The 41,522-nt window shown below is 59.2% G+C and carries 31 protein-coding genes and 2 rRNA genes; 10 read left to right on the plus strand and 23 right to left on the minus strand.

The genetic code is table 11. The annotated features are described in order from the left end of the window. From UN63_RS11470 to UN63_RS11495, 6 genes are all read right to left on the minus strand, one after another. Nucleotides 1-2,450: YhdP family protein (locus tag UN63_RS11470; RefSeq protein WP_244905178.1), on the minus strand; the 2,450-nt coding region annotated here is incomplete at its 3' end. Nucleotides 2,451-2,473: 23 nt separating this feature from the next. Next, nucleotides 2,474-3,943, minus strand: a complete 1,470-nt coding sequence (gene rng, locus UN63_RS11475; protein ID WP_104486889.1) for a ribonuclease G — start codon at nt 3,941-3,943, stop codon at nt 2,474-2,476. Nucleotides 3,944-4,009: 66 nt separating this feature from the next. Then, a complete protein-coding gene (locus tag UN63_RS11480) occupies nt 4,010-4,585 on the minus strand; it encodes a Maf family protein (RefSeq protein WP_104486890.1) in 576 nt (191 codons plus the stop codon). A gap of 8 nt (nt 4,586-4,593) precedes the next feature. After that, nucleotides 4,594-5,082, minus strand: a complete 489-nt coding sequence (gene mreD / locus UN63_RS11485; protein ID WP_104486891.1) for a rod shape-determining protein MreD — start codon at nt 5,080-5,082, stop codon at nt 4,594-4,596. Then, nucleotides 5,079-5,957 carry a rod shape-determining protein MreC gene (gene mreC, locus UN63_RS11490; protein WP_104486892.1) on the minus strand — a complete coding sequence of 293 codons (879 nt, stop codon included), beginning with the start codon at nt 5,955-5,957 and terminating at the stop codon, nt 5,079-5,081. The genes mreD and mreC overlap by 4 nt, the downstream gene beginning before the upstream one ends. Nucleotides 5,958-5,993: 36 nt before the next feature. After that, complete coding sequence (locus UN63_RS11495) at nt 5,994-7,037, minus strand: rod shape-determining protein (protein WP_104486893.1); 1,044 nt, start codon at nt 7,035-7,037, stop codon at nt 5,994-5,996. Between the two features lie 173 nt (nt 7,038-7,210). Between UN63_RS11495 and UN63_RS11500 the strand changes: the two genes are divergently transcribed. Beyond that, complete coding sequence (locus UN63_RS11500; RefSeq protein ID WP_229793423.1) at nt 7,211-8,131, plus strand: 1-aminocyclopropane-1-carboxylate deaminase/D-cysteine desulfhydrase; 921 nt, start codon at nt 7,211-7,213, stop codon at nt 8,129-8,131. Here UN63_RS11500 and UN63_RS11505 read toward each other — a convergent pair. The 3 genes from UN63_RS11505 to UN63_RS11515 all read right to left on the minus strand — a co-directional run bounded on the left by UN63_RS11505 (nt 8,126) and on the right by UN63_RS11515 (nt 12,275). Next, nucleotides 8,126-10,039 carry an EAL domain-containing protein gene (locus UN63_RS11505; RefSeq protein WP_104486894.1) on the minus strand — a complete coding sequence of 638 codons (1,914 nt, stop codon included), beginning with the start codon at nt 10,037-10,039 and terminating at the stop codon, nt 8,126-8,128. The two genes, UN63_RS11500 and UN63_RS11505, sit on opposite strands and share 6 nt — an antisense overlap. Before the next feature lie 218 nt (nt 10,040-10,257). Beyond that, on the minus strand, nt 10,258-10,887 hold the full coding sequence (gene ssb, locus UN63_RS11510; RefSeq protein ID WP_104486895.1) for a single-stranded DNA-binding protein: 630 nt from the start codon (nt 10,885-10,887) through the stop codon (nt 10,258-10,260). 14 nt (nt 10,888-10,901) lie between these two features. Continuing rightward, the gene (locus tag UN63_RS11515; protein WP_104486896.1) at nt 10,902-12,275 is read right to left on the minus strand and encodes an MFS transporter; all 1,374 of its coding nucleotides are present in this window, start codon (nt 12,273-12,275) and stop codon (nt 10,902-10,904) included. A 145-nt stretch (nt 12,276-12,420) separates the two neighbouring features. Between UN63_RS11515 and uvrA the strand changes: the two genes are divergently transcribed. Further along, nucleotides 12,421-15,249, plus strand: a complete 2,829-nt coding sequence (gene uvrA, locus UN63_RS11520) for an excinuclease ABC subunit UvrA (protein WP_104486914.1) — start codon at nt 12,421-12,423, stop codon at nt 15,247-15,249. 17 nt (nt 15,250-15,266) lie between these two features. Beyond that, nucleotides 15,267-17,018 carry a PglL family O-oligosaccharyltransferase gene (locus UN63_RS11525; RefSeq protein ID WP_104486897.1) on the plus strand — a complete coding sequence of 584 codons (1,752 nt, stop codon included), beginning with the start codon at nt 15,267-15,269 and terminating at the stop codon, nt 17,016-17,018. Between the two features lie 208 nt (nt 17,019-17,226). On the opposite strand, the gene UN63_RS11530 is transcribed toward UN63_RS11525, so the two are convergent. Continuing rightward, nucleotides 17,227-18,102, minus strand: coding sequence for a glutaminyl-peptide cyclotransferase (locus UN63_RS11530; protein WP_229793424.1), 876 nt, complete (start codon nt 18,100-18,102; stop codon nt 17,227-17,229). A gap of 149 nt (nt 18,103-18,251) precedes the next feature. Here UN63_RS11530 and UN63_RS11535 point away from each other — a divergent pair, with 149 nt between their 5' ends. Together UN63_RS11535 and UN63_RS11540 are read left to right on the plus strand one after the other, a co-directional pair. Next, entirely contained in the window at nt 18,252-18,644 is a 393-nt protein-coding gene (locus UN63_RS11535) for a PA2779 family protein (protein ID WP_104486916.1), read from the plus strand. A 65-nt stretch (nt 18,645-18,709) separates the two neighbouring features. Beyond that, the gene (locus UN63_RS11540) at nt 18,710-19,645 is read left to right on the plus strand and encodes a PA2778 family cysteine peptidase (RefSeq protein ID WP_219821159.1); all 936 of its coding nucleotides are present in this window, start codon (nt 18,710-18,712) and stop codon (nt 19,643-19,645) included. A 405-nt stretch (nt 19,646-20,050) separates the two neighbouring features. On the opposite strand, the gene UN63_RS11545 is transcribed toward UN63_RS11540, so the two are convergent. Genes UN63_RS11545 through UN63_RS11565 form a run of 5 tightly spaced genes read right to left on the minus strand, consistent with a single transcriptional unit; the run spans nt 20,051 to nt 25,241 of the window. Continuing rightward, nucleotides 20,051-21,760 (minus strand): chloride channel protein, encoded by a 1,710-nt coding sequence (locus UN63_RS11545; protein WP_104486899.1) that lies wholly within the window; start codon nt 21,758-21,760, stop codon nt 20,051-20,053. 3 nt (nt 21,761-21,763) lie between these two features. Then, a complete protein-coding gene (locus UN63_RS11550; RefSeq protein WP_229793425.1) occupies nt 21,764-22,396 on the minus strand; it encodes an ABC-type transport auxiliary lipoprotein family protein in 633 nt (210 codons plus the stop codon). Next, nucleotides 22,393-23,331, minus strand: a complete 939-nt coding sequence (locus UN63_RS11555; protein WP_104486900.1) for an MlaD family protein — start codon at nt 23,329-23,331, stop codon at nt 22,393-22,395. The genes UN63_RS11550 and UN63_RS11555 overlap by 4 nt, the downstream gene beginning before the upstream one ends. Before the next feature lie 3 nt (nt 23,332-23,334). After that, nucleotides 23,335-24,126, minus strand: coding sequence for an ABC transporter ATP-binding protein (locus UN63_RS11560; protein ID WP_373294509.1), 792 nt, complete (start codon nt 24,124-24,126; stop codon nt 23,335-23,337). After that, a complete protein-coding gene (locus UN63_RS11565) occupies nt 24,123-25,241 on the minus strand; it encodes an MlaE family ABC transporter permease (RefSeq protein ID WP_104486901.1) in 1,119 nt (372 codons plus the stop codon). Before UN63_RS11565 ends, UN63_RS11560 begins: the two co-directional genes overlap by 4 nt. Before the next feature lie 130 nt (nt 25,242-25,371). Here UN63_RS11565 and UN63_RS11570 point away from each other — a divergent pair, with 130 nt between their 5' ends. From UN63_RS11570 to UN63_RS11580, 3 genes are all read left to right on the plus strand, one after another. After that, nucleotides 25,372-25,938, plus strand: coding sequence for a PhnA domain-containing protein (locus UN63_RS11570; protein ID WP_104486919.1), 567 nt, complete (start codon nt 25,372-25,374; stop codon nt 25,936-25,938). A gap of 26 nt (nt 25,939-25,964) precedes the next feature. Continuing rightward, entirely contained in the window at nt 25,965-26,276 is a 312-nt protein-coding gene (locus tag UN63_RS11575) for a YqfO family protein (RefSeq protein ID WP_104486902.1), read from the plus strand. A gap of 65 nt (nt 26,277-26,341) precedes the next feature. Next, complete coding sequence (locus UN63_RS11580; RefSeq protein ID WP_104486903.1) at nt 26,342-26,809, plus strand: methylated-DNA--[protein]-cysteine S-methyltransferase; 468 nt, start codon at nt 26,342-26,344, stop codon at nt 26,807-26,809. Between the two features lie 509 nt (nt 26,810-27,318). Here the strand turns inward: UN63_RS11580 and UN63_RS11585 are convergent. After that, the gene (locus tag UN63_RS11585) at nt 27,319-28,566 is read right to left on the minus strand and encodes a D-alanyl-D-alanine carboxypeptidase (protein WP_104486904.1); all 1,248 of its coding nucleotides are present in this window, start codon (nt 28,564-28,566) and stop codon (nt 27,319-27,321) included. A gap of 263 nt (nt 28,567-28,829) precedes the next feature. Continuing rightward, on the minus strand, nt 28,830-32,510 hold the full coding sequence (metH, locus tag UN63_RS11590) for a methionine synthase (RefSeq protein WP_104486905.1): 3,681 nt from the start codon (nt 32,508-32,510) through the stop codon (nt 28,830-28,832). Nucleotides 32,511-32,753: 243 nt separating this feature from the next. On the opposite strand from metH, the gene UN63_RS11595 reads away from it, so the two are divergent. Beyond that, nucleotides 32,754-34,043 (plus strand): cation:proton antiporter, encoded by a 1,290-nt coding sequence (locus UN63_RS11595; RefSeq protein WP_104486906.1) that lies wholly within the window; start codon nt 32,754-32,756, stop codon nt 34,041-34,043. A gap of 519 nt (nt 34,044-34,562) precedes the next feature. Here the strand turns inward: UN63_RS11595 and metA are convergent. Next, nucleotides 34,563-35,507, minus strand: coding sequence for a homoserine O-acetyltransferase MetA (gene metA, locus UN63_RS11600; RefSeq protein ID WP_104486907.1), 945 nt, complete (start codon nt 35,505-35,507; stop codon nt 34,563-34,565). 142 nt (nt 35,508-35,649) lie between these two features. Between metA and UN63_RS11605 the strand changes: the two genes are divergently transcribed. After that, a complete protein-coding gene (locus tag UN63_RS11605; protein ID WP_104486908.1) occupies nt 35,650-36,828 on the plus strand; it encodes a CinA family nicotinamide mononucleotide deamidase-related protein in 1,179 nt (392 codons plus the stop codon). Between the two features lie 32 nt (nt 36,829-36,860). Here the strand turns inward: UN63_RS11605 and UN63_RS11610 are convergent, their stop codons facing one another. The 5 genes from UN63_RS11610 to UN63_RS17235 all read right to left on the minus strand — a co-directional run. Continuing rightward, a complete protein-coding gene (locus tag UN63_RS11610) occupies nt 36,861-37,565 on the minus strand; it encodes a phosphatase PAP2 family protein (RefSeq protein WP_104486909.1) in 705 nt (234 codons plus the stop codon). Nucleotides 37,566-37,724: 159 nt separating this feature from the next. Next, nucleotides 37,725-39,071: an 8-oxoguanine deaminase gene (locus tag UN63_RS11615; RefSeq protein WP_104486910.1), complete on the minus strand. Its 1,347-nt coding sequence runs from the start codon at nt 39,069-39,071 to the stop codon at nt 37,725-37,727. 132 nt (nt 39,072-39,203) lie between these two features. Beyond that, the gene (locus UN63_RS11620; protein WP_104486911.1) at nt 39,204-40,625 is read right to left on the minus strand and encodes a nucleobase:cation symporter-2 family protein; all 1,422 of its coding nucleotides are present in this window, start codon (nt 40,623-40,625) and stop codon (nt 39,204-39,206) included. A gap of 562 nt (nt 40,626-41,187) precedes the next feature. Continuing rightward, a 5S ribosomal RNA gene (gene rrf, locus UN63_RS11625) occupies nt 41,188-41,302 on the minus strand. Nucleotides 41,303-41,416: 114 nt separating this feature from the next. Beyond that, a 23S ribosomal RNA gene (locus UN63_RS17235) occupies nt 41,417-41,522 on the minus strand; the annotation flags it as partial.

The following is a 41,522-nucleotide window of genomic DNA, read 5'->3' on the forward strand; positions in this document are numbered from 1 at the left end:
GCCAGCCCCCGAATATGCTCCCCCAGGGTCAGCTCAATCCGCGCCTGTTGGCCATCGCCACTCAGCTCGAGGTGGCTCGGCCAGGATTGCTTGCCTACCTTGTTCAGCGGTGGTGGCAAGCGGCTGGCCAGACCTTGCAGCGCAGAGTCGGCCTCGAAGCGATAATCCAGTTCACCCTGCTCCGCCAGCGTCAGCTTGAGTTTGCCGCGCCAGTCGGCCGCGCCGCGTAACGCCTGCAGCGGAGGATACACTCGTGCCAGCTCGGCTGCCTGCAGCCGCCCTCTCATGTCGATGCCCACCTCGTAGCCGGCAGCGGTCTGCTGCCCGCGGTAATCCAGCTTCAGTGGTTGCCCGTTCCAGTTGGCCTCCATGGCCTCGAACCGGGTTTGCCGATCATCGAACAGCAAACGACCGCTGACCTCGTCGAGCAGCAGATCCAGCGGTTTGACTCGCACCCTGTTGTGCGCAAAGTCGACCTGGCCGTCTACCGCCACCTGGCCGCCGTGCAACGGAATTTCCAGCGCCAGTCGGCCTTTCAGCGGGCCCGTCACCTGTACTTGCCCCAGGGTGGTGCCGACCGAGGTCGCCAGGGGAGAGTCCTGCAGATAGGCAGTCACCGCCTCGCCTTCTCCTGCGATGTCGGCACTGAGCTGCAGTTTGGCTGCCTTCTTCAGCGGCACTATGCGCGCATCGATGGCGCGTGCGGTCACAGCACCCAACCGCCCCTCTGATCCCCGCATGTAAAGGCCATCATTTTCAAACAGCAGATCCAGGCTGAGATCGGTCAGCGGCTGCCAGTGTGGATCGAAGCGAAACTCGGCCTGACGCAGCGGTACCCGGGCCTGAAAAATACCGCTGCCATTTTTATAGGGAAAGCCGTTGAGCCGACCGTACCAGAGCACCTCGGCACCGTCGGCCTGGCCCCTGCGGATGGCTCCCTGCAGATAGTCCACCAGCGGCGCGCCCATCAGCGGCTCGGGGAAATAACTGAAAGCCCGCTCGGCCCGCAAGACATCTACCCGCGCCGAGGTGCTGAGCAGGGGCGCGCCCTGGCTCGGTAACTTCAGGCTGAACCAGCCCTGCAGCGCCAGATCGGCGGTGTTTACCGCAAGCGTGTCGCTCCACAACAGCCAGCCGTCCGATTGCTTCTGCCAGCGCAACCCGGTCGACAGCCGCTGCATCGGCCAGGGCTCACGGAAGGTACCGTCGTAGACCCAGTCGGCCGCCTCTTGCTGATTCAAGCTCAATTGGCCCTGGTTGGTAGCCAGCAGAAAATGGCCATTGAGGCCCCGGGTTTGCGGTGTCCATTCGAAGGCGCTGGTACTGACGTCTTCCAGCTCGCCCTGCCAGCGCCAGTCGTCACCGGCAACGGTGGAGGAAAAATAGAGGTTGGTCAGATGGCCCCTGGGAGCAATACCCGCCAGCTGGCGAGCGGTGGCCGGCCAGAAGCTTTCGCCCCACTGGGCCAGCAGGGCCAGATCGGTAAAGGTGAGCCGATCCAGATAGCCATGCAGCCGCTCCTGCTGTCTGTCCAGCTGAAGGTGCCAGCTCGGCCAGGCATCACCGTCGACACTGATGTCGATATTGCTGCTGGCCAGCTGCCAGCCCGCTTCTGTCGGCTGCCACTGCACCCTACCGCCACCAACCGACACCTGATGATCATCGCCCCAGCGCAGCTGGTTTTCGCCCAGGTCGAGCATCCCGGCGCTGAGCTGACCCTGTTGCCATTCCAGCCACAGTTCGAAGTCGAGATCGGCGCTCACCTCCGGGTCCCCTGGCCGGATACGGGAGATCATGGCCGAGGCATCGACACCATCGGCTTGCAGATAGATGCTGCCATCGAGCCGATCGCTCGGACCGGCAAAACGGCTGCTGATGCGCACTTGCTGGTCGGTATCGGGACCAAAACCCAGGCGGCCCTGCCCCTGATGCAGACCGGGCGCATTCTGCCAGTGCAGGGCAGGAAGATGCAGCTCGAACAAGTCCTGCTGCGGTGTGGTCACCACCAGCAGGGCATCGTGCAGGGAGAAGCGCTCCACCCCATCGAGCGCCAGATGGGGCAACCAGCTCAAATCGGTGTCTTGGGCGGCCTTGCGTTCGCCGCTCAGGTTCAGGGGCAGACGCAGGCCATCCAGGGTCAGTTCATTCAGCACAGGCCGCCACTGGCGCAGACTTTGCCATAACTGCACACTCACCAGGGCGCGACGCAGGGTGATGGCCGGCTCTTCGGGGCGGTGCAGGCTGACCTCGTTCACCACCAGCACAGGGCCGTAATCCTGCCAGCGCAGGCCCAGGTGGCCCACTTCCAGGGTCAGCTGCTGCTCGCTCAACAGCCGATCCAGCCACTGCTGCTGCCAGCTGGCCAGCCAGGGCGAGCCGAAGCGCAGCAGGGTCACCAGCACCGCCAGCAGCACCGCCGTTACCGCCAGACCCAGCCAGGCCCAGTTCAACCCTCGCCTGAACACCACAGACACTACATCATCACCACGTCAAACTGTTCCTGGTTATACAGGGGCTCGCTGCTGACCTTGACCTGCTTGCCGATAAACACCTCCAGCTCCGCCAGCATGTGGGACTCATCCTCCTGCAACGCCGAAGCCACGGCCAGGGCTGCATAGACCACGAACTTGTCGGCGTCGTAGGCCTTGTTGACCCTCGTTATCTCGCGCAGTATCTCGTAACAGACGGTTTCCACCGTCTTGACCCGGGCCCGGCCATTGCACTCGGGGCAGGCGCCACAGAGTATATGTTCCAGGCTTTCCCGGGTGCGCTTGCGGGTCATTTCCACCAGCCCCAGCTGGGAAAAACCGTTGACGTTGGTCTTGGCCCTGTCCCTCGACAGCGCCAGTCCCAGGCTGTGCAGCACCCGTCGCTTGTGATCCTCGTCGTACATATCGATGAAGTCGATGATGATGATGCCGCCCAGGTTGCGCAGCCGCAGCTGGCGGGCGATGGCCTGGGTGGCTTCGGTATTGGTGTTGAAAATGGTTTCTTCGAGATTGCGGTGGCCGACGAAGGCGCCGGTGTTGATGTCGACCGTGGTCATGGCCTCAGTCTGATCGATGATGAGGTAGCCACCGGACTTGAGCTCGACCTTGCGATCCAGCGCCCGCTGAATCTCGTTTTCCACATCGTAAAGGTCGAAGATCGGCGAGCTGCCCTGATAATACTCGATCTTGCCGGACAGCTCGGGCACGAATTCCTCGACGAAGGTACACATCGTCTCGTAGGTGATACGGGAGTCGACCCGGATCCGGTCCAGCTCGGCGCCGACGAAATCCCGCACGATACGACAGGCCAGTCCCAGATCTTCATACAAGATGGAGCAGGAAGGATATTTGCCGCGCCGTTCCTGGATTTTGCGCCACAACCGCTTGAGAAAGGCCGCATCCTGCGCCAGCTCGGTTTCACCGATGCCTTCGGCGGCGGTGCGGATGATATAGCCGCCCTGCTCGTCGACATAACTGCCCACGATCTGCTTGAGGCGCTCCCGCTCCTGCTCCGAGTCGATGCGCTGAGAAACCCCCACATAGGCGCTACCGGGCATGAACACCAGATAGCGAGACGGCAAGGTGATATCGGTGGTCAGGCGCGCACCTTTGGTACCCAGGGGATCCTTGACCACCTGTACCACTATGTCCTGGCCCTGGCGGACCAGCTCGGCGATATTGCCGGCCTGAAAATGCGCCTGTTCCTTGGTATCTACGCATTCGGTATGAGGCACTATGTCGGAGGCATGCAGAAACGCCGCCCGCTCACCGCCAATATCGACAAAGGCCGCCTGCATGCCGGGCAGCACCCGACTAACCTTGCCTTTGTAGATATTGCCGACGATGCCACGTCGGGCCTGACGCTCCACATGCACTTCCTGCAGAATACCGTTTTCCACCAGCGCCACCCGGGTTTCCGCGGGGGTCATATTGATTATCAGTTCTGCAGACATGCCTGTTCCGCCATAGGTGAATTAAAGGGTCTCTAAACTACCATAGAATGGCGGCCAGATAAGGGGTCAGCCCGACAAAACCCCACCCCGGCGCAACAGGGCTTCGGTTTCCACCAGCGGCAATCCGACCACGGCGCTGTAACTGCCGTTGATGCGTACCACGAAGCGGCCGGCCAGCCCCTGAATACCGTAGCCACCGGCCTTGTCGGTCGGCTCACCACTGGCCCAGTAACGCTCGATATCGGTTTCGCTCAGCGTCCGGAAGCTGACCTCGGTAGTGACCAGCACCACCTCGAGCCGGCCTTGCCAGGCCAATGCCATGGCGGTCATCACCTGATGGTTGCGACCGGACAGTCGTCGTAGCATGGACAGGCCATCGGCCTTGTCTACCGGCTTCTCCAGCACATCGTCATCCAGCACCACTATGGTATCGCCGGCCAGCACCGGCAGGGGGCGGGGTGCCATGGCGGCTCCGGCGGTGGCCTTGTCTTGGGCCAGGCGCTGCACATAGTCCGCCGCCGCCTCATTGGGCCGACGTTGTTCTTCGACCCGGGGCAACACCAGCTCGAACGGCACTTCCAGCATGACCAGCAATTCACTTCGGCGGGGCGAGGCGGAAGCAAGATAAAGCAAGGGGGGCATGAACAGACTCACGACAGGGCGAATTGCCGCCGGCATTTACGCAGCAGCAGAAAAATCCAGGGCCAGAACACCATGCTGCTGACGATGGACCAGAAATAGGGATAATCGAGCTGAATATCACGGTTCATGTAGGCGGCCCAGAAGATCAGCAGCTTGTTCAGTATCGCTAGGGCGCCGACCACGAAGGCCTGCTGCCAGACCGAGTAGTTGCGCATGCGCTGAAACTGGGCGGCGGCGAGGTACACGGGTATCACCAGCGCCAGGGCATGGACGCCCAGCACAGAGCCGAGCAGCAAATCCAGCATCAGTCCCGAGAAAAACGCCGTGCCCACGTTGGCCCGGTGCGGCAGGGCTATAGTCCAGTAAATCAGGGTAACCAGCAGCCAGTCGGGCCGGAAAGGCGCGATCAGATCCGGCAGCGGCAAAATCGACAGGATCAGCGCCAGCAACAGGCTGACGCCGATCACCAGCCGTCCCTTCAGGGAAAAGCTTCTCATTGAGGGGCTCCTTCTGCCGCTTGCTCTGATGCGACGTCATCCACATCGATGACCTTTGGCTCAGGCCACAGCAACAGCAGGTAACGCACCCTATCGAGGGCGGCGAAGGGCTGTACCCGAATATCGGCAAAGGGCTGGCCTTCTTCGTAACCGACCCGGCTGACCCGTCCGACCGGATACCCTTCGGGAAAGCGTCCTGCCAGGCCGGAACTGAGCAGTACATCCCCCTCGCGGATATCGGTGTTGCGGGTAATGTTGTGCAACAACAGCCGATCGAGCTGGCCACTGCCACTGGCGATGGCCCTGATATCGTTGCGCGCCACTCGCACCGGTATACCGTGGCTGGTATCGGTGATCAGCAGCACCCGACTGGTGGTCTTGCCCACCGAAATAACCTGCCCGACAACACCCTGCTCATTGAGCACCGGCTGGCCTTCGAACACCCCTTCGAGACTGCCTTTATCGATTACTACCTGGTGAGAGAAGGGATCCGTGTCTACCGCCATGATCTCCGCCACCATGCGACGAGTATCGAAGCGCACCGGCGAGCCAAGCAAATCGCGCAGACGTTGATTTTCCTGCTCGAGATGACGCAGCCGCAACAGATCGTCCCGCAACAGGAACAGCTCCTGATCCAGGCGTTGGGACTGGGCCAGCAGAGACTGGCGCGACATCAGCTGACTGGAGGCGGCATCGAGCAACAGCCGAGGGCTGTTGGCCATGTACTGCAGAGGACTCACCAGCGAGTTGAGATAGACCTTGGCCCCGGTAAAGCTGTGATAGCGACTGTCGGCGATAATCAGCAGCAAAGACGCAACCACCGCCAGTGCCAGGCGGATAGGTAAGGAAGGACCACGACCGAAAATCGGTTTCATAGCGGAATAGACAGGCCGGAGAACCCGGCCCCGTTATCAATCGTAATGGAACAGATCCCCGCCGTGCATGTCGATCATTTCCAACGCCTTGCCACCACCACGGGCAACACAGGTCATGGGATCATCGGCGACCACGACGGGAATGCCGGTTTCTTCCATCAATAACCGGTCCAGATCGCGCAGCAGGGCGCCACCGCCGGTGAGCACCATGCCCCGCTCGGAAATATCGGAAGCCAGTTCGGGCGGTGACTGTTCCAGCGCTACCATGACGGCACTGACGATACCCGAGAGCGGCTCTTGCAGCGCTTCCAGGATCTCGTTGGAGTTCAGGGTAAAGCTGCGCGGTACCCCTTCGGCCAGGTTGCGGCCGCGCACTTCGATTTCCAGCACCTCGTCACCCGGATAGGCCGAGCCCACCGCGTGCTTGATACGCTCGGCGGTCGCTTCACCGATCAGAGAGCCGTAGTTGCGGCGCACATAATTGATGATGGACTCGTCGAAGCGATCGCCGCCCACCCGTACCGACTGGGAATACACCACACCGTTGAGGGAGATGATGGCTACTTCTGTGGTACCACCACCGATGTCCACCACCATGGAGCCGGTGGCTTCGGAGACCGGCAGGCCGGCACCGATGGCCGCAGCCATGGGCTCGTCGATCAGATAGACCTCACGGGCACCGGCACCCAGGGCTGATTCCTTGATGGCCCTGCGCTCTACCTGAGTAGAGCCGCAAGGCACGCACACCAGCACACGCGGACTGGGGCGGAAGAAATTATTGTCGTGCACCTGTTTGATAAAATGCTGCAGCATTTTCTCGGTGACATAAAAATCGGCAATCACGCCGTCTTTCATCGGACGGATGGCGGCGATATTGCCAGGAGTCCGTCCCAGCATCTGTTTGGCGGCATGGCCGACGGCGGCAACACTCTGGGCCGAACCGGATCTTTCCTGGCGAATCGCCACGACGGAAGGCTCGTTCAGAACAATGCCCTGATCTTTGACGTAGATGAGAGTGTTGGCTGTTCCCAGATCGATGGAAAGATCGTTGGAAAACATGCCTCTTAGCTTTTTAAACATATGCTGAAGGGGATCCTAGGTTGAGAAACCGGAAAGTGCGGCTAACTTTATCAATGCAGCCGGTTTCAGGCAAGGAGCAAGCGCAGCTAAAGCCGCTCACAGAGGGGGATGAGCTTGAATAACAGGATAAGTTCCCTACACTTGCACGATCATCCCTGTGGTATTAATTTTTCGTGTCTGATCTTTCTTGCTGGCAACATCTGTACCAGCTGCAGCGCCCCTCGCCACTGCAGCGGCTCTGCCACCCCCTGCTGGAACAACATCGGCTGACCCTGTGGATCAAGCGCGATGACCTGCTGCATCATCTTATCTCGGGCAACAAGTGGCGCAAACTGAAATATACACTGCGCCAGGCGCTGTCGGAGCAAGCCGGGGGGCTGCTCAGCTTCGGCGGTGCCTATTCCAATCACCTGCACGCCCTGGCCGCCGCCGGCCACCGGCTGGGCCTGCCCACAGTGGGCATGGTGCGAGGCGAATCCCATAGCAACAATCCCACTCTTGAAGACGCCCGTCGCTGGGGTATGACGCTGGAATTTGTCGACCGGCAGCAGTACCGCCGCCGTCAGGACGCCGACTGGCTGGCAGAGCTGACCCGGCGCCATCCCGGTTATCTCATTATTCCCGAAGGCGGCAGCTGCCCGCAGGCCCTGCCGGGTGTAGCTGAATTGTGGCAAGAGGTGGGGCAGGAGTTGCCCGAACTGGATGAAGTCATACTGCCGGTGGCCAGTGGCGGCACCCTGGCCGGGCTGCTGTCCGCCCGCCCGGCCAGCACCCGGGTACGCGGCTATGCGGTCTTGAAGGGCGCAGGCTGGCTGGCCGAGGAGGTGTGTCGACTGTATCCGCCGGCGGCACAGGATAACGGCTGGCAACTCGAACTGAGCCACCACGGCGGCGGCTATGCCAAAAGCTCGGCGGCCGACAAGGCGGCCATCGCCGAACTGGCAGTGCAGCTCAAGGTACCCCTCGAAGCCATCTACAGCGGCAAGGCGCTGTTGGGGCTGTTTCGGGATATTGCCGACGGCCGCTATGCCGCCGGCAGCCGCCTGTTGTTTCTGCACACCGGCGGCATGCAGGGCGCGCGAGGTGCGCTATAGCAGTTCAAATCGTTCCGGGCGGGAGAAAAAATAGCCCTGACCGGCATAGACACCCAGCTGATGCAGGCATTCCCATTCGGCGGCGGTTTCGACGCCCACCGCAATCACTCGCGTCCGGCTGCCGACACTGTTGCCGACCAGGCTTCTGACCGCCATCTGATTGACGGGTTTGCCGTCGATGTCTCGCACCAGGCTGGGATGCAGCTTGAGATAATCCAGCTCATAGTCCTTGATATATTGCGCACTCACCACATCCTGCCCAGCATGATCCACCGCCAGTCCACAACCCAACGCCTTGAGCGCGCGCAGCGGCTTGCTCAAGGCCTGAAAATGCCGGCTCACCTGGGCTTCCGACAGCTCGATCACCAACCCATTGAGCTGCGCTTTGGGCAACTGGATCAATTCGAAAATCAACCAGCGATGAAAGCCGCCATTCAACAGGCTGGCCGCGGAAATATTGAGTGCCAGGGGCGAACACCGATCGCTTTCCTGCAGCAGCGTCAGGGCGCGCAGCACCATGGCACAATCCAGCTCCTTCAACAGGCCACATTTTTCCGCCATGGGCAGAAAATGCCCGGCCGACAGCTCTCTGCCCTGCTCGTCCTGGATCCGGGCCAACAGCTCATAGATGATCGGCTCCTGCTCCGGCCCGGTATAGATGCCCTGCCGGTCGAGCCGAACCCTGTCCTGCTCCAGTTGACGGCCTAGCAAAGTGCGCCAGCGCACAGTTCCCTTGCCACTGCTCTCTTCGGTCACGCCCTTGTAATACATGAAGTAACCATCACCGCCCTGCAGAGCTGCGCTACGCAGCGCCAACTCGGCTTCCTCTTCCACCTGAGGCAACAATTCACCACAGCGAAAACAGACGCCGCCGATAAACAGCGCAGGCTCTCGTACCTCATCCGGCCAGTGCAGACGGCGTAGCAGCTTCATCACCTGCCGCGCCGCTTCCTGCGCTTCGCTTTCCACCAGGTTAGGAAACAGCAGAGCGAAGGTATTACCGGTGTAGCGGGCCTGCAAGGCCCCGGGATAACGGCGGATCAAGTGCCCCAGATAGACCGAGGCCGACGTCAGCAGCTCATCGCCCCGCTCGTAGCCCAGTTTGTAGTTGATCGGCTCCAGATCCTGTAGCTCCACCAGCAACAGGGCCCCGGAGTGACTGGACGGATCATTCAACGCAGCCTCCAGCCGGTTATCGAAAAACACCCGGTTGCCGATGCCGATTTTTTTGTCTACAAACACATTGGCACGCATGAAGGTATCAAACCGACTGCGTTCCTTGCCCGCCTCTTTCAGATCACGAAGCAGCTTGTCCAGCGCCTGACTGGCCTGATGCGGCCATTCCTCCTGCGGATTATGCTGCAACATGCTGAGCTTACCTTCGAGGATCAACTGGCCACGTAGATCGAGTAGCTCGGCACCTCGCAGCTGTCGACGAAACCAGCGCAGGCTGAACAGCATGCCGACGAACACCAGTATAATAGCGGCGGTCACGCCAGAAAGAGCAGCCAGGGAGTGATCAATTTCATAAAAAGGCGGGCGCAACACCAGATGCACACTCAGACCCGGATGTGCACTCAATGGCTGTTGGTATTCGAGGGAAAGCTCATCGGCCTGCAGCTGCTGGCCAGACTGATAACGATACTGCGGGCCAGACTCATTCTGAACCGAAAAGTCGATAATGTCGTTCACATCGAGCAGCGCCGGCAACCAGCGAACTATGCTCTCCTGCCGTTCGGCGCCACTTTGCCAGCCTTCATTGACCAGGCGCACCACCGAATCGACCTGCCGCTGCTGGTAGGCGGTTCCCATCTGATAGAAGCTGATCCCGGCTCCTATCAGCACCATCAGCACGGCCGCCAGTATGCACATGGTGATGGTGGCAATAAACTGATTGGTAAATCTCATTGATGTTCCCTGACTGACTCCGGCTGATTCCGGCGTTCCTTCCCTGATGTTCCATTATCGTGAACCTGTATAAAACGATACAGCAAGTGCGTGTCATTCTCACGGGCCTGCCTGAAAGATAAGGCTTTTTGGCCATTATCGCCACAATAACAGCTAATAAAAAGCCCCTGATAACAGGGGCTTACATGGTATTCGTTACGAATGTTACCGTTTATGTCCTAGAATGGGATATCGTCATCGAAGTCCATCGGCGGTTCATTGTAGACGGGGGCCTGATTCTGAGGCTGGCTCTGGGGTTTCGGCGCCGGCTTGTTTTGCTGGCCGTACTGGGGCTGCCCCTGAGGCGCACCCTGTTGCTGGCCACCCTGCTGCCCCCAGTTACCCTGGCCGCCTTGTTGCTGACCACCTTGTGGCTGACCGCCCTGCTGCTGGCCAGCTTGTTGTTGACCCCAGCCGCCCTGACCGCCACTTTGGCCACCGCTTTGACCGCCACCCTGCGGGCGTCCACCCAGCATCTGCATGCTGCCGCCAACATCGACCACGATTTCGGTGGTATAGCGATCCTGACCATCCTGGCCTTGCCACTTGCGGGTTTGCAGGCGTCCTTCCACATAGACCTGAGAGCCTTTGCGCAGATATTCACCGGCAATTTCGGCCAGCTTGCCGAAGAACACCACCCGGTGCCATTCGGTACGTTCTTTCTGCTCGCCGCTCTGCTTGTCGCGCCAGCTCTCGCTGGTGGCCAGGGTAATATTGGCAACCGCGCCCCCGCTGGGCATATAACGTACTTCGGGATCCTGGCCCAGGTGGCCGATCAGGATAACTTTATTGATGCCTCTATTGGCCATAACTCGCTCCGCACTCACAGGTTGATCAGGCGCCGGGCCTGATCCAGTTCAAAAATATTGCCATCTACCTTCAGATAGGCGGCCCCCTCTTCGGGGATAATCAAGGCTTCATGCACGCCGGGCAGGGCCATCAGCCGCTGCAACAGTTGCTCGCGCCGATCATGGTTTTCTATATTAACACCGATGGACAGGATATGAGACCGAACCTTGCTCACGTTGGCCATGCCCGCCGCCAGCCAGAACCAGACTGCCATGCAGGCCGCCACCAACAGAAAGACCCCGGCACCACCCAGTTGCTGGAATAATAGCCCACCCAGTACACCGCCGAGAAAAGCGCCAAAAAACTGGCTGGTGGAATAAATACCCATGGCCGTGCCCTTAGCGCCCGCCGGCGCCAGCATAGACAGAAAGGCTGGCAACGAGGCTTCCATGAAATTGAAGGCGGTAAAATACAGCACCATCGCCAGCGCCAGCAGCCAGATCTGGCCCTTGCCTGCCGCCATCAGCAACAGGGCGACCATCATCACCAGAATGGAGGCCTGAAACAGCTGCTTGTTCAGATTGCGTCGCGCGCCCAGGATCAGAAAGGGCACTATCAGCACGAAGGACAACAACAAGGCGGGCAGATACAGCCACCAGTGGTGTTCCGCCGCCAGCCCGGCGTCGAGCAGGGTCAGCGGAAAGGCCACGAATACCGCGGTCAGGGTAAGATGCAACAGCATGATACCGAAATCCAGTCGCAGCAGTTGCCGGTCTTTCAGCAGCCGCCCGAACAGCTCGGGCGCGGCGGTCACATCACGGATCTGACCGCGATGAGCCGATTCAGGCAGCAGGAAGCGCACCATCAGGATGCCGACTACCGCCAGCAATGCCGTGGTCCAGAAAACACCCGACAAACCGAACAGGGACGCCAGCACCGGGCCCAGCACCATGGCGATGGCGAAGGAGATACCGATGCAGACTCCGATGATGGCCATGGCCTTGGTGCGGTTTTCTTCCCGGGTGATGTCGGCGGCCAGCGCCAGAATGGCACCGGCAATGGCGCCGGAGCCCTGCAGTACACGACCGACGGCCACGCCATACACGGAATCGGACAGCGCCGCCACCACAGAGCCCAGGGCAAACAGCGTCAGACCGGCATAGATTACCGGCTTGCGGCCGATGCGGTCCGACAGCCAGCCGGCGGGAATCTGCAACACAGCCTGGGTCAGGCCATAGATGCCGATGACGATGCCCACCCAGAGGGGTGAAAAGCCGATCAGATCTTTCCCGTAAAGGGCAAACACCGGCATAATCATAAACAAACCGAGCATCCGCATGCCGAAAATGCTCGCCAGGGTAAACGAGGCCCGCCGTTCGCGGGGGCTGAAGCCTTGCTCGTCGCTCATGGATATTCTTCCGCCGTTAACAGGATCAAAAAGAGACCTAGTTTAGCACGGTGACACTGTCAGGATTAATGCTTATTGTCCCTTGGCTGGCTATTCATCCAGTGCCATACTAGCCGGTCGAATTTACACCAAGGTAATGCTGCAGATGGATAAAATCGAAGTTCGCGGGGCCCGGACCCATAACCTGAAAAACATCAGCCTGGACCTGCCTCGGGACAAGCTGATCGTCATCACCGGCTTGTCCGGCTCGGGCAAATCGTCCCTCGCCTTCGATACCCTCTACGCCGAGGGCCAGCGCCGCTACGTGGAGTCGCTTTCTGCCTACGCCCGTCAGTTTCTCTCGCTGATGGAGAAACCGGACGTGGACCATATAGAGGGGCTGTCACCGGCCATTTCCATCGAGCAGAAGTCGACCTCCCACAATCCACGTTCCACCGTCGGCACCATTACCGAAATCTACGACTACCTGCGGCTGCTGTTTGCCCGCGTGGGCGAGCCCCGCTGCCCTACCCATTCGCTTCCTCTGGCGGCCCAGACCATCAGCCAGATGGTGGACAAGGTCATGGAACAACCGGAGGGCGATCGGCTGATGCTGCTGGCGCCGGTGATCCGCAACCGCAAGGGCGAACACAGCAAGCTGCTGGACAACCTGTCCGCACAGGGCTTTATTCGCGCCCGCATCGACGGCGAGGTCTGTGACCTGTCGGATCCGCCTAGCCTGGAGCTGCAGAAGAAACATACCATCGAAGTGGTGGTGGACCGCTTCAAGGTGCGCGAGGATCTGCAGCTGCGGCTGGCGGAATCGTTCGAGACGGCGCTGGAGCTATCCGGCGGCATTGCCTCAGTGGTGTCGATGGACGACGCAGATGACCCCGGCCTGGTCTTTTCCGCCAACTTCGCCTGCCCCCAGTGTGGCTATTCCATTGCCGAACTGGAGCCGCGCATCTTCTCGTTCAACAACCCGGCGGGCGCCTGCGACAGCTGCGACGGTTTGGGGGTGCAGCAGATCGTCGATCCGGACAAGGTGATCAGCAACCCGGAGCTGAGCCTGTCCGGCGGCGCCATCCGCGGCTGGGACAAACGCAGCTACTACTACTATCAGATGCTCAAGTCCCTGGCCGAGCATTACGACTTTGACCTTGAGGTTCCCTACCAGGAGCTGCCGGAACAGATACAGCAGGCGGTACTGTACGGCTCTGGCCGCACCAGCATCGAATTCAAATACATGAACGACCGCGGCGACGTGCTGGTGCGCAAGCATCCGTTCGAAGGCATATTGCACAACATGGAGCGCCGCTACCGGGAAACCGAGTCCAACTCGGTGCGCGAAGAGCTGGCCAAGTACCAGAGCCATCGCGCCTGCCCAGGCTGCAGCGGCACCCGCCTGAAAGAAGGGCCGCGCAATGTATTTGTGGCCGGCCACACCCTGCCCCAGGTCGCCGACATGGCCATCGGCGAGGCCCACGCCTTTTTTACCGGCATGGAGCTGACGGGACAGAAGGCGCAGATCGCCGACAAGATCTTCAAGGAGATCGTCGCGCGGCTGGGCTTTCTGGTGAACGTCGGCCTCAACTACCTGACCCTGTCGCGCAGCGCCGACACCCTGTCCGGCGGCGAGGCCCAGCGCATCCGGCTGGCCAGCCAGATTGGCGCCGGCCTGGTCGGCGTCATGTATGTACTGGATGAACCCAGTATCGGCCTGCACCAGCGAGATAACGAGCGCTTACTGTCGACCCTGACCCACCTGCGGGATCTGGGCAACACCGTGATCGTGGTGGAGCACGACGAAGACGCAATTCGCGCCGCCGACTATGTGCTGGACATAGGCCCCGGCGCCGGCGTGCACGGCGGAGAAATCGTGGCCCAGGGCACCCCCGCCGAAGTCATGGCCAACCCGGATTCCCTCACCGGCGCCTATCTGTCGGGCCGCGAGTGCATCGCCATACCGGACCAGCGTACTCCTGCGGGTGAGCACTGGCTAACGCTGAGCGGCGCCCGCGGCAACAACCTGCAAGACGTCGAGCTGAAGCTGCCGCTGGGGCTGATGACCTGTGTGACCGGTGTATCCGGCTCGGGTAAGTCGACCCTGATCAACAACACCCTGTTTCCCATCGCCCATCGGGAGCTGAACAAGGCCACCGTCAGCCAGCCCTCGCCCTACGACAGCATCGAGGGCATGGACAAGCTGGACAAGGTGGTGGATATCGATCAAAGCCCCATAGGCCGCACGCCCCGCTCCAACCCGGCCACCTATACCGGTATTTTCACACCCATTCGCGAATTGTTTGCCGCGACGCATGAAGCCCGTTCCCGGGGTTACAAGCCGGGCCGGTTCTCGTTCAACGTCAAGGGCGGACGCTGTGAAGCCTGCCAGGGCGACGGCCTTATCAAGGTGGAGATGCACTTTCTGCCCGACGTCTATGTGCCCTGCGATGTGTGCAAGAGCAAACGCTATAACCGGGAAACCCTGGAGATCAAATACAAGGGGCTGAGCATCCATGAGGTGCTGGACATGACGGTTGAGGAAGCCAGTGACTTCTTCGCGCCGGTACCGGCCATCTCCCGCAAGCTGCAAACCTTGATGGACGTGGGCCTGTCCTATATTCGGCTGGGTCAGTCGGCCACCACCCTGTCCGGTGGCGAGGCCCAGCGGGTCAAGCTGGCGAAGGAGCTGTCCAAGCGTGACACCGGGCAGACCCTCTATATTCTGGACGAGCCCACCACCGGGCTGCATTTTCACGATATTCAGCTGTTGCTGACGGTGCTGCACCGGCTGCGCGATCACGGCAACACTGTCGTGATCATCGAGCACAATCTGGACGTGGTCAAAACGGCCGACTGGATCGTCGACATGGGGCCGGAAGGCGGTAGCGGCGGCGGCCAGATCCTGGTCACCGGCACTCCCGAACAGGTGGCGGAACACAAAGAGTCTCACACGGCTCGCTTTTTACGACCTATGCTGAAAGGGCGCTAGTCTGCATGGAAGCAACGATGACACGGATTTCACTACCCTACCTCTGGTTCTGGTGTTTCGCCGCCTGGTCGCTGGGCGGCATGCATTACTTTATGCACAACCCCGGCGGCTCCGGGTTCTATCTGCCGTTCAACATGGTGGGCTGGATCTTCATCTCGCTGATGACGGGCCTGGGACTGTGGCAGATGACTCTCAATCGCAGCGTAAGTTACAGCCGTTTTCACCTCTGGTGCTGGCTGGTGCTGTTACTGCTGCTGGTGCCGCTGCTCTATCCCAACCGGGGCTTTGCGGATCACGCCCTGCCCCGGCTGGCGGGGCTGGCGGGTGGTTTACTATTCTATTTCGCTCTGCTGCAGTGCCGCCTCAACGAAACGGCCCGTTATCGGCTGCTGTATCTGCTGCTTGCCGCCATCAGCCTGGAAGCCCTGCTCGGTCTGATTCAGTATTATCTGCTGACGCCCGGCAACTTGATTGGCTACAACACCGACACCAATCGTCCCTATGGCATCTTTCAGCAACCCAATGTGATGGCCAGTTTCATGGCCACCGGCCTGATGCTGGCCTGCTATCTGGGGCTGGCAGACAAGCGCCGCCTGCCGGTAATCAGACAACTCTGGCTGGGCGCCGTGCTGTTCAGCGTCCCCCTGCTGCTAGTGGTGTTGCAATCCCGGGTCGGCCTGCTCGGTGGCGTGATTGGCCTCTTGCTGCTGCTGCCGCTGGCCTGGCAGACTGACCGGAAGCGGTTGCTTATCGGCCTGGGCCTGGTGCTGGCAGGCATAGTGGCAGCCCTATATTCCCAGTCGCTGAACGAGGGAGTGCAGCGGGGTGTCGAGGCCTTGGCCAACCCCGGTTACCGCAAGGGCTACTGGCAACAGGGACTGGCCATGATCCAGGCTTCTCCGCTGTTCGGCTTCGGCTATGGCGACTTCGAGCGTCAGTTTATGGAGTTTTATAACGCCAGCCGGGTGGCGGAAGGCCTGTTGCCACCGATGGAACCCAACCTGGATCATCCTCATAACGAACTGCTCTACTGGGGCATTGAAGGCGGCCTGCTGCCGGTGCTGGCCATTGTCTCGGTGGCGCTGGCCTTAGTCCGCCTGCTGTTCAAGGCCCCCTGGCGCCACGCGCTGGCGCTGGCCGCCCTGGTTTGGCCCATTGCCCTGCACAGCCAGACCGAATACCCTTTCTATCATTCACTGGCCCACTGGATCACGCTGCTGGTACTGCTGTACTGGATAGACACCCGACTGGAAGCGCTGCACAGCCAGCCATACCGCCCCTGGCTGCTGGCCCGTTTTGCCGCCCTGCTGATCCCCGCGCTGGTGGTGCCCTTCATGCTCACCGGCCTGCAGACTGCCCGGGTCGTCACCCAGTATGAACGAGGCGGTGGCAAGGAGCCTGAGCTGTTGCTGTCCGCCAGCAATCCCCTGGCCTGGCTGACCCGACTGGAATTCAACGCCATGTCGTTGCGGCTGGCGGTAGGCTCGGCGCAGCAAAATACCGAGGAGCTGCAGGCCTATGTCGACTGGGGCCAGCAATTTGTGCTCCATACTCCCAGGGCCAACATTTACTACAACATGGCGCTGGCTCTGAACCGGCTGGATAGACAGCAGGAAGCGGAGCAGTTGCTGCAACAGGCCCGTTATTTCTACCCGAATGATGCCATGTTACAGGAAGACAATATCGACAAGGCACTTCAGACTCTGGATCAGGGCCACGTTAGCCAAGCCGACAAGACGGCCATGATTGGGCCCGCAGAGGAGTCCTGAGGCCTCACATCCTCTGCTTGTGTCGCCAGCAGGGGATATCGAAGCTTCAAGGAGGACAAAAAGATCTGCTTCACCTACCAGCACATGACAGGGATGTCATGTGCTGGGCGTCACAGGGAGGTGCTTGAGCGAGTCGGAGACGAGGGCCCTTTGTCTGCATACAGCGCCTGTATCTAAGCATTAAACGCTTACTTTTCCTGCGCTGCATTCACCGTGCTGCCGGTACGAAGCGTACCCGAAACATCTTGGGCCAGAGCTTGCCGGTCAGGTAAAACTCATCACGCTTCGGGTCATGAGCAATGCCGTTGAGTACCGCCTCCGGATCTGCGGGCCGACCACTCAAGGCCAGCAGCGAGGTGGCATCGATGTCGGCATCGACTCGGCCACTGTGCTTGTCGATTCTGACGATACGGTTCTCCTTCCAGACATTGGCGTAAATGTAGTCGTCGACGCAGGCCAGATCGTTAAGCCTACCCAGGGGCCACCCCTCTCGCATCACGATCACACTGGCCTGTAGGGAAAAGTCCACCGGATCACGCCGGAAAAGGGTAGCACTGCCGTCACTCATCCACAGCGCCTCGCCATCAAAGCACAAACCCCAGCCCTCTCCGCCGTATTGATGAGCCTGTACCAGCGACAGAGTATCCAGATCGTAGACCAGCGCCAGCCCTTCTCTCCATGTCAGCTGGATCAGCCGGTTACCGACCCGCTCCAGCCCTTCACCGAAATAAGCCGGATCCAGCGCCAGCCGATTCACTACCTCCCCTGTTTCCGGATCCAGCTTGCGCAGGCTGGATTTGTCATAGAGGCCGGTACTTTCATAAAGATACCCGTCGTGCAGCAAGAGCCCCTGGGTAAAGGCATCGGGCTCATGGGGCAAAATTGCCACCACCTCCAGATCCCATAGTGCGACGGCGCTCTCCTCCGCCAGGACCGGCAGCCAGCAAAACCAGATCACCAACAGCGCCCGGTACCCCTTCAAATAACCAGAAATAACGCCTCCCAAAATAGTCGAATAGCGGCCATGACACTTGAAACGCTGCCGCAGATAGTCAGGACGGCTACCGGCATCATCGGCGCTCACAGGTAAAAACCGTTAATTTCGGTGCTTCAAATGACAACCCTGCTCTTTCACTCTGTCTATACTCATTACTCGGATCCCAAACATGAAACTCGTGCTCTCGGAACGAATCCATTTCGCCTTCCCCCAGTTTAAGGAGAATAACAATGTTAATGAAAAGATTCTTTCGGATACTCAACCCTTTACTGATCCTGTCCCTGATGATGGGCACCATGCCGCTGGCCGTTCAGGCCCAGCCGAGCCAGCTGGTGTCCACTCAGAGCGCGCTGGATTCGATGCAGATCAGTGCCGAGCGCGAACGTATCGGCACACTGCTGGCCCGTGCCGATGTACGCGAGCAGCTGGTTAACCATGGAGTTGAATTGAATGAAGTCGAGGCCCGGGTCGCCGCCCTGTCGGATCAGGAAGTGCGTCAGATGGCCGAACAGCTGGATAACATGCCCGCCGGGGCCAACGGTGTGGTCGGCGCCCTGCTCACCGTTTTCATCATACTGCTGGTCACCGATCTGCTGGGTCTGACTCACGTCTTCCCCTTCACTCGCTAATGGCGTTCTTTAAACCGCTGAAGGCGCTCCGTCATCACCTGCAAAACGTCCGCCTGGCGGGCGTTTTGCCATCACCTGTACAGATGCTGCCGGTGCTGATGTTGCCGGCACTGCTGAGTGGCTGCGCCGCCACGCCCCGGTTATCACCGGACATAGCGGGGCAGCTCCCCGGTCAGGCTTATGTCACCGGCGTACCCTTTCACAGTCAGCGCGACTACCAGTGCGGCCCTGCCTCACTGGCCATGGCACTCAATGCCAGCGGCGTCGAGGTGAGCGTGGATCAGCTGATCCCCCAGGTATTCGTGCCCGGGCGCGAAGGCAGCGTGCAACCGGAGATGATGGCCACGGTGCGTCGTCATCACCGCATCGGTTATCTGCTGGACGGCAGCTTCGATGCCCTCTTGTCGGAAGTGAACGCCGGACACCCGGTGGTGGTGCTGCAGAATCTGTCGCTACCGCTGTTGCCGATGTGGCATTACGCGGTTGCCATCGGTTACGACCGACAACGAGAACAGCTGATACTGCACAGCGGCGAGCAATCCCGTCAGGTGACCGACATGAGCCGCTTTGACGCCACCTGGGCGCGCAGTGGCCGCTGGGCCATGGTGGCACTCCCGCCGGGGCAGCTGCCACAGAGCATCACTTCGCAGCAGGCCACCGACAGTATCGCCGCCTTCGAATCAACCACCGGTGCCGAGGCCGCCCTGCCCGCCTGGCAGGCGATGGTCGCACGCTGGCCCGGCCATGCCATGGGCTGGTTTGCGCTGGGCAATGCACTGCATGCCAGCGGTGACCCGCAGCCAGCGGCCGATGCCTTCGAGCAGGCCACCAAGCAGGATCCCGGGCTGGCGGTCGCCTGGCTTAACCTGGGGGTGACTCAAACCAGTCTTGGCCAACGGCTGCAGGCCATCACCAGCCTGCAACGGGCCGCAGCCCTTCCCGGCCGGTGGCAAGCCCAGGCTGAACAGGCGTTGACAGAATTAGCACCGCTATCCCATTAAGTATCTGATCAGGTTTTGGAGGGGAGTTACAGAGGCAACAGAGCCGACTCCCTCGACACGCTACGAGTACATCCGTGTAGGCTCGGAAATGCCATCCCTGGCATTTCACGGTCGTGGGAGCCGTTCTCTGTTGCCTCTTCTGAAACACCGAGTTGTCAGCAGGCAGTGCTAACAGGCGACGCCGGAGCATCAAGGAGGACAAAGGGATCTGCTCCACCGACCATCACATGACAGGGCCAACAAAAGCTCCTGCAATGCTGGCACTCCCGCCTTCCATGGCGGTCGGATGTCATGTGCTGAGCGTCACAGGGAGGTGCTTGAGCGGGTCGGTGGAGCGGACCCTTTGTCCGAGATTGATGTGGTCATCAAAAAGCTCGAATGTTTAATGCAACAGGTATTATTACATTAATGGATGGGATCATCCGTGGTCAGCATCGTTACCAGGCGGCGGCGCGTCACCAACCCCAGGCCCTGACGACCGACCGGTAGCAGGAAACCGGCGGTTTCTTCCTGCTGCAGCGTCTTGAGTGCAGTCAGCAGGGAAGCATCCTCGGTCAGCTCAATTAACTGTCGACGATCACTCAACAGTGGCGCCAGCGCCTGGAGCAGTGTCTGATCTTCCTGCTGCCGACATGTCAGGCAAGCTTCCGCGAATGCTTCTTCCTCAACCAGATAGCAATGTTCTGACTGTCGTACCACCACCCAGGGCAGCTTTTGTTCGAGCACTGCGTCCAGATTATTATCACCCTGCTCGATATCGAACTCGGTGAAGCGGAAACTGGCCAGCTCGGACAAATAACGCTGCGCCAGGGCGGTACGCAGCGGGTGGGTTTGCAGCAGGCGTCCCCGCTCCTTGAGCAGGGTCAGCAGCAGCGACGGTTGCCGAAACCCATGCTGGCAGACCAGATTGGCGCTGAGCACCACTGTCATCGCCGGAAACATCGCCTCGGCACTGAGCGACAGCTCCAGCACAGTGGCCAGCGCCGCCAGGGGGGCATGCAACACGGCACCCATCATGGCCGCCATGCCCAGCAGGGCGTAGAGGCCTGGCTCGGAAGCGCCCGGCACCAGGGCGCCCGCCACGCCACCGGCGCAAACTCCCAGCATCAGCATGGGGGCTATCTGACCACCCGGCACCCCCAGCCCGATGGCCGCCGCCGTAGCAATCAGCTTGGCGCCCAGGATTAGCAACAACAGCAACCAGGGCAGCTGATTATCCAGGGTGGCGTTGATGGTGTCATAACCCGAGCCGAGGATTTGCGGCACGAACAACGCCAGCCCGCCGGTGATCACGCCGGCCAGCAGCAACCTGGCCGCCCGGCTATTGAGGGGAAAACGAAGAAAGAGCCGGACCAGATAATGAAACAGAACCGCCACCAGACCCATCCAGAGCCCGGTGAGCAGCAGGCTGGGAATATCGCCATAGCCCGCCAGCGACAACCGGACCGGTTGCAACACCGAGTGAGGGCCGAGCAAAGCGCCGCTAAAGGCCGAGGCGGTGATGGCGGCGGCGATAATGGGAGCAAATCCCAGCAGGCTGTATTCCATCAGCACTACTTCCATCGCAAACAAGACCCCAGCCAGCGGCGTGTTGAAGGCGGCGGAAATGGCCGCCGCCGTACCGCAGCCGATCAGCAACCGTAGCTGACTCGGGGGACGATCCGTATATTGCCCCAGCAGGCTGGCGATGCCGGCCCCCATGTGCACCGCAGGCCCTTCGCGGCCGACGCTATGGCCGGTGCCCAGCGCAATCAAGGCCGCCATGAACTGAAAGGCGGTATTGGCTGCCGGCAGCTGCCCCCGACCGAACTGCAGCCGTTCCAGTACATAGGCCAGCCCGACCGTCTGGCCGGAGACTGGCGTCAGCCGATAAAGCAGGATCAGCAGCAGGCTGCCCAGCACCGGCAATCCCAGTCGCCACCAGGGCGACAGGGATTCGAAATCTTCCAGGTTGGCGCCGTTCAGCCAGCCCAGGGTCATGTTCAGCAGACTCAGGAAGCCGAACATGACCAAGCCGGACAGGATACCGATCACGCCCCCCAGCAGCACCAGAGGCAGCAGGCTATGCGAGGGGCCGGCAAAAAACCGGTGAAACTTGCTGGACGTCGGCTTCATCGGTTATGGCCGCCGAGTGACCAGCAGCCAGTCGAGCAGCTCCCGCGCCAACCGATCATGGGCCACCCCGAACGCCGCCACCACCGCCGGCACTTCTGGCCCCTGCGGGATCTCACTGACGTCGAAACGCCGGCTGGCCAGTATGGTGCGCCGGTAGGGGTCAATCAGCCTGGCATCGAAGCGAATGATCACCAGGGGGCGGCCCTGGCGATATTCGCTTTGAAAGGCACGCAATACCCCGCCCAGCTCAACATCGACCCTCAGGTTGTCTGCGTCGCTGCCGACATGCCGGAGACGGCCATCCTTCTGGAACGACTCGATCAATTGATCCCGCCACAATACCGGCAACGGCGATACCCAGCGTACATTCTGATAGACGCTGAGCTGGTTGTCTTGCGGCACCACCGCGATGCGGGTTCCGGCCAATAGTCCGCTGGTTTCGGGCCGAATGATGCGTAGCGTCAAATCCACCCTTTCCGCCGAGCCTGGAGCCACGCTCGGTGCCAGGGCCGGTGGCGGCAGGCGATAAAAAGTGACCGGCGGGGATGAGGGCAGCAGGGTGCAACCACTCAGCGCCAGCACCACCGATAACCCTATCATCGGCATATGAGCCCATAACCGTCTCATCGTCATCATGGTTGAAACTCCCGGATTTTCTCCCCGCCCAGCAGAAAGCCGGAGGGATCTTCTTCAAGACGCCGGGCAACCTCGCCCAGGGTGGCAAGGGTGCTGCGCAACTCCTTCAGGGTCGGCTCCAGCTCGGCCATGCCCTGCAGACCCGATCCCAGCGCCTGCTGGTTATCGGCCAGCAAGCGATCGAGATTACGACTGAATCGCTCGAGGGAGGCCAGACTGCGATCCGCATTGGTAAGCAGGCGCTCGCCCTTACCGCCAAGCTGGTCCTCCAGCTGGCCGAGCAGCCGGGAAGCCTGGGTCATGGTGGCTTTCATCTGCCGGCTGGCCTCTGCCAGATCCGCCATCCCCTGACGGAGTTCGCCTTTCTGCCCGGCAATCACGCTGGTGGTTTCATCCAGGTTGGCCAGCACCCGGCCGAGATGCCGGCTGTTTGCCGCCGAGAACAGCTGATTGGCCCTGTCGACCAGAGAGGTAATACCGACCAGCAGCTCTTCGCTGTTCACCCGCAAGCGGGCTATGGGGGAAGGATCCGCCAGGATCACCGGCAGGGCATCGCCCTCAGCCCCGAGCGCCGGGCTGGCAGGAGAGCCCTCACTCAGCTGAATGTTGGCGGCGCCGGTAATATTGGCCAGCGCCAGCCGGGCACGGGTGTCGATTTTTACCGGGGTCTGCCGGGCGATGCGTACCCGAGCCAGTACCCGCCGCGGATCTTGTGGATCCAGAGACAGGTTTTCCACTTCCCCGACCCGAATGCCGTTGTACTCTACCGCACTGCCTACGGTCAGGCCGCTGACCGCCTCCCGAAACACGATATCGTACAGCCGGGAGTCTTGCTGACTGCCAGCTCTGACCAGCCAGAGCGCGAACAGCAGAACACCGGCGGCAACGGCCAGGGTAAAACAGCCAATCAGCACATGATGTGCACGGGTTTCCATCTGTCACTCCTTGCGAGCAAGTTCGGCCGCCTGACTCGCGGCCCGGCCGCGGGGGCCATGAAAGTAATCCTGTACCCAGGCATCGTCGGTGGCAGCCACCACCGCCAGCCGGTCGGCCACCAGTACCTTCTTGTGGGCCAGCACCGCCACCCGATCACAGCTGCTGTAGAGAGTATCCAGATCATGGGTGACCAGGAACACCGTCAGGTTGAGCGCATCCCGCAGCGTCAACAACAACCGGTCGAAGGCCGCCGCCGCGATGGGATCCAGGCCGGCAGTCGGCTCGTCGAGAAACAGCACATCCGGATCCAGTGCCAGCGCCCGGGCCAGGGCCGCCCGCTTGATCATGCCCCCGGACAGCTCGGACGGATACAAGGCCGCCGCTTTGGCCGGCAATCCGACCAGTGCCAGCTTGACCGACGCCAGATAGGAAGCATCCGTGCGGGACAATCCCGCCTGCTCGATCAGCGCCAGCTCGATATTTTCGGTAACGGTGAGCGAAGAAAACAGCGCCCCCTTCTGAAACAGCACGCCCATGCGTCGTTCCAGCAGCACCCGCTCCTTCTCCGGCAAGGCCAGAAGATTCTGGCCCAGTAGCCGCACCTCACCACTACTTGGCCGGCGCAGTCCGACGATGGATCGCAACAACACCGACTTTCCGGTACCGGATCCCCCGACCACCCCGAGGATCTCGCCCCGGTAAACGTCCAGATCCAGATCCTCATGCACCACATGGGTGCCGAATCGATTGTCGAGCGCCCGCACCTGGATCACCATTTCTCCGGTTTGGCTCACCAGTCCATCTCCATCAGAAAGAGAGCGGCAATCGCATCCAGCAGTATCACCACGAAGATCGACTGCACCACGCTGGAGGTCGTGTGTTCGCCCACCGACTGGGCGCTGCCGCCGACCTTGAATCCTTCCAGACAACCTATCAACGCAATCAGCAGGGCAAACAGCGGCGCCTTGCCCATTCCCACCAGAAAGTGCTGTACCGGCACCAGCTGTACTATAGCCAGATACTGGGCCAGAGAAATATCGAGTGAGAGTAAAGACACGGCGGCGCCACCGGCCATGCCCGAGAGCATGGCAATAAAGGTCAGCAGCGGCAACGTCAGCACCAGCGCCAGCAGTCGCGGCAGCACCAGTAGTTCGATGGGATCCAGCCCCTGGGTGCGCAGTGCGTCCAATTCCTCGTTCACCTTCATGGAGCCGAGCTGGGCGGTAAAGGCGCTGGCGGTACGACCGGCCAGCAGAATGGCGGTGAGCAGCACCCCGAACTCCCGCAGAAAGGAATAGGCCACCAGATCGACCGTATAAATGGTGGCGCCGAAATTCGCCAGCACAGTGGCGCCGAGAAAGGCCACGACCGCCCCAACCAGAAAGGTGAGCAAGGCGACGATGGGCACCGCATTGAGCCCACACTGATGCATCTGCGCCACCAGAGCGGTGATCCGCCAGCGCCGTGGTTTGAGTATCGAGACCGCCAGGGTACTCAGGGTCAGCCCCATGAAACCGAGCAGCAGGACCAGCTGCCGCCAGACATCCAGCACGCGTTCACCCAGCCGGGCCAGGCCGTCGGTCCAGCGAGACTCCGCCGGCGGTGGAGGCTCCCGGCTGGCCATGGCGTTCGCCACTGCCAGCAGCAATGCCTGGCGTTCGGCAGACAGCCCAGTGGCGTCGGGCAATATCCGGCAGAGCGAGGCCGCGCCCAGCAACTTCACCAGCAGGGCGGCACCCGCGGTATCAAGCGCGGTGAGGCCGGACGCATCCAAACTGTTGACCGATGCTGTCGGTGGCACCACAGTACGCACCAGCTCCGCATAATGCGCCAGGGTCCAGGGCCCCCGCAGGCAGGCACAAGGCTGGACGTCGGTGGTCACGGTCAGTGCTGCACTCATCTCGTTCATGCTCTCCGGCCCGCCTAAAAATAAACTCATATGAGGCTTAAATTATCTATCATCACCCCTATAACCACAACAAGTACCCGGCTTTATGCTAGGATCGCGCGATGTTTTCATCATTTCGAAAATCCTCATCATGACCATAGAACAACAATTACAACAACGCAGCGACGGCCGTTGCGAGCTGTGCGGCGCCACCGACCAGCTGAGCCTGCAGGCCGTTTCCCCAAAAAATGCCGACAGAGCCGATCATTGCACTTTGCTGTGCGCCACTTGCCAGAACGACCTCGAGTCGCCCCAGGATCACAACCACTGGCGCTGTCTGAACGACAGCATGTGGAGCCAGGAGCCGGCTGTACAGGTGCTGGCCTGGCGAACCTTGAAGAAACTATCCACCGAGGTCTGGGCCCGGGATCTGCTGGACATGATGTATCTGGAGCCGAAAACGCAGCAGTGGGCCGAAATGGGTCAGGTAAATGAAGAAGACGACAGCGCTCCGACCTTCGACAGCAACGGCGCCCGCCTGCAGGCCGGTGACTCCGTTACCCTGATCAAGGATCTGGACGTCAAGGGCGCGGGCTTTACCGCCAAGCGCGGCACCATGGTCAGGGGCATCAACCTGACCAGCAACCCCGAGCACATCGAAGGCAAGGTCAACGGCGTACAGATTGTCTTGGTCGCCAAGTTCCTGAAAAAAGCCTGAGTCGGCGCCACGCCTAGGAGAAATCAATGTACAAGCTGGTGTTCTTCGTACCCGAATCCCACCTTGAACTGGTCAAGGCGGCGGTATTCGCTACCGGCGCCGGCAAGATTGGCGACTACGATCGGTGCTGTTTCGAAACCCGGGGCACTGGGCAGTTCCGGCCCCTGGCCGGTGCCAATCCTTTTATCGGCAAGGCCGGCGATCTGGAACGAGTTGAAGAAGTACGAGTCGAACTGGTGTGCGAGGATGATCTAATCCACGCCGCCGTCCAGGCCTTGCGCGCGGCTCATCCGTACGAAGAACCCGCCTTCGACGCTTGGCAACTGAGCGAATTTTAACGCCACTCCGGCTCAGCGGGGATACAATCACCGTATTCCCGTTCGTTGTCACCCCGGAGTCTGCCATGTCGACACACTGCACCATTCCAAGCCCGCTGGGCCTGATCTCCATCTCTACCAGCACCGATGCCATCACAGAGCTGCGCTTCGGCGACGATGTCGATCAGGCGGTCGCACCCGTGACTCTCTTGCAGCAATCCGCCTGCCGGCAACTGACGGAATATTTTGAAGGAAGGCGTCGTGTCTTCGAACTGCCACTGGCGCCCCGAGGCACGCCGTTTCAGCAAGGCGTCTGGCAGGCTCTCCAAACCATTCCCCATGGCGAGCGCCGCAGCTATAAAGACATAGCGGGGCTTATCGGCAACCCCAAGGCGATGCGTGCCGTCGGGCTGGCCAACGGCCGCAACCCCATCTCCATCATAATTCCCTGCCACAGGGTCATCGGCGCCAGCGGCAAGCTGGTCGGTTATGCCAGCGGGCTGGAACGCAAGTCCTGGTTGCTGCAGCTCGAAGCCGCTCCGGGTAACGGCTAGCGACAAGCACCTGTCGCCGTGTGCGAGATCTCTCAAAGCACGAGCGGCAGAAGCGCTTTCTGATCACGCCACTGGCCGAAAATGAAATATTTACTCATTATTATCAATTAGTTAAGGTAAATTCCGAATTCGACAGTCAAAGCGGCTGTCTTTTTTGGCTTGAGCAGAGTCCGAACCGAGCTACTATGTCTCTCGCAGGAAGCAAGGAGCCGGTCAGGAAGACAGGCTGCCAGGACAGGCAAGGAACCCCGCAGGATGCGGCGATGGACACCTCCAGGATGGAGACGAGCGTCAGGTCAGGATGACTTGCGGTCAGGAAGACTTAAGGACAACCCGACGGATCGGGAAAGGGAACGCCATAAAGGATAAGGCACGTCAGGGATTGCAGGGAGCAAACCGGTTTACGGACAAGCCAATTAGACGACCCAAAAAGGGGCAACATCATGTTGCCCCTTTTTCTATACCCAAAACAAAGTAGGACGAGAGGCGTTATCTCTCGCCTCACGCTGTTAGCTTCCGGTCATCTTCACCACCAGACAATCCATGCCCTGGCGCGAGAGCCGCTGGCAGGCACTCTTTGCCTGATCCTTGTGCAGCCCCACCAGTCGAGCCCGGAACAGCTTGCGATTGCTGATGCTCACCTCATTGACCGCTACCTGGATGAGCTCGATATTATCCAGTCGACGGGCCGCATCGGAGGCCCTATCTCTCGCCTGCTCGGATATCCGGAAAGAGCCAACCTGCACCGCCCAGCCAAGATCGCCGACTGGCAAGGCCTGTTGTACCGATACGGTCTGCTGTACCGGCAAGGTGCTGGATACACGCTGCAGCACCGCCGGCGAGCGCGTCTCAGGCTCTTTCCTGACCACCTGACGCACGGTATCGGTGCTGCTCACCGGCTTGATCACCGGCGCAGCCTTGCCCGATGCCTTGGCAAGCTGAGCAGCCCGCTCGAAGCCACTATCCAGCAGTTTCACCATCTGAGCGTCCCGGGACTGGGCCGTATTCCCGCCCATCACCACGCCAATCAGGCGACGTTCGCCCCGTAGGGCAGAGGTGGCCACATTGAAGCCCGAGGCCCGGATATAACCGGTTTTCATGCCATCGACGCCCGCATAGTTTTTTACCATGCGATTGTGGCTGTGATAGGTCCTCCCCTTGTAGCTGAAGGAAGGCGTCGAAAAATAGTGATAATACTGGGGAAAGTCCTTCATCAGCCGCAGCGACAGTATCGACAGATCCCGGGCGGTAGAAGACTGAGCGTTGTCCGGTAGGCCGGAAGCATTGCGGAAGCTGGTGGCGGTCATCTTCATCGACTTCGCCCTGGCGGTCATCATGCGGGCAAACTCGCTTTCGGTCCCGCCCAGGGCTTCCGCCACCACCACGGCCGCATCATTGGCGGATCGCACCACCAGAGCCGGAATGGCGTCCCGTACCTGTAGCCGCTCCCCTTTTTTCAGCGAAATATTGGTTTGCGGCATGGAAGCGGCATGAGCCGATACCGGCATGGATGTATCCAACGTCATCAGCCTTTTGTCCATGGCCTCGAACAGCAGATAAAGCGTCATCATCTTGGTCAGAGAGGCCGGATAGCGGGCGGCATCGGCGCTGGACGCGTGCAACACTTCGCCGCTGTCCGCATCCAGCACTATGGCGGCATAGCGCGGGTTAGCCTGCGCCTGACTCAAGGGGGCTAATAACAGCATGACCGCCAGGAGCAACCATCCTGTTTTTCCGGTGTGTCTTACAGCAAACATGGAAGGCTCCTCCCAGTAGTGAAATAAAGTCGGCAGAAGCTACGCCATCGTCCGAATCCTGTCCAGCCTTTCCAGCAGTCCGGCCGCTAAAAACGCCGTATTATTGCCTGAACCACATTTCCTTCTATTACAAGCATACACCCCCACCCGCGAGAAGATGCGGGCCGAGCATCATTTAAGCAAGAAGGCGCCATCGGCGCCTTCTTGTCTTGGGGTAAGACACTTGAATCAAGAGTCTTGAACCAATAATTATGAACCGGAGATTATGCGCTCAGATTCGGCGCCAGCCATTTTTCAGCCTCTTCCCGCGTCATGCCCTTGCGCGCGGCGTAATCCAGCAGCTGATCTTCCTGGATTTGCGCTATCGCAAAGTAGCGGGTATCGGGGTAGGAGAAATAAAAGCCCGACACCGCCGCTCCCGGCCACATGGCGTAGGATTCGGTCAGCTGCATGCCGATGCGCGACTCCACATCCAGCAACTGCCAGAGGGTCCCTTTTTCGGTATGCTCGGGACAGGCCGGATAACCGGGTGCCGGGCGGATACCGCTGTATTTCTCCCGGATCAGCTCGTCGTTGCTGAGCTGCTCGTCGGCGGCATAACCCCAGTATTCACGCCGCACCTTCAGATGCATGTATTCGGCAAAACCTTCCGCCAGACGATCGGCCACGGCGCTGGCCATGATGGCGTTGTAGTCGTCTTCCGCCTCTTTATAACGACGGACGATGTCATCTTCACCGATACCCCCGGTCACCGCAAAGCCGCCCACGTAGTCGGGCTTGGTGCCTTTGGGCGCCACATAGTCGGCCAGACAGTAGTTGGGGAAGCCGTCTTTCTTCTCGGTCTGCTGACGCAGGAAGCGCAGGGTATGCAGCACCTGGGTGCGGGACTCGTCGGTGTATATTTCCACATCGTCTTCCACGCTGTTGGCCGGAAACAGGCCCATGACGCCGGAACAGCTCAGCTCGCCCTCGTCCGTCAGCTGATCCAGTAAATCGTTGGCGTCACGAAACAGCTTCTTGGCTTCTTCGCCCACCACTTCGTCTTCCAGGATGCGCGGATACTTGCCCGCAAGCGACCAGGTCAGAAAGAAGGGTGTCCAGTCGATGTATTCGCGCAGCACCGAAATCGGCACATTATGAAACTCGTGAACACCCGGCTTGGCTGGCACCGGCGGCGTGTAGGCCTGCCAGTCGATGGCGACCTTATTGGCGCGGGCTGCGGCCAGGGTCACCGGCTTGGTGCGCGGTTTCTTACGGGCATGCTGATCCCGCACAATGTCATATTCCTTGTTCAACCGTTCGACGAAGGCCGGCTTGTGCTCGCGACTCAGCAGGGTTTGTACCACGCCGACGGCACGGGAGGCGTTGGACACATAGACCACCGGCTCGTCGTAGTTCTGTTCTATCTTGACCGCGGTATGAGCCTTGGAGGTGGTGGCACCGCCGATCAGCAGCGGTATGGTGAAGCCCTGACGCTGCATTTCCTTGGCCACATGCACCATTTCATCCAGCGAGGGGGTGATAAGGCCAGACAGACCGATCATGTCGGCATTGGTTTCCCGGGCCGTCTTCAGGATCTGCTCGCAGGACACCATGACGCCCAGATCCACCACCTCGAAGTTGTTACACTGCAGTACCACGCCGACGATATTCTTGCCGATATCGTGAACATCGCCTTTTACCGTGGCCATGACGATCTTGCCGTTGGTCTGGCCGACCTCTTTACTGGCCTCGATGAATGGGTTGAGATAAGCCACTGCTCGCTTCATGACCCGCGCCGACTTGACCACCTGAGGCAGGAACATCTTGCCCTCGCCGAACAGGTCGCCGACCACGTTCATGCCGTCCATCAAGGGACCTTCAATCACGTCCAGCGGCCGAACCGCCTGCGCCCGGGATTCTTCGGTATCCTCTTCGATAAAGTCGGTCAGCCCCTTGACCAGGGAGTGGGCCAGACGTTCGTTCACCGGCCAGCTGCGCCATTCCAGATCACGGGGATCCGCCACCTGGGCACCGCTGCCGCGATAACGCTCGGCGATCTCGAGCAGCGCCTCGGTGGCGCCGTCGTTCTCGTTGAGCACCACGGCGATGACTTTTTCTTTTAAATCAGGTTCTATGTCTTCGTAGATCGCCAGCTGACCGGCGTTAACGATGCCCATGTCCATGCCGTTCTTGACCGCATGATAGAGAAAGACCGCATGAATGGCCTCGCGTACCACATCGTTGCCGCGGAACGAGAAGGATACGTTGGACACTCCACCGGAGATCATGGCATGGGGCAGATGGGTCTTGATGTCCTTCACCGCCTCGATGAAGTCGACCGCATAGTTGTTGTGTTCTTCGATGCCGGTGGCCACCGCGAAGATGTTGGGATCGAAGATGATGTCTTCCGGCGGAAAGCCCACCTGATCCACCAGAATGCGATAGGCACGCTGACAGATCTCGAACTTGCGCTCCCGGGTATCGGCCTGGCCCACTTCGTCGAACGCCATCACGATAACGGCGGCCCCGTAACGACGCACCAGCCTGGCCTGCTCGATAAACTGTGCTTCCCCTTCCTTCATGGAAATGGAGTTGACTATTCCCTTGCCCTGAATGCACTTGAGACCGGCCTCGATCACCTCCCACTTGGAGGAGTCGATCATGATCGGCACCCGGGAAATATCCGGTTCGCCGGCGATCAGGTTGAGGAAGCGTGTCATGCAGGCCACCGCATCCAGCATGCCTTCATCCATGTTGATGTCGATGATCTGGGCGCCGCTTTCTACCTGTTGCAGCGCCACTTCCAGCGCCTCGTCGTATTTTTCTTCTTTAATCAACCGCTTGAATTTGGCCGAACCGGTGACGTTGGTCCGTTCACCGACGTTGACGAACATAGTCTCGGCCGTGATCTGCACCGGCTCCAGACCAGACAGACGACAGGCCACCGGCAGTTCGGGCAACGCCCGGGGCTTGATACCCGCCACCGCCTCGGCCATGGCGCGAATATGTTCGGGGGTGGAGCCACAGCAACCGCCCACCAGATTGAGGAAGCCGCTTTCGGCCCATTCGCGGATATGCTCGGCCATCTCATCCGCTTCCAGATCATATTCACCGAAGGCGTTGGGCAGGCCCGCATTGGGGTGAGCCGAGACATAGGTTTCGCTGATACGGGACAGCTCGGCCACGTACTGGCGCAATTCGTCGGGCCCCAGCGCGCAGTTCAGGCCGAAGGAAATGGGCTTGGCATGACGCAGCGAGTGATAGAAGGCTTCCGTGGTCTGCCCCGTCAGGGTACGACCCGAGGCGTCGGTGATGGTGCCGGAGATCATCACCGGCAGACGTATGTTCTGCCGTTCGAACAGGCCTTCGATGGCAAACACCGCCGCCTTGGCGTTGAGGGTATCGAAGATGGTTTCGATCATCAGCAAGTCGGCGCCGCCATCAATCAGCGCCTGGGTCGATTCGGTATAGGCCTCCACCAGTTGATCGAAGGTCACGTTACGATAACCCGCATCGTTCACATCCGGCGAAATGGACGCGGTTCTGTTGGTCGGGCCCAGCACCCCGGCCACGAAGCGCGGCTTGTGCGGCTCTTTCGCGGTCCATTCGTCGGCCACCTGGCGTGCCAGCCGCGCCGCTTCCCGGTTAATTTCCACCGCCAGCGATTCCATCTGGTAATCCGCCATGGCGATGCTGGTGGCATTAAAGGTATTGGTTTCGATGATATCGGCACCGGCGGCAAAGTAATCACTGTGGATCCCGGCGATGATCTCAGGCTGGCTCAGCACCAGCAGGTCGTTGTTACCTTTCAAGTCCGATGGCCAGTCGGCGAAGCGTTCGCCTCTGTAGGCCGCCTCATCCAGTCGATGTGACTGGATCATGGTGCCCATGCCCCCATCGATAATCAAAATACGTTCGGCGAGCGCCTGTTCGAGCTGGGAAAAAACGGGGGATCTGGACACTGATAACTCCTGTTACAACTTGATTCCTGAAAGCAACATCCATGCTACCACAAAATACGAAACTGGAAATCCAGCCATCTACAAGGCTGATACATGACAAGGGGCATATAGCCGGTAATAATGCGTAAATTAACCGCATTTTCGCTAGTGAAAACCCGTGCTGTTAGGGCACACTATGCACCACCGGCAAAGACCGGCCAACCTAGCTTGCAAATAAAATAAAATCTCTACGGAAGTGCCTTTATGAGCGTCTATTACACCCTGTGTATTCTGGCGGCGATGGCTATTACCATCGCTTTCGTCAATCAATACATAATGAAAATCCAGACTACCATCGCCATTACTTTCGGCGCCCTTCTTATCTCGATCCTGATGCTGATTCTCGGTAAAACGACCTGGCCCGAATTGCAATTGCATGCCATTGCTACTCTCGAGACCGTCGACTTCGGCGAGTTTCTGCTGCAGGGTATTCTCGGCTTCCTGCTGTTTGCGGGTGGCCTGGGCATCAACCTGCCGGCCCTGAAAAGTCAGAAATGGGAGATATCGGTGCTGGTGCTCCTCGGTGTACTGATTTCAACACTGGTGGTGGCTGCCGGCTTGTGGCTACTTGCCTATGTGGCCGCCATTCCCCTGCCGTTTATCTATTGCCTGCTGTTCGGGGCGCTGATTTCCCCCACCGATCCCATCGCCGTGCTGGCCATCGTCAAAAAGCTGGGTGCTCCCGAGCAAATCGCCATCCAGGTTGAAGGCGAGTCGCTGTTCAACGATGGTATCGGCCTGGTGATCTTCCTGACCATTTTTTCGGTGGCCTTCAACGGCACAGAGGCGTCCTTCGGCTCGGTGATGACCCTGTTCACCCACGAAGCCATCGGCGGCATCATATTCGGCGCCCTGCTGGGCCTGATGAGCCACATCATGATCAGCGCCTGCGACGACGGCTCAATGGAGCTGCTGATGACCCTGTGCATCCCGACCGCCGGCTTTGCCTTCGCCAATATACTGGGAGTCTCCGGCGCCCTGGCCATGGTGGTGGCGGGTATCATGATTGGTAACTGGACCCGCTACACCGGTTTTTCCGAACAGAGCTCGAAATACCTGGATCAGTTCTGGCATCTGCTGGACGAGTTTCTGAACGCCCTGCTGTTCCTGCTGATTGGCCTGGCCATGTTGCTGGTTCAATTTCACTGGCAAGCCTGGATTCTGGTGCTGTACGGTATTCCGCTGGTGCTGGCCGGCCGCTTCGTCAGTGTCGCCCTGCCCTACGTTGGCTTTCGCCGCTTTCGCAGCTATAACAAATACTCGATACGGATCCTGACCTGGGGTGGACTGCGCGGCGGCTTGTCACTGGCGATGGCGCTATCCATTCCCGCCGGCATCAAGCTTGGCACCGACGGTCAGGTTGAACTGCGGGACCTGATCCTGATGATGACCTACGCCATAGTGCTGTTTTCCATCATAGTACAGGGCATGACCATCACCCCGATGATCAACAAGGCCAAGGCGGCCGAAAAGGCCGGTTTTCCTATCGAGTAAATAGTTCCGTGAGGGGTGAGGGGTGAGGGGTGAGGGGTGAGGGGTGAGGGGTGAGGGGTGAGGGGGATTTTACTCCTCACACTTTGCGCCTCATCCCTCACAGGTCTTATACCAAACAGAGTAAATAACTGATCTATTTGGTTGCTCTGCAAAGGTTGGACAAAGGGCCCGCTCCGTCGACACGCCGTGAATACCTCCATGTAGGCTCCGCCGCGCCATCCTTGGCGCGGCCGGGAAATGCTCCTGCCGTCCAGGCTTTCCCGCCATACATCGGCGGTCAGATGGTCGGCGGAGCAGATCCCTTTATCCTCCCTGATGCCAGGGAGTTGCCTGTTGACATCGTCTACAGGCAACTCGGTGCTTGAGAAGAGGCAACAGAGATCGACTACCACGACCGTGAAATGCCATGGACGGCATTTCCCGAGCCCTCAGGGATGAGTTTATGGCGTGTCGTGGGAGGCGGCTGTGTTGCCTCTGAGCTCGGGTTTAAAAATGATCAGATGTTTATTCAAATTGGTATTAGTCTCGCGTAAGGGTATCGCCGGTGGCGCTCAGGGTACGCAGGTCATACGGGGTCAGCTGGTAGACGTGATAGTTCAGCCAGTTGGCAAACAGCAGGTGACCATGGCTGCGCCAGGTGGCCCGGGGTGAGTTGTCGGCATTGTTGTCGGGATAATAGTTCTCCGGCATCTGCGGCTCGATACCCACATCCAGATCCCGCTTGTATTCAGCATTCAGCGTATCCGCATCGTATTCCGGGTGGCCGGTGACAAACACCTGCCGTCCGTCCGGACTGGCCGCCAGATACACGCCCGCCTTTTCCGACGCCGCCAGTATTTTCAAGTCCGTCTTTTGCCGGATAAGATCCACCGGAAAATCCGCATAGCGGGAATGGGGCGCCAGAAACACATCGTCGAAGCCGCGTACCAGTGGCTCGTACTGGGCCAGATTCTGGTGCTCATAAACGCCGGACAGTTTTTCCAGTCGGGTTCGCTTGTCCAGCCCGTATAAAATTTTCAAGCCGGCCTGGGCCGCCCAGCACAGAAACAGGGTCGAGGTCACATGGCTTTTGGCCCACGCCACTATCTGCTCTATCTTGTCCCAGTACACCACATCGCAGAAGTCGGTCAGTCCCAGCGGAGCACCGGTAATGATGAGGCCATCGTAAAACTGTTCCTGTACCTGTTCGAAATCATGATAAAAATGTTCCAGATGCGACTGGGGCGTATTCTTCGAAGGCCTGTCATCGATACGCAGCAAATCCACGCCAATCTGCAGCGGCGAGTTGGACAGCATGCGCAACAGCTGATTTTCGGTTTCAATTTTCTTCGGCATCAGATTAAGCAGCAGTACCCGCATCGGGCGGATTTCCTGATTGACCGCCCGGGTCTCCGTCATCACGAAGATATTTTCCTGAGTCAGGACATCGGCCGCTGGCAGGCGATCCGGAATTCTGATGGGCATTTGCTCACTCCATGTACAGCATCGGTAAGAAAGTCTAGACATCTAGAAATCTACAACAAAGCGACGGGTCTTGTCATCCCCGACGTGTGCCACAGACCGAAGATACGGTAAAATCCCGACAACGCACCTCGAGGATAAGAATATGGAAGCTGTGATTGAACTGGTGAGTACCGGTGATGAAGTCCTGACCGGTCTGATAACGGATACCAACGCCGGCTGGCTGTCGCAGCGGTTGCTGGAACAGGGATGGCAGGTTCGCCGCCGCTTCACCGTGGGCGATGACAAGGCCGATCTGGTAGAGCTGTTTGTACAACGCAGCCATCAGGCCGATCTGGTGATCGTCAACGGAGGACTCGGCCCCACCTCGGACGATATCAGTGCCGAAGCCATGGCCGAGGCCGCCGGCGTCCCCCTGGAGCTGAATCAGCACTGGCTCGAGGTGATGCAGCAGAAGTACAGCAGCCGAAATCGCGTCATGCCCCAGAGCAACAGCAAACAGGCCATGTTACCGCAAGGCGCCGAGCTGGTGGACAACCCGGTAGGCACCGCCTGTGGTTTTGCCATCAAACTCAACCGTGCGACCTTTTTCTTTACGCCGGGGGTGCCATCAGAGCTGAAAAAAATGATGGACGATGAAATGCTGCCACGACTGCGCCGACAGCTCGGTCAGAACGGCCATAGCCAGGTTCGTCGTTTCTTTCTGTTCGGTCTGTCCGAGTCCGGCCTGAGCGACCGACTCGACCATCGGCAATGGCCGGCCGGCATTACCCTCGGCTACCGAGCCAATTCGCCGACCATAGAGCTGAAGCTGATTATCGAAACCGAAGACGCGGCCAACATTGCCGCCGCTGAAGCACAGCTACTGGCAGAAGTGGGCACTCACCTGGTGGCGCGAGACGAGATGAATTTTACCGCCAGCCTGGGACCCCTGCTATTAAACAAGGATCTCGTTATCTTCGAGGATGCCAGTGGCGGCCGCCTGACCGATACCATCAGCACTATCACCTCCGAATTCGAGGGCCACTATCTGGCGGGACTGCCGGACAGCGCCGAAGATCTGGCCCACTGGCTGACACGCTCGACTCGCCCTCTTACCCTGGCCATTGGTGCCGAAGGCCCGCAAGGCATTCCTATTGCCTTGCTATCAGCTCAAGGCTGTCAGGTACAGACCCTGCAAATGCACTTTCGTGATCCACTCAATCGACGCCGGCTGCTGGCCTTTGCCGCCTTCGATATGCTCCGCCGCCATCTGGTCGGTGAAACCGTGATGGTGGATTACGATATATTGCCTTGCAGCGAGCGGTTCACCCTGCCCACATAAAGACAAGTGCGGCCCATAGCCGCCCTTTTTGCTTAACCTTGCAATCGCCACCGTGACAGCAGCTTTTCGACCGGCGTGATCATCGCCTCGGTCAGCCGATACGCCAGCGGGGTATGGAACAGCCAGGCACCGGTGATCATCGCCAGGGGAATGGAGCCACAGATAAAGTCGGTAAACCAGTGGGCGCCGGACATCACCCGCGGCATGGCCAGGGCCAGCACCAGTGGTACCAACGCATAAAGATAGCGACGGGGAAAGCGATAACAGGCGAACAGCAGGAAGGTGGCGAAACCGATGCCGTGATCGCTGGGGAAAGAATCACCGGATGCATCCTTGGCCTTGATATGAGGCACCAGTTGACTGACCCGCTCCGCCTGCTCGTAAACAATGGTGGGGCTGGCCCGCTCGATGGGCAAGGTTTTGCCCGCCGCCACCTGCAGCGAAAAACAGCCGGCCATCAATAACAGCAAACAACCAATTTTAGCCCGCTCACGCCCCGTCACCATCCAGGCATGGCGAAACACAAAGCCAGCCATCAAGAGTGCAGCGGCACCATCAATCCAGCGCTGATTGACGAAAGCCACCAAGTCGGCAAAGCCGGGTACCGTGACCAGGTGGCCGTTGAACCACCAGAATACCGCTTCATCCAGTTCCTGCCAGTAACCAAAAAGCCAGGAAAAAAACAGTAACAAAGCCAGAGCATGCAGTGCTGTCCAGCCCTTGAGATCCCATCGCATATTATTATCTTTTATCTTGGAAACACGGGATCTGTTTATACCAGACAGACAAGAAAACTCCAGATGGATTCATCAATCAGGAGTGATAAAAGGGCGCCTATTGGCACCCTCTGTATGATCACATCCGGTTATCACGGCTGAGTTATCACAACTTCGTTTTCAAACAATAAGCTGTGCGGCCAGTTCTCGCTGCCTCGCCTTCAGTGCTTCTATGTCCAGAGCACAGACGGCGCCATCGATCACTCGCCAGCGCCCGGCCACCATCATTCGATCAGCCCGCTGAGCACCACACAGAATCAGCGCAGCCAGCGGATCTCCGGCACCGGCAAACTGGATATCATCCAGCCGGAACAGGGCCAGATCCGCCTGCTTGCCGACGGCAATGTCGCCGATATCATCACGCCCCAGACAAGCCGCAGAGCCGCGAGTGGCCCAGTCCAGCACCTTTTGATGGGTGATCTTGCGGGCACCGTAGCGCAGCCGTTGCAACAGCAGGGCCTGACGGACTTCGGCAATCATGTTGGAACCATCATTGGAGGCGGAACCATCGACACCGATACCGACGGGACACCCGGCGGCTTCCAGATCAAGGGTCGGACACTGGCCCGAGGCCAGCAGCATATTGGAAGAAGGACAGTGAGCGATACCCACCCCCGCCTGTCCCAGCCGCCCGATTTCCTGCTCATTGAAGTGAATGCCATGGGCCAGCCATACCCGGTTGCTGAGCCAGCCAACCGACTCCAGATAATCCACCGGACGCATGCCGAACATCTTCTGACAGAAGGCGGTTTCATCGTGGGTTTCCGCCAAATGGGTATGCAGCTGAACATCGTGTTGCTCTGCCAGCCGGGCAGACATCTTCATCAGCTCGGTACTGACCGAAAACGGAGAACAGGGAGCCAGCGCCACCCGCACCATGGCACCGTCGGTGCGGTCATGATGACGAAGGATCAGCCGTTCGCTGTCGGCCATGATGACGTCTTCGCTTTGCACCGTCGACTGTGGGGGCAAGCCACCCTGCTCCTGCCCCAGACTCATGGAGCCGCGAGTAAGGTGAACCCTAACACCGAGTCGTTGTGCCTGAGCCACCTGAATATCGATGGCACCTTCCAGACCTTGAGGAAACAGATAGTGATGGTCACTGGCTGTACTGCAGCCCGACAACAGCAGCTCGGCAAGGGCGATCTGAGTCGAGACTTCCACCATTTCCGGCTCCAGCCTGGCCCATACCGGGTACAGTGACGTCAGCCAGGAAAACAGCTCCTTATTCAGCGCCACCGGGTGGGCTCGGGTCAGGGTCTGATAGAAGTGGTGATGAGCGTTGATAAGGCCAGGCAGCAGGACATGCTGACTGGCATCATAAACTGCATCTACCGACATACTGGGTGATTGCCCCGAGGGCAGCAGCTCGGTGATCCGGTTGCCGGTAATCACCAGACCACCGGCATAGGCCGCGCTCAGGGTAGCGAGGGGTTGTTTTATCCAGAGTGTGTTGGGGTTTTGCATCAGACTTTCTACTCCCTTTAAAAATGAAAGTTGGCATCCCCCGGATGTAAAAAACCCTGACACACAATCCGGGAAGGTGTGTCAGGGTTGAGACGGTTCAGGCTTTAAGCGAGAAGCAGGTATTCACCCACATCACTTAGTTTTTTTGACTATGCCATCTTCGTCATCAGTAACCGCAGTTTCGACATCTGATTCTTCGCCATGCGTCTGTTCAGGCAGAATCAGGCTCAGCAGGATGGCGGTAATGGCACCCATGGCAACTGGTGATTTCAGGATATTTTCCAGGGTATCCGGCAGAGCCTGCAGCACGTTAGGTACGCTGGAAACACCGATACCCATGCCGACCGAAATGGCTACTATCATCATGTTACGACGATCCAGGTTGGCCTGTGACAGCACTCGAATACCCGCTACCGCCACGGTACCGAACATGATCAGGGTAGCGCCACCCAGTACCGGCTTGGGCATCTGCTGCAAAATACCACCGATGACGGGGAACAGCCCCATAATCACCAGGATGGCTGCAATGTAGATACCAACGAAACGGCTGGCCACACCGGTCAGGGCGATAACGCCGTTGTTCTGACTGAAGGTAGTAGAAGGCATGCTGTTAAAGGTGGCAGCAATCATGGAGTTCACACCATCGGCCAGCACACCGCCACGTATCCGGTTCATGTAAACAGGACCTTTTACCGGCTCACCAGAGATGGTGGAGTTGGCCGTCAGATCACCGGTCGTTTCCATGGCGCTCACACAGAACAGGATGGCCAGCGGGATAAAGGCCGCCAGATCGAACTGGAAACCAAACTTGAACGGAACCGGAACAGATACCAGAGGCAGGTTGCCCAGGCTGGAGAAGTCCAGGCGGCCCATGAAGAAGGCCACGACCATGCCCAGCGTCAGACCGATAACAACGGCAGCCAGACGAATCATAGGGTTCTTGGAACGGTTCAGCAGAACAACGCTGACCAGCACGATTCCGGCCAGTAACAGGTTATCCAGGGAGCCGAAGTTTTCGGCACCGAAACCACCACCGATATCGGTCATTGCCACCTTGATCAACGGAATACCGATCAAGATGATGATGGTACCGGTCACCACAGGTGTGATTATTTTCTGCAGCTTGTGGATGATACGGCTCAGAAAAATTTCGATAATCGCCGCACAGAAGCTGATGCCAAAGATGGTCGCCAGAATATCTTCGGGGGAGCCACCCCGACTTTTCACAATCATGCCGGCAGACAGGATGGCGGTAAGAAACGCAAAACTGGTGCCCTGCAAGCAAAGCATACCCGCACCGATAGGACCAATACGGCGGCACTGGATGAAAGTACCTACGCCCGACACTATTAACGCCATGCTAATCATGTAAGGAATATGCTCACCCAGCCCCAGTACACCGCCGACGATAAGGGTAGGCGTAATCACCCCAACCAGACTGGCGAGCACATGCTGTAAGGCAGCAAAAGAAGAAGGCCAGAAGCCCGGTTTATCATGCAGCGCATAAAGCAAATCGGGGTTTTTGCTTTGTGCTGTTTTTACGTCCTGGGTCATAACAGATCCCTTTGTTAATTGTTACCAGTGTGCAGGCATACTCTGACTGCTGTTTATTATTGGCCAACATCCAGTAAGACGTTTGACTCAGCCCTCCGACTCCACTGCAAAGCGTAGGCTAAGTGAGGAGACAGCCAGATAATACCGCAAAAAAAACATAAGTGTTACTTAAATGTAATCTTATTGTACACAAAGAATGCCTGAATGTGATCTATGTCGACATGAAACCATGGGCACTATGATTATTAAATCACCTAATATCAATATATTGAACATATCAACGTCGGTAAGAGAGGTGCCCATTGCAACTTGATAGCACTAGTCCCTTGGATAACTTGGTTTCTGTAGCCATGGAGGTTCCAGGCTCAACAGAGGACGCCGGTGCGCCAGGGAGGATAAAGGGATCTGCTCCACCGGCCCTCTGTTTCAGGGATGATACAGAGGGTGTACAGGGAGGTATTCATAGCGAGTCGGTGGAGCGGGCCCTTTGGCCGGAGCAGCCGTGCTATTTTTCGCAGACGAAAAAAGCCCGATACTTTCGTATCGGGCTTTTTAATTGGGCGCCTGGCAGTGACCTACTTTCACATGGCAGCTGCCACACTATCATCGGCGCGGGTGCGTTTCACTTCTGAGTTCGGCATGGGATCAGGTGGGACCACAACGCTATCGCCGCCAGGCATAAACTGGGGTTTGCTAGTCACTGACTAACAAACGCTGGAAAACTGATGTCTTGCTGAAATAATTTTTGTAGTTGCCTGCCTACGCAAGGTCTCACACTTCTTGGGTGTTGTATGGTTAAGCCGCACGGGTCATTAGTACAGGTTAGCTCAACACATCGCTGCGCTTACACACCCTGCCTATCAACGTTGTAGTCTCCAACGGCCCTTTAGAGGGCGT

It is taken from the genome of Oceanisphaera arctica (assembly GCF_002936955.1).
GTDB lineage: Bacteria > Pseudomonadota > Gammaproteobacteria > Enterobacterales > Aeromonadaceae > Oceanimonas > Oceanimonas arctica.

What these genes read in the sequence shown, in the direction of transcription:
- rng (WP_104486889.1), bottom strand. Translation starts at nt 3,943, where the DNA reads ATGTCTGCAGAACTGATAATCAATATGACCCCCGCGGAAACCCGGGTG.
- UN63_RS11480 (WP_104486890.1), bottom strand. Translation starts at nt 4,585, where the DNA reads ATGCCCCCCTTGCTTTATCTTGCTTCCGCCTCGCCCCGCCGAAGTGAA.
- mreD (WP_104486891.1), bottom strand. Translation starts at nt 5,082, where the DNA reads ATGAGAAGCTTTTCCCTGAAGGGACGGCTGGTGATCGGCGTCAGCCTG.
- mreC (WP_104486892.1), bottom strand. Translation starts at nt 5,957, where the DNA reads ATGAAACCGATTTTCGGTCGTGGTCCTTCCTTACCTATCCGCCTGGCA.
- UN63_RS11495 (WP_104486893.1), bottom strand. Translation starts at nt 7,037, where the DNA reads ATGTTTAAAAAGCTAAGAGGCATGTTTTCCAACGATCTTTCCATCGAT.
- UN63_RS11505 (WP_104486894.1), bottom strand. Translation starts at nt 10,039, where the DNA reads ATGAGATTTACCAATCAGTTTATTGCCACCATCACCATGTGCATACTG.
- ssb (WP_104486895.1), bottom strand. Translation starts at nt 10,887, where the DNA reads ATGGCCAATAGAGGCATCAATAAAGTTATCCTGATCGGCCACCTGGGC.
- UN63_RS11515 (WP_104486896.1), bottom strand. Translation starts at nt 12,275, where the DNA reads ATGAGCGACGAGCAAGGCTTCAGCCCCCGCGAACGGCGGGCCTCGTTT.
- uvrA (WP_104486914.1), top strand. Translation starts at nt 12,421, where the DNA reads ATGGATAAAATCGAAGTTCGCGGGGCCCGGACCCATAACCTGAAAAAC.
- UN63_RS11525 (WP_104486897.1), top strand. Translation starts at nt 15,267, where the DNA reads ATGACACGGATTTCACTACCCTACCTCTGGTTCTGGTGTTTCGCCGCC.
- UN63_RS11535 (WP_104486916.1), top strand. Translation starts at nt 18,252, where the DNA reads ATGAAAAGATTCTTTCGGATACTCAACCCTTTACTGATCCTGTCCCTG.
- UN63_RS11545 (WP_104486899.1), bottom strand. Translation starts at nt 21,760, where the DNA reads ATGAAGCCGACGTCCAGCAAGTTTCACCGGTTTTTTGCCGGCCCCTCG.
- UN63_RS11550 (WP_229793425.1), bottom strand. Translation starts at nt 22,396, where the DNA reads ATGATGACGATGAGACGGTTATGGGCTCATATGCCGATGATAGGGTTA.
- UN63_RS11555 (WP_104486900.1), bottom strand. Translation starts at nt 23,331, where the DNA reads ATGGAAACCCGTGCACATCATGTGCTGATTGGCTGTTTTACCCTGGCC.
- UN63_RS11565 (WP_104486901.1), bottom strand. Translation starts at nt 25,241, where the DNA reads ATGAACGAGATGAGTGCAGCACTGACCGTGACCACCGACGTCCAGCCT.
- UN63_RS11570 (WP_104486919.1), top strand. Translation starts at nt 25,372, where the DNA reads ATGACCATAGAACAACAATTACAACAACGCAGCGACGGCCGTTGCGAG.
- UN63_RS11575 (WP_104486902.1), top strand. Translation starts at nt 25,965, where the DNA reads ATGTACAAGCTGGTGTTCTTCGTACCCGAATCCCACCTTGAACTGGTC.
- UN63_RS11580 (WP_104486903.1), top strand. Translation starts at nt 26,342, where the DNA reads ATGTCGACACACTGCACCATTCCAAGCCCGCTGGGCCTGATCTCCATC.
- UN63_RS11585 (WP_104486904.1), bottom strand. Translation starts at nt 28,566, where the DNA reads ATGTTTGCTGTAAGACACACCGGAAAAACAGGATGGTTGCTCCTGGCG.
- UN63_RS11595 (WP_104486906.1), top strand. Translation starts at nt 32,754, where the DNA reads ATGAGCGTCTATTACACCCTGTGTATTCTGGCGGCGATGGCTATTACC.
- metA (WP_104486907.1), bottom strand. Translation starts at nt 35,507, where the DNA reads ATGCCCATCAGAATTCCGGATCGCCTGCCAGCGGCCGATGTCCTGACT.
- UN63_RS11605 (WP_104486908.1), top strand. Translation starts at nt 35,650, where the DNA reads ATGGAAGCTGTGATTGAACTGGTGAGTACCGGTGATGAAGTCCTGACC.
- UN63_RS11610 (WP_104486909.1), bottom strand. Translation starts at nt 37,565, where the DNA reads ATGCGATGGGATCTCAAGGGCTGGACAGCACTGCATGCTCTGGCTTTG.
- UN63_RS11615 (WP_104486910.1), bottom strand. Translation starts at nt 39,071, where the DNA reads ATGCAAAACCCCAACACACTCTGGATAAAACAACCCCTCGCTACCCTG.
- UN63_RS11620 (WP_104486911.1), bottom strand. Translation starts at nt 40,625, where the DNA reads ATGACCCAGGACGTAAAAACAGCACAAAGCAAAAACCCCGATTTGCTT.